The organism is Actinoplanes palleronii (assembly GCF_016862315.1).
Taxonomy (GTDB): domain Bacteria; phylum Actinomycetota; class Actinomycetes; order Mycobacteriales; family Micromonosporaceae; genus Actinoplanes; species Actinoplanes palleronii.
In genome coordinates, this window is the sequence record NZ_BOMS01000043.1 from 57,413 (window position 1) to 113,699 (window position 56,287).

48 protein-coding genes and 1 pseudogene (1 of these 49 only partly in view) are annotated in these 56,287 nt (G+C 70.8%); 24 read left to right on the forward strand and 25 right to left on the reverse strand.

Features of this window, described 5'->3' with window-relative positions:
- The 3 genes from Apa02nite_RS15470 to Apa02nite_RS15480 form a co-directional block, all read right to left on the reverse strand.
- Positions 1-314 carry the beginning of a ribonuclease Z gene (locus tag Apa02nite_RS15470; protein WP_067688751.1) on the reverse strand. 580 nt of this gene lie to the left of the window's left edge, so 314 of the gene's 894 nt are visible here — the first part of the coding sequence; its start codon is at positions 312-314; its stop codon lies beyond the left edge, outside the window.
- 280 nt (positions 315-594) lie between these two features.
- Positions 595-1,539 carry a polyphosphate kinase 2 gene (gene ppk2 / locus Apa02nite_RS15475; RefSeq protein ID WP_203825548.1) on the reverse strand — a complete coding sequence of 315 codons (945 nt, stop codon included), beginning with the start codon at positions 1,537-1,539 and terminating at the stop codon, positions 595-597.
- Positions 1,540-1,542: 3 nt separating this feature from the next.
- Positions 1,543-2,979, reverse strand: coding sequence for a CYTH and CHAD domain-containing protein (locus tag Apa02nite_RS15480; RefSeq protein ID WP_203825549.1), 1,437 nt, complete (start codon positions 2,977-2,979; stop codon positions 1,543-1,545).
- 110 nt (positions 2,980-3,089) lie between these two features.
- Here Apa02nite_RS15480 and Apa02nite_RS15485 point away from each other — a divergent pair, with 110 nt between their 5' ends.
- Complete coding sequence (locus Apa02nite_RS15485) at positions 3,090-3,254, forward strand: hypothetical protein (RefSeq protein WP_198170745.1); 165 nt, start codon at positions 3,090-3,092, stop codon at positions 3,252-3,254.
- 24 nt (positions 3,255-3,278) lie between these two features.
- Here the strand turns inward: Apa02nite_RS15485 and Apa02nite_RS15490 are convergent, their stop codons facing one another.
- The 6 genes and pseudogenes from Apa02nite_RS15490 to Apa02nite_RS15510 all read right to left on the reverse strand — a co-directional run bounded on the left by Apa02nite_RS15490 (position 3,279) and on the right by Apa02nite_RS15510 (position 5,689).
- A complete protein-coding gene (locus tag Apa02nite_RS15490) occupies positions 3,279-3,767 on the reverse strand; it encodes a hypothetical protein (RefSeq protein WP_239164330.1) in 489 nt (162 codons plus the stop codon).
- A pseudogene (locus tag Apa02nite_RS52340) lies at positions 3,764-3,844 on the reverse strand (peptide-methionine (S)-S-oxide reductase MsrA); the annotation flags it as partial. The pseudogene Apa02nite_RS52340 and the gene Apa02nite_RS15490, both read right to left, overlap by 4 nt.
- A gap of 38 nt (positions 3,845-3,882) precedes the next feature.
- Complete coding sequence (locus tag Apa02nite_RS15495) at positions 3,883-4,173, reverse strand: type II toxin-antitoxin system RelE family toxin (RefSeq protein WP_203825550.1); 291 nt, start codon at positions 4,171-4,173, stop codon at positions 3,883-3,885.
- Positions 4,170-4,454, reverse strand: a complete 285-nt coding sequence (locus Apa02nite_RS15500) for a type II toxin-antitoxin system Phd/YefM family antitoxin (RefSeq protein WP_067688765.1) — start codon at positions 4,452-4,454, stop codon at positions 4,170-4,172. The genes Apa02nite_RS15495 and Apa02nite_RS15500 overlap by 4 nt, the downstream gene beginning before the upstream one ends.
- A gap of 99 nt (positions 4,455-4,553) precedes the next feature.
- Positions 4,554-5,213, reverse strand: coding sequence for a peptide-methionine (S)-S-oxide reductase MsrA (gene msrA, locus Apa02nite_RS15505; protein ID WP_203825551.1), 660 nt, complete (start codon positions 5,211-5,213; stop codon positions 4,554-4,556).
- Positions 5,214-5,275: 62 nt separating this feature from the next.
- Positions 5,276-5,689: an HIT family protein gene (locus Apa02nite_RS15510; protein ID WP_203825552.1), complete on the reverse strand. Its 414-nt coding sequence runs from the start codon at positions 5,687-5,689 to the stop codon at positions 5,276-5,278.
- 24 nt (positions 5,690-5,713) lie between these two features.
- Between Apa02nite_RS15510 and Apa02nite_RS15515 the strand changes: the two genes are divergently transcribed.
- From Apa02nite_RS15515 to Apa02nite_RS15530, 4 genes are all read left to right on the forward strand, one after another.
- Positions 5,714-6,865, forward strand: a complete 1,152-nt coding sequence (locus Apa02nite_RS15515) for a cystathionine gamma-synthase (protein WP_203825553.1) — start codon at positions 5,714-5,716, stop codon at positions 6,863-6,865.
- A 29-nt stretch (positions 6,866-6,894) separates the two neighbouring features.
- The gene (locus tag Apa02nite_RS15520; RefSeq protein WP_067688774.1) at positions 6,895-8,253 is read left to right on the forward strand and encodes an amidase; all 1,359 of its coding nucleotides are present in this window, start codon (positions 6,895-6,897) and stop codon (positions 8,251-8,253) included.
- Between the two features lie 119 nt (positions 8,254-8,372).
- Entirely contained in the window at positions 8,373-9,608 is a 1,236-nt protein-coding gene (gene ilvA, locus Apa02nite_RS15525; protein ID WP_203825554.1) for a threonine ammonia-lyase, read from the forward strand.
- A gap of 43 nt (positions 9,609-9,651) precedes the next feature.
- On the forward strand, positions 9,652-10,902 hold the full coding sequence (locus tag Apa02nite_RS15530) for a M48 family metallopeptidase (protein WP_203825555.1): 1,251 nt from the start codon (positions 9,652-9,654) through the stop codon (positions 10,900-10,902).
- Positions 10,903-10,909: 7 nt separating this feature from the next.
- Here Apa02nite_RS15530 and greA read toward each other — a convergent pair whose 3' ends face one another.
- Together greA and Apa02nite_RS15540 are read right to left on the reverse strand one after the other, a co-directional pair.
- Positions 10,910-11,404 (reverse strand): transcription elongation factor GreA, encoded by a 495-nt coding sequence (greA, locus tag Apa02nite_RS15535; protein WP_067688784.1) that lies wholly within the window; start codon positions 11,402-11,404, stop codon positions 10,910-10,912.
- A 117-nt stretch (positions 11,405-11,521) separates the two neighbouring features.
- Complete coding sequence (locus tag Apa02nite_RS15540) at positions 11,522-11,944, reverse strand: DUF4307 domain-containing protein (RefSeq protein ID WP_239164331.1); 423 nt, start codon at positions 11,942-11,944, stop codon at positions 11,522-11,524.
- Between the two features lie 114 nt (positions 11,945-12,058).
- On the opposite strand from Apa02nite_RS15540, the gene mca reads away from it, so the two are divergent.
- The 4 genes from mca (at position 12,059) to Apa02nite_RS15560 (ending at position 18,318) form a co-directional block, all read left to right on the forward strand.
- Positions 12,059-12,940 carry a mycothiol conjugate amidase Mca gene (mca, locus tag Apa02nite_RS15545; RefSeq protein ID WP_203825556.1) on the forward strand — a complete coding sequence of 294 codons (882 nt, stop codon included), beginning with the start codon at positions 12,059-12,061 and terminating at the stop codon, positions 12,938-12,940.
- A gap of 8 nt (positions 12,941-12,948) precedes the next feature.
- A complete protein-coding gene (locus Apa02nite_RS15550) occupies positions 12,949-13,308 on the forward strand; it encodes a hypothetical protein (protein ID WP_373872950.1) in 360 nt (119 codons plus the stop codon).
- Between the two features lie 346 nt (positions 13,309-13,654).
- Complete coding sequence (locus Apa02nite_RS15555) at positions 13,655-16,177, forward strand: putative bifunctional diguanylate cyclase/phosphodiesterase (RefSeq protein ID WP_203825557.1); 2,523 nt, start codon at positions 13,655-13,657, stop codon at positions 16,175-16,177.
- Positions 16,178-16,326: 149 nt separating this feature from the next.
- Positions 16,327-18,318, forward strand: a complete 1,992-nt coding sequence (locus Apa02nite_RS15560) for a thioredoxin domain-containing protein (protein WP_203825558.1) — start codon at positions 16,327-16,329, stop codon at positions 18,316-18,318.
- A gap of 7 nt (positions 18,319-18,325) precedes the next feature.
- On the opposite strand, the gene Apa02nite_RS15565 is transcribed toward Apa02nite_RS15560, so the two are convergent.
- Positions 18,326-18,886 (reverse strand): Uma2 family endonuclease, encoded by a 561-nt coding sequence (locus tag Apa02nite_RS15565; protein WP_203825559.1) that lies wholly within the window; start codon positions 18,884-18,886, stop codon positions 18,326-18,328.
- Positions 18,887-18,980: 94 nt separating this feature from the next.
- On the opposite strand from Apa02nite_RS15565, the gene Apa02nite_RS15570 reads away from it, so the two are divergent.
- Both Apa02nite_RS15570 and purE read left to right on the forward strand, forming a co-directional pair.
- Positions 18,981-20,123, forward strand: a complete 1,143-nt coding sequence (locus Apa02nite_RS15570) for a 5-(carboxyamino)imidazole ribonucleotide synthase (protein ID WP_067688802.1) — start codon at positions 18,981-18,983, stop codon at positions 20,121-20,123.
- Positions 20,123-20,620, forward strand: a complete 498-nt coding sequence (gene purE / locus Apa02nite_RS15575) for a 5-(carboxyamino)imidazole ribonucleotide mutase (protein ID WP_203825560.1) — start codon at positions 20,123-20,125, stop codon at positions 20,618-20,620. Before Apa02nite_RS15570 ends, purE begins: the two co-directional genes overlap by 1 nt.
- 191 nt (positions 20,621-20,811) lie before the next feature.
- On the opposite strand, the gene Apa02nite_RS15580 is transcribed toward purE, so the two are convergent.
- Positions 20,812-25,839: an SCO7613 C-terminal domain-containing membrane protein gene (locus tag Apa02nite_RS15580; RefSeq protein ID WP_203825561.1), complete on the reverse strand. Its 5,028-nt coding sequence runs from the start codon at positions 25,837-25,839 to the stop codon at positions 20,812-20,814.
- Between the two features lie 232 nt (positions 25,840-26,071).
- Here Apa02nite_RS15580 and Apa02nite_RS15585 point away from each other — a divergent pair, with 232 nt between their 5' ends.
- On the forward strand, positions 26,072-27,226 hold the full coding sequence (locus tag Apa02nite_RS15585) for an acyl-CoA dehydrogenase family protein (protein ID WP_203825562.1): 1,155 nt from the start codon (positions 26,072-26,074) through the stop codon (positions 27,224-27,226).
- 58 nt (positions 27,227-27,284) lie between these two features.
- Here the strand turns inward: Apa02nite_RS15585 and Apa02nite_RS15590 are convergent, their stop codons facing one another.
- Positions 27,285-28,034: a TetR/AcrR family transcriptional regulator C-terminal domain-containing protein gene (locus Apa02nite_RS15590; protein WP_203825563.1), complete on the reverse strand. Its 750-nt coding sequence runs from the start codon at positions 28,032-28,034 to the stop codon at positions 27,285-27,287.
- A gap of 105 nt (positions 28,035-28,139) precedes the next feature.
- Between Apa02nite_RS15590 and Apa02nite_RS15595 the strand changes: the two genes are divergently transcribed.
- Both Apa02nite_RS15595 and Apa02nite_RS15600 read left to right on the forward strand, forming a co-directional pair.
- A complete protein-coding gene (locus Apa02nite_RS15595; RefSeq protein ID WP_203825564.1) occupies positions 28,140-29,678 on the forward strand; it encodes an MFS transporter in 1,539 nt (512 codons plus the stop codon).
- Positions 29,679-29,959: 281 nt separating this feature from the next.
- Positions 29,960-33,334: a CARDB domain-containing protein gene (locus Apa02nite_RS15600; protein WP_203825565.1), complete on the forward strand. Its 3,375-nt coding sequence runs from the start codon at positions 29,960-29,962 to the stop codon at positions 33,332-33,334.
- A 91-nt stretch (positions 33,335-33,425) separates the two neighbouring features.
- Here Apa02nite_RS15600 and Apa02nite_RS15605 read toward each other — a convergent pair whose 3' ends face one another.
- The 3 genes from Apa02nite_RS15605 to Apa02nite_RS15615 form a co-directional block, all read right to left on the reverse strand.
- Complete coding sequence (locus Apa02nite_RS15605; RefSeq protein ID WP_203825566.1) at positions 33,426-33,764, reverse strand: hypothetical protein; 339 nt, start codon at positions 33,762-33,764, stop codon at positions 33,426-33,428.
- A complete protein-coding gene (locus Apa02nite_RS15610) occupies positions 33,761-33,961 on the reverse strand; it encodes a hypothetical protein (RefSeq protein WP_067688823.1) in 201 nt (66 codons plus the stop codon). The genes Apa02nite_RS15605 and Apa02nite_RS15610 overlap by 4 nt, the downstream gene beginning before the upstream one ends.
- Positions 33,962-34,205: 244 nt before the next feature.
- Positions 34,206-34,667, reverse strand: a complete 462-nt coding sequence (locus Apa02nite_RS15615) for a hypothetical protein (protein WP_203825567.1) — start codon at positions 34,665-34,667, stop codon at positions 34,206-34,208.
- A gap of 423 nt (positions 34,668-35,090) precedes the next feature.
- Here Apa02nite_RS15615 and Apa02nite_RS15620 point away from each other — a divergent pair, with 423 nt between their 5' ends.
- Positions 35,091-35,684 (forward strand): DivIVA domain-containing protein, encoded by a 594-nt coding sequence (locus Apa02nite_RS15620; RefSeq protein ID WP_203825568.1) that lies wholly within the window; start codon positions 35,091-35,093, stop codon positions 35,682-35,684.
- Positions 35,685-35,800: 116 nt separating this feature from the next.
- Here Apa02nite_RS15620 and Apa02nite_RS15625 read toward each other — a convergent pair whose 3' ends face one another.
- Positions 35,801-36,088: a hypothetical protein gene (locus Apa02nite_RS15625; RefSeq protein WP_203825569.1), complete on the reverse strand. Its 288-nt coding sequence runs from the start codon at positions 36,086-36,088 to the stop codon at positions 35,801-35,803.
- 750 nt (positions 36,089-36,838) lie between these two features.
- On the opposite strand from Apa02nite_RS15625, the gene Apa02nite_RS15630 reads away from it, so the two are divergent.
- A complete protein-coding gene (locus Apa02nite_RS15630) occupies positions 36,839-37,291 on the forward strand; it encodes a hypothetical protein (RefSeq protein WP_203825570.1) in 453 nt (150 codons plus the stop codon).
- Positions 37,292-37,686: 395 nt separating this feature from the next.
- On the opposite strand, the gene Apa02nite_RS15635 is transcribed toward Apa02nite_RS15630, so the two are convergent.
- The 3 genes from Apa02nite_RS15635 to Apa02nite_RS15645 all read right to left on the reverse strand — a co-directional run bounded on the left by Apa02nite_RS15635 (position 37,687) and on the right by Apa02nite_RS15645 (position 39,875).
- Positions 37,687-37,926: a hypothetical protein gene (locus Apa02nite_RS15635; protein WP_203825571.1), complete on the reverse strand. Its 240-nt coding sequence runs from the start codon at positions 37,924-37,926 to the stop codon at positions 37,687-37,689.
- A gap of 66 nt (positions 37,927-37,992) precedes the next feature.
- Positions 37,993-38,760, reverse strand: coding sequence for a 3-hydroxybutyrate dehydrogenase (locus tag Apa02nite_RS15640; RefSeq protein ID WP_203825572.1), 768 nt, complete (start codon positions 38,758-38,760; stop codon positions 37,993-37,995).
- A 122-nt stretch (positions 38,761-38,882) separates the two neighbouring features.
- Positions 38,883-39,875 (reverse strand): hypothetical protein, encoded by a 993-nt coding sequence (locus tag Apa02nite_RS15645; protein WP_203825573.1) that lies wholly within the window; start codon positions 39,873-39,875, stop codon positions 38,883-38,885.
- 163 nt (positions 39,876-40,038) lie between these two features.
- Here Apa02nite_RS15645 and Apa02nite_RS15650 point away from each other — a divergent pair, with 163 nt between their 5' ends.
- The gene (locus Apa02nite_RS15650; RefSeq protein WP_203825574.1) at positions 40,039-40,869 is read left to right on the forward strand and encodes a TrmH family RNA methyltransferase; all 831 of its coding nucleotides are present in this window, start codon (positions 40,039-40,041) and stop codon (positions 40,867-40,869) included.
- Here the strand turns inward: Apa02nite_RS15650 and Apa02nite_RS15655 are convergent.
- Positions 40,866-41,960: an alpha/beta hydrolase gene (locus Apa02nite_RS15655; protein WP_239164332.1), complete on the reverse strand. Its 1,095-nt coding sequence runs from the start codon at positions 41,958-41,960 to the stop codon at positions 40,866-40,868. The genes Apa02nite_RS15650 and Apa02nite_RS15655 overlap by 4 nt on opposite strands.
- Positions 41,961-42,143: 183 nt before the next feature.
- On the opposite strand from Apa02nite_RS15655, the gene Apa02nite_RS15660 reads away from it, so the two are divergent.
- The 3 genes from Apa02nite_RS15660 (at position 42,144) to Apa02nite_RS15670 (ending at position 47,312) form a co-directional block, all read left to right on the forward strand.
- Positions 42,144-43,166, forward strand: coding sequence for a LacI family DNA-binding transcriptional regulator (locus tag Apa02nite_RS15660; protein ID WP_067688853.1), 1,023 nt, complete (start codon positions 42,144-42,146; stop codon positions 43,164-43,166).
- A gap of 118 nt (positions 43,167-43,284) precedes the next feature.
- Positions 43,285-45,138 carry a ricin-type beta-trefoil lectin domain protein gene (locus Apa02nite_RS15665; RefSeq protein ID WP_203825576.1) on the forward strand — a complete coding sequence of 618 codons (1,854 nt, stop codon included), beginning with the start codon at positions 43,285-43,287 and terminating at the stop codon, positions 45,136-45,138.
- Positions 45,138-47,312 (forward strand): carbohydrate-binding protein, encoded by a 2,175-nt coding sequence (locus Apa02nite_RS15670; RefSeq protein WP_203825577.1) that lies wholly within the window; start codon positions 45,138-45,140, stop codon positions 47,310-47,312. Before Apa02nite_RS15665 ends, Apa02nite_RS15670 begins: the two co-directional genes overlap by 1 nt.
- Before the next feature lie 297 nt (positions 47,313-47,609).
- Here the strand turns inward: Apa02nite_RS15670 and Apa02nite_RS15675 are convergent, their stop codons facing one another.
- A complete protein-coding gene (locus tag Apa02nite_RS15675; RefSeq protein WP_203825578.1) occupies positions 47,610-48,248 on the reverse strand; it encodes a nuclear transport factor 2 family protein in 639 nt (212 codons plus the stop codon).
- A gap of 150 nt (positions 48,249-48,398) precedes the next feature.
- Entirely contained in the window at positions 48,399-49,574 is a 1,176-nt protein-coding gene (locus Apa02nite_RS15680) for a trans-sulfuration enzyme family protein (RefSeq protein ID WP_203825579.1), read from the reverse strand.
- Between the two features lie 64 nt (positions 49,575-49,638).
- Between Apa02nite_RS15680 and Apa02nite_RS15685 the strand changes: the two genes are divergently transcribed.
- Positions 49,639-51,117 carry an aminotransferase-like domain-containing protein gene (locus Apa02nite_RS15685; RefSeq protein WP_203825580.1) on the forward strand — a complete coding sequence of 493 codons (1,479 nt, stop codon included), beginning with the start codon at positions 49,639-49,641 and terminating at the stop codon, positions 51,115-51,117.
- Between the two features lie 269 nt (positions 51,118-51,386).
- Here the strand turns inward: Apa02nite_RS15685 and Apa02nite_RS15690 are convergent, their stop codons facing one another.
- Positions 51,387-52,658 (reverse strand): hypothetical protein, encoded by a 1,272-nt coding sequence (locus Apa02nite_RS15690; RefSeq protein ID WP_203825581.1) that lies wholly within the window; start codon positions 52,656-52,658, stop codon positions 51,387-51,389.
- 58 nt (positions 52,659-52,716) lie between these two features.
- On the opposite strand from Apa02nite_RS15690, the gene Apa02nite_RS15695 reads away from it, so the two are divergent.
- The 3 genes from Apa02nite_RS15695 to Apa02nite_RS15705 form a co-directional block, all read left to right on the forward strand.
- Positions 52,717-53,226 carry an acyl-CoA thioesterase gene (locus Apa02nite_RS15695; RefSeq protein ID WP_203825582.1) on the forward strand — a complete coding sequence of 170 codons (510 nt, stop codon included), beginning with the start codon at positions 52,717-52,719 and terminating at the stop codon, positions 53,224-53,226.
- A gap of 49 nt (positions 53,227-53,275) precedes the next feature.
- Complete coding sequence (locus tag Apa02nite_RS15700; RefSeq protein WP_203825590.1) at positions 53,276-55,198, forward strand: acetoacetate--CoA ligase; 1,923 nt, start codon at positions 53,276-53,278, stop codon at positions 55,196-55,198.
- Positions 55,199-55,261: 63 nt separating this feature from the next.
- On the forward strand, positions 55,262-56,287 hold a 1,026-nt coding region (locus Apa02nite_RS15705), incomplete at its 3' end, for a glycoside hydrolase family 64 protein (protein WP_203825583.1).

Genomic DNA, 56,287 nt, shown 5'->3' on the forward strand with positions numbered 1-56,287 from the left:
GTGGCGTGCCGGAGCCGGTCGTAGAACTCCTGGCCACCGGCCGGGTAGTGCACGGCGACCGGATGCGGCACCCGGTCCAGCGAGATCCGTTGCAGGATGCCGGGCAGGCCGAGGCTGTGATCGCCGTGGAAGTGCGTGATGCAGATCCGCCGGAGCGGGGTGACGGCGACGCCGGCCATCAGCATCTGCCGCTGGGTGCCCTCGCCCGGGTCGAAGAGGATCACCTCGTCGTCGAAGCGGAGCAGGTAGCCGTTGTGGTTGCGGTGCCGGGTGGGCACCTGGCTCGCGCTGCCGAGCACGACCAACTCACGCATCAGATCTCTCCCGGACATGAAGCGACCCCCGGGGACTTCCATGATCTCCTGAGAGGTCATGGTCCGGTCGGACAAGGCCGGATCCCCGGGGGTCGGGTGGCTGTCTGGTGCTCGCCGGCCGTTGCCACACGGTCTCGACGTCAATACAGAGCTGTCAAGGACAGCGGCTAGCGGACAGCCACCTCACGAGTCCCGTTGCTATACAACTTCGGACCACCTCCTCTCACGTGTACGGCCACGTTAACCATCCGGCGCGGCGGCCGCCAACGCTTTTAAATCACTAGAGGCGAGGGAATACGTGCGGTCCGGATTCGGTGCTCTCGACCACGAGTGAGGCCGGTCCGACGAGCTGCGGGTCGGGCCGCCCGACCACTTCCTCGTCCTTGCCGGTGTAGTCGAAACGGTGCAGCACGTGCCGCATCGCCTCGAGCCGGGCGCGCTTCTTGTCGTTGCTCTTCACCACGGTCCACGGCGCGTCGGCGGTGTCGGTGTAGAAGAACATCGCCTCCTTGGCCTCGGTGTAGTCGTCCCACTTGTCCAGCGACTCGAGGTCCATCGGGGAGAGCTTCCACTGCCGGACCGGGTCGACCTGCCGGATCGCGAACCGGGTGTGCTGCTCCTTCTGGGTCACCGAGAACCAGAACTTGACCATGTTGATGCCGGAGAGGACCAGCATCCGCTCCAGTTCCGGGGTCTGCCTCAGGAACTCCAGGTACTCCTTGCGGGTGCAGAAGCCCATCACCCGCTCGACGCCGGCCCGGTTGTACCAGGACCGGTCGAAGAGCACGATCTCACCGGCGGACGGCAGGTGCTTGACGTACCGCTGGTAATACCACTGGGTGCTCTCGCGCTGGTTCGGCTTCTCCAGCGCCACCACCGAGGCGCCCCGCGGGTTCAGGTGCTCCATGAAGCGCTTGATGGTGCCGCCCTTGCCGGCCGCGTCCCGGCCCTCGAAGAGGATCACCAGGCGCTCACCGGTCTCCTTGCACCAGTTCTGCAGCTTCAGCAGCTCGATCTGGAGCAGCCGCTTGTGGTGGTCGTACTCGACCCGGGACAGCCGCTCGTCGTACGGGTAGTCCTCGCGCCAGGTGTCCACCGGGGTGCCGTCGGCCATCAGCAGTTTCGGGTCGTCGTCCTCGTCGTCAACGACCCGGTAGCCGTTGAGCTCGGTGATCGGCCCCTGGTACGGGTGGGTGACCGCTTCATCGTAGGGATCAGTGCTCATGTCTCACGCCTTTGCAAGCCATCGACGGACTCTCTTACGCCGTGACGCCCGCACCAGTGCGGGGACAGCGACGAGAGTCTCCTTACCCACAGCCTCCTGTCGACCGTAGAGCACGCCGAAATGGAAACTGTCCGGCCCGATTTCATGCAATGTTTCCCTGGCGATGAACGAGTCCTGATGCGCGCCCAGCCCGTCCTGCAGAGCGGTCAGTGCCTTGACGAGTTGCTTGGCGGGTCTGCCGGACTCCGGAGCGACCAGTTCGACCGCGTACCGGGCCTGCTTGTACTTCTTGCGGGCCGCGTGCAGCTCCTCGTCGACGCCGCTGGCGACCGCGGCGTCCAGCCGGTCGTCGGCCTTGCCGAGCACCTTGCCGGCCCGGCGCTCCGGGGTGCGGTCGGCCGGCAGCGGCTGGTCGGCCAGCGCGTCGATCCGGTCCAACAGGTCGAGGTAGCGGTCCGACGCGAGGGCGGTGACCAGCTCCTCGCGACCCTTGGCCACCCGGTGCTCCAGGGCGGTGCGGATCCGCCGGGCGGCCGGCTCGAACTCGGGACCGGACTCGTTGATGCCGGACAGCAGCTTCTGTTCCAGCACCTGCGGGTCACGGACCGCGCCGAGCATGCCGGCCAGCCAGCGCAGCTCGTCACTGAGCTCGGTGACGTCCTTCTCCGGGAACCACCGCCGGAAGCTCTTCAGGGTGCTGCGCAGCCGCCGGGTGGCGACCCGCATCTTGTGAACGGCCTCCTCCTCACCACGCTGGGCGGCAGGGTCGTAGCCGGTGATCGCGTCGCGCTGCTCCCGGACGTACCGGGAAACGGGGTTGACCTTGATCTTGTCGGCCTCGAGCCGATCGGTCTCGAGCCGGCCGGACAGCGCACGGGCCACTTTGGACGGACCTGCCGCGAGGCTGGCACCCGCCTTGAGCAGCACCTTCTCGACAGCGTCGAGGGTCTTCTCGTCACCGTCAACGAGTTCCACCTCGATCTCCTGCCACGCGCTGTGATCGTCGCCGGAGTCGGCGCGGACCTGGTCCTGGGCGATCAGGGCCAGGGTGCGGCCCTTCTTGTCCAGCAGCGGGGTCTCCACCCGGTGCGTGCGGAGCCGGGCCACCGGCGCGAGCGGGCGGCGCCGCACGATGGTCCGGACCAGGTCGCGCAGCTCGCCGGGCACGTCGTCGCCGGCACCGGACATCCGGTGCTCCTTGCGCCCGTCACCGTCACCGGGCGTCTTGAGATGCCAGCCGGCGTCGTGGCCGCCGGACCGGCGTCGAAGGGTCCGCCGGTTTTTCATCAACCGGAGGTCCTCGGTGTCGAAGTAGGTGGCGTCGAGATCGTGCGTCTCGGCGCCGTCGACCCGGGCGATGCCGGCCGCACCGGTCAGGTCGGGTAGCTCGAAGGTCTCGGGGACGTCGTACTTGCGTTCGGTCTCGGTGGCGGTCTCCACCCGATCAATGGTGCCCCCCGCAGGGGCTTTGACACAGCCGAGTCTCAGGTTCTGCTGTCATCGTGGTGATCCGACCGCAGTTGTGGACCTCGGTTTTGAGGAGTGGTTGCATGGAGAAGTCGGAACGTCGCCAGGTGTCCCTCGCCGGCCTTCGCCTGATCGGCGCCGGCGCGGTGCTCGGTCTGGCGCTGGTCGCGCCGATCAGCCCGGCGCAGGCCGCGCCACCCCGGGCCGATGCCGCTCCGGTCGCCGAGCACGACGCACCGGATCGCTGACCCTTTTCCCGTACGCAGGGACGCTCAAATGCGCGCCGTCCCCCGGCTGCGCAGATAGAGCGCGCGTGAATAATTCGCCGCTGCCGCCTCGAAATACATGCTCGCCAGCGAGACGTAGAAGTTGTTGTTGGTGATCGCGTTCTTCGCGGGTGTTGACGCCGACCAGCGGATCTCCGCGTCGGTCGGCGCGATGCCCCGGCGCTCGCAGCGCAGCCGGTTCATCTCCTTGCCGGTCTTCCAGGTCTCGAGCGCGTTCTCGGCCTCGCGCATCATGGCCCGAGCCTGCTCCAGCATGGCTTCGGCCTGCGCGCACGCGTCGCGTTCGTCAGCATTACGAAATCGATTGTCGTCGTCATGGAAAAAGCTCGGTGACATGATCCACCCCCCGCTCGTTGCACCTTTCGAGTGTGCGGGGGATTTCGGGACATGTCGATTTTTGTACCCCGACGGCGTGAATGTCGGCGGACAAAACACTGCCGCGCCGGAATTCCGGCGCGGCAGAACCGTGGTCATCCCCCGGTGGTGGCTACTCCGACCGGGCAGCTCAGCCCGTTCGGGCCGTGGTTGCCGTACCCGTTCGGGTTCTTCGACTCCGGCGAACGGTGAGGTACTGATTCCCGTGTGTGAGTCAGCGCAGCCGGTACGCGTCCGCACGGTGTTCGATTGCCGTCACGGTGACGACGCGGCTGTCTTCGTCGATCTCGTAGAGGACACGATACGTGCCCCGCCGGGCCGACCAGGTGCCCTCGAACGGCGGCAGAAGTAGTCGTTTGCCGACGCGATGTGGATTGTCGAGGAGCACGGTGGTGATGAACTCGTAGGCGGCCGCGGCGATCTTCTCCGGCAGCCGTCCGTCCAAGGCGCGTGCCGCCGGGCCGGTGACCTGAAGCCGGTAGCGGTCGGGATCCGGTCGGGTCACCGTGCCTGCTTCGACCGCTTCGCCATCAGAGCGGCGAGTTCGTCGGCGTCGAGGACGTCACCGGCTTCGACGGCTGCCCTGGACTCGGCAAGTTGCCGCATGGCCTCTGGGCTGGACAGGACCTCCAGAGTCTCTTCCAACGCCGCGAGATCGTCGGCGGCGATGAGCACCGCGGCAGCATGGCCATGCCTGGTGATCTCTATCCGCTCATGTGTCGAGGCCACCTCGTCGATGAGTTCCGAAAGGCGGTTGCGCGCGTCGGTGAAAGGCACGGAAGTCATGCTCGAAGTGTAGGCAGTAACTGGCGTGAAGTCTGTACAGAATTTCGGACGCCTGTCGACCCGGAGGCACCGGGCCGACAGCGCGGTGGCATGCGTTGGCTAGGCGGTCTTGGCTACGCCTACGGGGCAGGAGAGCCCGTTCGGGCCGTGGTTGCAGTACCCGTTCGGGTTCTTGGTCGGCGCCAGGTACTGCTGGTGGTAGTCCTCGGCGTAGTAGTACTCGCCGAGCGGCCGGATCTCGGTGGTGATCTCACCGAGCCGGGCCTTGCTGACCACCGGCTGGAACGCCGCCAGCGACGCCCGGGCGGCGGCCGCCTGCTCGTCGGTGGTGGTGTAGATCGCCGAGCGGTACTGGGTGCCCACGTCGTTGCCCTGGCGCATGCCCTGCGTCGGGTTGTGGTTCTCCCAGAACGCCTTCAGCAGCTGCTCGTAGCTGGTCCGGCTGGGGTCGAAGACCACCTGGACCACCTCGTTGTGGCCGGTCGTGCCGGAGCACACCTCCTCGTACGTCGGGTTCGCGGTGAAACCGCCCGCGTACCCGGCCGAGGTGGAGTGGACGCCCGGCAGCCGCCAGAAGATCCGCTCGACGCCCCAGAAACAGCCCATCCCGAACACGGCGACCTGGTAGCCGGTCGGCCACGGTCCCGTGAGCGGGGTGCCGAGGACCTCGTGCTTGTCGGCGACCGGCATCGAGATCAGCCGGCCCGGCAGGGCGGTCTCGGCAGTGGGCAGATCAAGCTTCTTGTGCCGCAGGAACACGGTCACTCCCTTCGTCCGTCAAGCGGTAACGCCGGGAGGGCGGCAATCCTTACCGAGGGGCCTTACCGAAGGGCCTTGCCGATGCGCGCCGCGATCTCGGCCGCCTCGTCGTCGCTCGCGTACTTGTGCCGGGGCCAGAAGAAGCCGCGCAGGCCGTCGCCCTTGGTGCGTGGCACGACGTGGGTGTGCAGGTGCGGCACCGACTGGGAGACGAGGTTGTTCATCGCGACGAACGTGCCGGTCGCGGTCATGGCGGTGGGGACGGCTTCGCTCACCCGTTGAACAAGTCCGAAATATCCGCTTATCAGCGCCGCGGGCAGCTCGGTCAGCTGGACGATGTGCGGGCGCGGGACGACCAGGACGTGCCCCTTGAACACCGGCCGGGTGTCGAGGAACGCCAGTCCGGCCTCCTCGTCGGCGACGACGAACGCCGGGACGGTTCCCGCCACGATTCCACAGAACACGCAGTCCGCCACAGGGTGAGACTAGCCTTGCGCAACATGACAGCCGATAATTACGGGTTCGACACCCTCGCCATTCACGCGGGTCAGGACCCGGACCCCCGCACCGGCGCGGTGGTTCCACCCATCTACCAGACCAGTACGTACGCGCAGGACGCGGTCGGCTCACCACGGCTCGGCTACGAGTACAGCCGTTCCGGCAACCCGACCCGCGACGCGTTGCAGGAGTGCCTCGCGGCCATCGAGGGCGGTCGCCGCGGGCTGGCCTTCGCCAGCGGTCTCGCCGCCGAGGACACCCTGCTGCGCACGGTCTGCCGGCCCGGCGACCACGTGGTCATCCCGAACGACGCCTACGGCGGCACGTACCGCCTGTTCTCGAAGGTCGCCGAGCGCTGGGGCCTGTCCTGGACCGCCGCGCCGCTGGACGACCTGGACGCGGTGCGGGCCGCGATCCGCCCCGGCCTCACGAAGATCATCTGGGCCGAGACGCCGACCAACCCGCTGCTCAACATCGCCGACATCACCGCGCTGGCCGACCTGGCGCACGAGTCCGGCGCGCTGCTCGCGGTGGACAACACGTTCGCCTCGCCGTACCTGCAGCAGCCGCTCACCCTGGGCGCCGACGTGGTGATCCACTCCACCACGAAGTACCTGGGCGGGCACTCCGACGTGGTCGGTGGCGGGCTCGTCGTCGCGGACGCCGGGCTCGGCGACGAGCTGGCGTTCCACCAGAACGCGATGGGTGCGGTGAACGGGCCGTTCGACGCGTGGCTGACCCTGCGCGGGATCAAGACCCTCGGCGTACGGATGGACCGGCACTGCGACAACGCCGAGCGGATCGTCGGGTACCTGAGCGAGCACAAGAAGGTCGCCAGCGTGCTCTACCCGGGTCTGGACACCCACCCGGGTCACGAGACCGCGGCCAAGCAGATGAGCCGCTTCGGCGGGATGGTCTCGTTCCGCGCGGCCGGCGGCCGGGACCAGGCCATCGAGATCTGCAACCGGGCTAAGCTCTTTGTGCTCGCCGAGTCGCTGGGCGGAGTCGAGTCGCTGATCGAGCACCCGGGCCAGATGACACATCTGTCGGCTGCGGGCTCAGCGCTTGAAGTTCCCGCCGATCTCGTGCGACTGTCTGTCGGCATCGAAACCGTTGACGATCTGCTCGCCGACCTGGAGCAGGCGCTCGGTTAGGGAGCTTAGGACGCGGGAGATTCTGCGCTATGGACAGCACGACCTGGGTGGGCGCCACCGCCAAGCAGATCGCCCGGGCGGTGCGGCGCGGTGACGCGAACGCCACCCAGGTCGTTGCCGACCACTTGGAGCAGATCGCCATCTCGGATCCATCGCTCGGCGCGTTCCGGGTGGTGCGCGGCGGCGAGGCCCTGACCGAGGCGGAGAAGGTCGACGACCAGGAGGACCTGGCGAACCTTCCGCTGGCCGGCGTGCCGGTCGCGGTCAAGGAGAACACCCCGGTGGCCGGCCTGCAGACCTGGCACGGCTCGGCCGCGGCCCGCACCCCCGAGGTGGCCGAGGTGGACCACGAGGTGGTCCGGCGGCTGCGCGGGGCGGGCGCGGTGGTCGTCGGCGTCACGAAGATGCCGGAGATGGGCCTCTGGGCGGTCACCGACGATCCGGACGGCGTCACCCGCAACCCCTGGGACCTCGACCGTACGCCCGGTGGGTCGTCCGGTGGCTCGGCCGCCGCGGTGGCCGCCGGGCTGGTCCCGATCGCGCAGGGCAACGACGGGCTCGGCTCGATCCGGATCCCGGCGGCCTGCTGCGGGCTGGTCGGGCTCAAACCCGGCCGGGGCGTGGTGCCCGTCGACTTCGGCGACAACGACTGGTTCGGCCTGGTCGAGAACGGCGTGCTGACCACCACGGTGGCCGACGCCGCGCTCGGCTTCAGCGTGCTCGCCGGGCAGTCCCCGGCGAAACTCGTCGAGCCGTCGAAGCTGCGGGTCGGTGTGTCGCTGCGGTCGCCGATCGCCGGTGTGAAGCCGGACGAGCCGAACGTCTCCGCGGTCGCCAAGGCGTCGAAGCTGCTCGTCGACGCCGGGCACGACACGGTCAGCGCCGATCCCCGCTATCCCAACGGGGTCGCGCTCGGCGTGCTGGCGACCTGGTTCGCCGGTGCGTACAAGAACTCCGAGGGCCTGAACGTGCGCGAGCTGCAGCCGCGCACCCAGCGGCACATCCGGCTCGGCAAGGCGGTGACCCGGGCCGGCCTGATCCGGCAGACCCAGCGCGACGCCTGGCGGGCCCGCTCGATCCGGTTCTTCGCCGACCACAACGTGGACCTGCTGCTCACCCCGGCGCTGGCCACCGCGCCGCCGCTGGCCCTGCAGTATTCAGCGATCCCGTGGTACCGGAACATGCGGGCGAACGCCGAGTACGCGCCGTACCAGGCGCCGTGGAACTTCGCCGGGCTGCCGGCCATCGTGGTGCCGGTCGGTTTCCGGCCGGACGGGATGCCGCTCGCCGTGCAGCTGGTCGGCCCGCCCGACTCGGAGCTGCTGCTGCTCGCGGTGGCCGGCCAGTTCGAGGTCCAGAACCCCTGGCAGCGCCACGCCCTGGTCTGACCCGCTCCGGTCCCGGAGTCTGCGTCGCTCCCGGTCTCCGGCTGGCCCTCAGGGGTGTCTCGTGAGCGTTGAGTCACCCCTGAGGACCAGCCGGAGCGCGGGTGGCACGATGGGTGCTCATGAGCGACCTGCTGTCCCTGGCCGACGTCGAAGCGGCTCGGAAACTGCTCGGCGACATCGTCAAGATGACGCCGCTGGTGACCTCCCGGCCGCTCAGTGAGATCACTGGCGTGCCGGTCTGGCTGAAGTGCGAGAACCAGCAGCGGGCCGGGTCGTACAAGGTGCGCGGGGCGTACACCCGGATCGCCCGGCTGACCGCCGAGGAGCGGGCCCGCGGGGTGGTGGCGGCCAGTGCCGGCAACCACGCCCAGGGCGTGGCGCTCGCGGCCGGCCTGCTCGGCATCCAGGCCACCGTCTTCATGCCGGAGGGCGCGCCGCTGCCCAAGGTCACCGCGACCAAGGGGTACGGCGCGGCCGTCGAGTACGCCGGCACCAGCGTCGACGACGCCCTCGAGGCGGCACACGACTTCGCCGCCCGGACCGGTGCGGTGCTGATCCACCCGTTCGACCACCCGGACGTGATCGCCGGGCAGGGCACCCTGGCGCTGGAGATCCTGGAGCAGTGCCCGGAGGCGAGCACGATCGTCACCGCGGTCGGCGGCGGCGGGCTGATCTCCGGGATGGCGGTCGCGGCCAAGGCGCTGCGCCCCGACCTGCGGGTGATCGGGGTGCAGGCCAGCGGCGCGGCCGCGTTCCCGCCCTCGCTGGCGGCCGGCTCACCGCAGAAGCTGGCGGCGGTCGCCACCATCGCCGACGGCATCGCGGTGATGCGGCCCGGCGACCTGACCTTCGCGCACGTCGCCAAGCTCGTCGACGAGGTCGTCACGGTCACCGACGAGGACCTGTCGGCGGCCCTGCTGGTGCTGCTGGAGCGGCACAAGATGGTGGTCGAGCCGGCCGGCGCCGCGGCGGTGGCCGCCCTGCTCACCGGGGCGTACACGCCGCCACGCGACGGCGGCCCGGTGGTGGCGATCCTGTCCGGCGGCAACATCGACCCGATGCTGCTGCTGAAAGTGATCGAACACGGTCTCGCCTCGGCCGGGCGCTACCTGCGGCTGGCGGTGCGCTGCACCGACCGCCCGGGCCAGCTGGCCCGGATGCTGCGCGAGATCGCCGAGCAGCGGGCCAACATCGTCGACGTGGTGCACTCCCGGCAGAGCCCGCGGCTGGGCTTCGGCGAGGTGGAGGTGGCGCTCTCGGTGGAGACCCGCGGCCCGGCCCACTCGTCCGCCCTGATCAGCGCGCTCCGCGACGCCGGCTACCGGGTCTCCCTGCTGGCCGACGCGACACCGTAACGGGGTTGCCGCAGGCGTACCCAGACATGGATGATCTTGCATCGTGTCAACGGGGGAGAACTGTCCGCGGTGTGCCGCGACGACGATCAGCAAGCTGTCCGCCGATCCGTGGTGCCCGGCCTGCGAGTGGAACCTGGACCGGTACGACCCGGACCAGCGGGCGCCCGAGCTGGGCTGGCGGTGGCTGGACCGGCGGCTGTTCCGGGCCGCCTTCTGGCTGACCGAGCGGCAGTACGCCGAGCTCAGGGCCGCGCCGTCGATCGGCCGGGCGGCGACAGCGGCCCGGATCGTCACGGTCACCGTCTCGGTGCTGCTGCTCGCCATGGTGGCCGCGCTGCTGGTGGTCGGGATCCGGCTGCTCACCTATGACGTCGTCAACCCGATCAACCTGATCGGGGCGCTGCTGATCGGGATGGCCGTGGTGCTCCGGCCGCGGCTGGGCCGGCTGTCCCGGTACCGCGAGGAGGCGCAGGAACTCGGGCGGAGCACCGCGCCGGCCCTGTTCGCGGTGATCGACCGGGTGGCCGGTGCGATCGGCGCGCCGGTGCCGGACCTGGTGCTGCTCTCGGCCGAGCACAACGCCTTCACCGCCACGGCCGGTCTGCGCCGCCGCCGGGTGCTGTGCCTGGGCGCGCCGCTGTGGAGCGTGCTGGACCCGCAGGAGCGGGTCGCCCTGCTCGGGCACGAGCTGGGGCACTTCGTGAACGGCGACGTCCGGCGGGGCCTGCTCACCCAGGCCGCGGAGAACACGCTGGGGCAGGTGTCCTACCTGCTGCGGCCGGGCCGGGGGACCGGGTTGGTGACCATGGTGGTGGAGTTGCTCTCCCGGGTCGCGGCCCAGTTCTTCCTGCTGCTGCACCTGCTGCTGGTCTGGATCAGCCGGCGTGACTCCCAGCGGGCCGAGTACCTGGCCGACGAACTGGCGGCGAAGGCGGCCGGCAGCGCGGCGGCGATCCGGCTGCTGGACTCGTCCCTGCTCCTCGACGCGATCGACACCGTGGTGCGGCGGGAGGCCCGGGCGGGTCAGGGCGCGGCGGCCTGGCGGGCGGCGGCGGATCAGGCGCGATCCCGGCTGGCGGCCGACGTGACGGCGTACCGGCAGCTCAACCGGCGTACCGCGGTGTCGCTCTTCAGCACCCACCCGCCGGCCGGGCTGCGGGCCGGACTGCTCGCGGCCCGGGCGGCACAGCCGGCCGCGGTGGTCGTCACCGAGCCGGAACAGGCCCGGATGGACGACGAGCTCGCCACGCACTACGAACGAGTGCGCCGCGAGCTCGCCGTTGCGGCTCGATGAGGGCGGTTCAGCCCTCGAAGGCGCCGAACTTGACCACGGTGACCTTGATGTCGGAGCCGCTGGGCGCGGTGTAGGTCACGGTCTCGCCGGGACGGGCGCCGAGGATCGCCTTGCCGAGCGCCGACTCCGGGCTGTAGACGGTCAGGTCGGTGGTCGACGAGATCTCCCGCGAGCCGAGCAGGAAGCTCTCGGTGTCGTTCTGGTCGTCGTCGAAGTAGATCGTCACGACCGAGCCGGGCACCACCGAGTCGGCGGCCTGCACCTCGCCGACCTCGGAGTTGCGCAGGAACTCCTTCAAGTACAGGATCCGGCCCTCCTGGCGGCTCTGCTCCTCACGGGCCGCGTGGTAGCCGCCGTTCTCCCGGAGGTCGCCTTCTTCACGCCGCGCGTTGATCTCCGCAGCCACCGCCGGCCGACCGGCGATCAACTCGTCGAGCTCGGCCTGCAGTCGGTCGTGAGCGTCCTGGGAGAGCCAGGTCTTCGGCGCCTCGGAACTGGGCACGATCGATCTCCTTGCTGGTACGGGCGGTGCACAACATGAGTCGCGTCAGAACGCAGCGAATTACCAACCTTACCAGCGGTATGCATTCCACCGGGTCGGTCGATGTCCCGTCCGGGGTCAGCCGACGGGGCGGCAGCTCATCACGTCACCGACCACGCCACGGGCGGTCGTCGGCACCGATTCGGTCACCTCGACCTCGCCGCCGCCGGGTGGCGCGGGCACGGTCACGGTCCGGGTGCCGAGCTCGTAGCCCTGGAAGTCGCGGGCGCGCAGCGCGCAGGAGGCGGACTCGCCCTCCGGCACCCGGACCCGGAACTTGATCACCATCTCGGCGTCGGTCGGCTCGTTCCAGCCGACGATCTCCGGGCTGTAATTCGTTTGACCGAATTTTTGGTAATATGACCACGTTACGCCGAGTGCCACGATGCCGAACAACGTCGCCGCCACGATCAGGGTCAGCGGTTTGCGCCGCCGGCCGTCCCGGCGTCGGCCGTATCGGCCGGGCGGGAATACCGGGGTTGTGGCGCGCGTCTCGCTCACCTGTCGACCTCTCGTGCGGTTGTAGACGTTGGGATCGGCCAGAATGGCAGAGTCCATCTTCGCAGCCGATCCCGGCCCGCTCACGGCAGGCCTGGTCGAGAGGGTTCTGAAACTGTGGCTGAGCAACTGCGTCTCATGACTGTGCACGCGCACCCGGACGACGAGTCCAGCAAGGGCGCCGCCACCATGGCGAAATACATCGCCGAGGGCGCGTCGGTTCTCGTCGCCACCTGTACCGGGGGTGAGCGGGGAAGCGTGCTGAACCCGCAGATGGACCGGCCCGAGGTGCTGGCGGACATCACCAACATCCGCCGCAAGGAGATGGACCGGGCCCGCGAGATCCTCGGGGTCGACCAGGCCTGGCTCGGGTTCGTCGACTCCGGGCTGCCCGAGGGCGACCCGCTGCCGCCGCTGCCGGAGGGCTGTTTCGGCCTGCAGGACCCGCAGGAGGCGGCCAAGCCGCTGATCAAGCTGATCCGCGAGTTCCGCCCGCACGTCATGACGACGTACGACGAGAACGGCGGCTACCCGCACCCCGACCACATCATGTGCCACCGGGTGTCGGTGGCGGCCTTCGACGCGGCCGGCGACCCGGGGCTCTACCCCGAATTGGGCGAGCCGTGGCAGCCGCTGAAGCTGTACTACAACTCCGGCTGGACCCGGGCGCGGATGCTCGCGCTGCACGAGGGCATGCTCGCGGCCGGGCTGGAGTCGCCGTACGCGGAGTGGCTGGAGAAGTGGTCGGACCGGAACGACCGGGGCGACAAGATCACCACCCGGGTCGAGTGCGGTGAGTACTTCCACGTCCGCGACGACGCGCTGCGCGCCCACGCCACTCAGGTCGACCCGGACGGGTTCTGGTTCCACATCCCGCTGGAGATGCAGCAGAAGGTGTGGCCGACCGAGGACTTCGAGCTGGCGCGCTCACTCGTCGACAGCCCGATCCCGGAGTCCGACCTGTTCGCGGGCATCCGGGAGAAGGTCGAAGCCGCCTGAGCAGTACGCTGAGGGGCGTGGACATTATCGCGGTCAACAACTTCGGGGACACCCGTGACGGCGGTCTGGCCGGGCCGATGGGCCTGTTCCTGATCGTGCTGATGTGTATCGGGACGGTCCTGTTGATCCGCAACATGAACAAGCGCATTCGTCGGCTTCCCGACAGTTTCGACGCCGGAGCCGAGCGCGAACGTGTGGCGGAAATCGCCCGGCTCAACGCTGATCTTGAGCGTTCCGGTGACGAGCCGGCCGACAGTGTCGAAGCGGGTCGATCGACCAAGGTCGACGAAAGTGCGGAAGCCGAGGTCGGGGCGGTGTCGGACGAGAAACGTGAGTCCGCATCGGACAACGGCACGACCGGACGGTGATCGTCTCGTCGCCCACCGCGCTGGCTTTCCGGCTCGCGGCGGGCGGCGAGTGCCGCGGGCCGTCAGCCGTCAAGCCCTGTTGTGTTCATCGGGATTGATTTAGCCTTCCGCCCGGGGGCCACACGGCTCCTGGACCCTGCGCGGAAGGGGGCGCCGACATGACCACTGTCCGGCGCCGACTCTCCGAAACGCATCTGCACGTGCATCGTCCCGTGCTGTCCATGATCGAGCCGCGGTCCCGGCATTTCTCCGGGCCGCGCCACCGGGCCACGATCGCGCCGCGGTGCCGACGCTTCTCCGGGCCGCGCCACCGGGCCACGATCGCGCTGCATCCCCGGGCGCGATCATGAGCGTCCCAACCTCGCCACAGCGTCGCGCGTGGACCACTCTGGCCGGGCGCTCCCGTCCGGTCCGCATCCTGACCGTGACCGTCGTGCTGGCCGCGCTGGCGGCCGTGCTCCTCGGCGCCCTGCAGCGACCGAGCCTGATCGCCGGCAGCCCGCTGTCACCTGTCGACGGCGCCTGCGTCGCGGCCGTGCTGGCCGCCATCGCCCAGCTGGCCGGCCTGCGCTTCCGGCTCGGTCCGGACGCGGTGTCGGTGAGCTGGGCCGAGGCGGCCGTGGTGGTCGGGCTGGTGGTCTGCCCGGCCGGGTGGCTGCCGGCCGCCACCCTGGCCGGCATCGGCGCGGCCTGGCTGCTGCTGGCCTGGCTGACCGGGCTGCGCAACCCCGCCGAGATCGTCCACCTGGTCGCCTCGATGACCCTCGGTGTCTCGGCGGCCACCCTCGTCACCTCGCTGCTGGCCGGCGACGCCGGGGTGCGCAGCGGCCGGCTGGCCCTGGCCCTGGTCGCCGGGGCGCTCACCTATCTGCTGATCACTTTCGGCCTGGTGGTGCTCACCCTGACCCTGCAGCGGGACGCCTCGCCGGTGCAGGTGGCCGCGAAGGTGCTCTACGCCAAGGCGCCGATGTCGACCGGCAACGTGATCGTCGGGCTCTGCGCGGTGTACGCCATGGTCAGCGAGCCGCTCTGGCTGCTCGCTTTCGGGCCGGTGCTGTGGCTGCTGCACCGGACATACCGTTTCCACCTGCGGGTCGCCGAGGAGCGCCGGATGTGGCAGGCGTTCGCCACCGCCACCGCCCGGATGCCCGGCGCCAGCGAGGCCGAGGTGGCCCGGGCCGGGCTGCGCGGCGCGCTGGACGTGTTCGGCGCCCGCCGGGCCGAGCTGGAGCTGCGCGGCGAGCAGGGCCACCGCCGGTACACCCAGGACGGCCCGGGGCAGAACCCGGACATGGCCGGCTCCGGCCCGGCGGTCACCCGCAGCATGGCGGTGGCCGGCCGCCCGGTCGGCGAGCTCACCGTCTGGCTCGGCGAGCCGACCCTGCCGGTGCCGCACGACGAGACGGCGATCGCGGCGTACGGCGAAGCGCTGGCCGGGGCCCTGCACGACGCGGCCGCCCACCAGCGGATCGTCGAACTCGACGCCCGGGCCGCGCACGACCGGGGGCACGACCCGCTGACCGGCCTGATCAACCGGGCCGCGCTGGTGACCGAGGGGGACGTGGTGCTGCGCGCCGGCGAGCGGGACCGCCCGGTCGCCCTGCTGCTGCTCGACGTCGTCAACTTCCGGGACGTGAACAGCACGCTCGGGCACCGCGGCGGCGACGAGGTGCTGCGCCTGATCGCCGAACGCCTCACCGACCAGGCCCGCCCCGGCGAGCTGATCGCCCGCACCGGCGACGACGAGTTCGCGCTGATGCTGCCGGCCCTGACCACGCTGACCGGCCCGGCCGGCTGGGCGCACGGCGCGCCGCACACCCTCTCCCAGGCCCTGCGCCGGTCCCGGGAGCTGGTCGAGCAGCTGCGGCTGCCGATGCGGGTGGCCGGGGTCCGGCTGGCCGTCGAGGTGACCGTCGGCGCGGTCGTCGCCCAGGCCGGCCACGTCGAGGTGAACGAGCTGCTGCGGCGGGCCTCGCTGGCCGCCGGGCGAGCCAAGGAGCTGGGGCTGACCGTCGGGACCTACGACAGCGGTCAGGACGCCAGCAGCACCGACCAGCTCGCGCTGCTCGCCGAGCTGCAGGACGCGTTCGCCGCCGACGACCAGATCATGCTGCACCTGCAGCCCGCGGTCGACCTGGTCACCGCGGAGCCGACCGGTTGCGAGGCGCTGGTCCGCTGGCGGCACCCACGGCGCGGGCAGCTCTCGCCGGCCGAGTTCCTGCCCGCCGTGGAACGCAGCGAGCTGCTCATCCCGTTCACCCGGCGGGTGCTCGACCTGGCGCTGGCCTCGGCCGCGGACTGGACCGCGGCCGGCATCGACGTACCGGTCTCGGTGAACGTCTCGGCCCGCAGCCTGACCGACCCGACCTTCCCGGCGCAGGTCACCGAGGCGCTGCGCCGGCACCGCACGCCGGCCTCGCGCCTGGTCCTGGAGATCACCGAGTCGGTGGCGGTCAGCGAGCGGGACATCGTGGACGAGGTGCTGGCCCGGTTGCGGGCGACCGGGGTGCAGATGTCGCTCGACGACTTCGGCACCGGGTTCTCCTCGCTGTCCTCGGTCACCCGGATCCAGGTCGACGAAATCAAGATCGACCGCTCGTTCGTCGACGAGATGATCGACTCGGCGGCGGCCGGCGCGGTGGTCCGCGGCGCGGTCGAGCTCGGCGCGCGACTCGGTGTGCGGGTGGTCGCCGAGGGCATCGAGACCATCGAGCAGCGGGCCGCTCTGATCGAGCTGGGCTGCCCGTCCGCGCAGGGCTACCACTTCTGCCGGCCGATGCCGGCCGACAAGATCGTTCAGGCACTGACCCAGCTGGCCCGGGCCGCCCCGGCCAACGTCACCCCGCTGCAGGCGGACGACGCTTCCTAGGCCGCGCCTCGCCTCGGCCGGGTTCCGCATCGACCTCGGCCTGACGGACGCGCCGCTGTCCTTGATCCGACGTTCCGGGGTGGAGGCTGTGCCAGACTCGGGAGCCACGGGACGTTCCGTGACATCGAGTTCAAGGAGTGGCACTCCAGATGGCCAATCGCCTCGCCGGCGCGACGTCGCCCTATCTGCTGCAGCACCGGGACAACCCGGTCGACTGGTGGCCCTGGTGCGACGAGGCCTTCGAGGAGGCGCGCCGTCGGGACGTGCCGGTGCTGATCTCGGTCGGCTACTCGGCCTGCCACTGGTGTCACGTGATGGCACACGAGTCCTTCGAGGATGCGGCGGTCGCCGAGCAGCTGAACCGGGACTTCGTGGCGATCAAGGTGGACCGCGAGGAGCGGCCCGACGTGGACGCCGTCTACATGACCGCCACCCAGGCGATGACCGGGCAGGGCGGCTGGCCGATGACGGTCTTCGCGACCCCCGGCGGCGACCCGTTCTTCTGCGGCACCTACTTCCCGCAGCAGCAGTTCAGCCGGCTGCTCACGTCGGTCGCCGAGGCCTGGCGCGACGAGCGCGAGGGTGTGCTCGCCCAGGGCGCCGCGGTGGTCCAGGCGGTCGGCGGCGCCCAGCTGGTCGGTGGCCCGACCGCGGCGATCACCGGGGAGATGCTGGCGGCCGCGACCGCCGGGCTGTCCGAGGACCACGATGAGACGTACGGCGGGTTCGGCGGCGCCCCGAAGTTCCCGCCGCACATGAACCTGCTCTTCCTGCTCCGCCACCACGAGCGCACCGGCTCGCCGGAAGCCCTGGAACTGGTCCGGCACACGTGCGAGCAGATGGCCCGCGGCGGCGTCTACGACCAGCTGGCCGGCGGCTTCGCCCGGTACGCCGTCGACGCGCACTGGACCGTGCCGCACTTCGAGAAGATGCTCTACGACAACGCGCTGCTGCTGCGGGTCTACACCCAGCTGTGGCGGCTCACCGGCGACGAGCTGGCCCGCCGGGTGGCCGACGAGACCGCCACGTTCCTGCTGCGTGACCTGGGCACACCGGCCGGCGGGCTGGCCTCGGCGCTGGACGCGGACACCGACGGGGTCGAGGGCCTGACCTACGCGTGGACCCCGGCCCAGCTCACCGCGGCGCTCGGGGTCGCGGACAGCGCGTGGGCCGCCGACCTGTTCCGGGTCACCACGGCCGGGACGTTCGAGCACGGGTCGAGCGTGCTGGTGCTCGGCCGGGACATCGACGCGGCCGACCCGGTGCTGATCAGCCGCTGGCAGGACGTCCGGGCCCGGCTCCTGGCCGCCCGCGATCTCCGCCCGCAGCCGGGCCGGGACGACAAGGTGGTCGCGTCGTGGAACGGCCTGGCGATCACCGCGCTGGCCGAGCACGGGGTGCTCACCGGGTCGTCCGCCTCCCGGTCGGCCGCGGTGGAGCTGGCCGAGGTGCTCGCCGACCGGCACGTGGTGGAGGGGCGGCTGCGCCGGGTGTCCCGGGACGGCACGGCCGGTGATCCGGCCGGGGTCCTGGAGGACTACGGGTGCGTGGCCGAGGCGTTCCTCGCCGTGCACCAGATCACCGCGGATCCGCGCTGGTTGCGGTCCGCGGGCGAGTTGCTGGACGTCGTCCTGGCCCATTTCGGTACGGCGTCGGGCGGGTTCTACGACACCGCGGACGACGCCGAGAAGCTGCTCACCCGGCCGGCCGATCCGACCGACAACGCGACCCCGTCCGGCCTCGCGTCGGTGTGCTCGGCACTGGTCGGGTACGCGGCGCTGAGCGGGGAGACGTCGTACCGGCTGGCGGCCGACGCGGCGCTGGCGACGGTGGGTCCGCTGATCGAGGGGCACCCGCGGTTCGCCGGCTACGCCGCGATGGTGGCCGAGGCGGCGGTGACCGGGCCGTACGAGATCGCGGTCGCCACCCACGACCCGGACGATCCGCTGGTGGCGGCGGCGTACCGGGAGTCGCCGGCCGGGACGGTCGTGGTGGTGGGCGCCCCGGACGCGCCGGGGGTGCCGCTGCTGGCCGACCGGCCACTGATCGGCGGGCGGGCCACGGCCTACGTCTGCCGCGGCTTCGTCTGCGACCGCCCGGTCACCACACCGGAGGACCTGGTCGCCCGCCTCCGGCAGTGACGCCGGATCAGCCGGCCTTGGGCAGGTGGTCGTCCGGGGAACTTTGCAGCAGCCACGCCAACGGCATCTTGGTCGCGGCCTCGTAGATGCCGGCGTCGGTGAGCCGGTAGAGCGTCACGGTGTTGGCCGCGTCGCGGTCGACCACCCAGTAGCGGGGGATGCCAGCGCGTGCGTATTCCTTGACTTTGGTGTCCTGATCCATGGACCTGGAGCCGGGCGACACGATCTCGACGGCGAGTAGCAGGTCGGTGAGCGCCGGCCAGATGCCCTGCGGGCGCTGCGCCCAAAGGGTCAGATCGGGAATCCGGCCGCCATCGCCGTCCGGCCCGGGGATGCGGATGCCGACGGCCTGCAGGACCTGCCGCGTTGGCCATCCCGCGCCGGTCAACCAGAACTGAAGATCCGAGGCGATTCCGGCGTGATCTGTGTCGGGCGGCGGTGTGATGGTGATCGCCCCCTCGGCGCTCAACTCGAACCGGTGGCCGTGTTCATCCGCCTCGATCATGGCGGTCAGGTCCGTGAGCGTGACGGTGCGCGGCAGGGACCTGGCGAATGCCTCTGCGCTCATGCGTCCATGTTAATTGCCACCTGTGCCGCTCACCCCGTACCGGAAAGGGGTTGATTTTTGGGTTGAGCTGGGGCGTCGCTAGGCTGGGCGGGCGATGGATACCCGAACCGGTCTGCCCGTAGTCGGCATGGTGGGTGGCGGCCAGCTGGCCCGGATGACCCACCAAGCCGCTATCTCCCTCGGCCAGTCACTGCGTGTGCTCAGTGAGAAGCCCGACGACAGTGCCGCGCTGGTCGCGGCGGATGTGCCTATCGGCACGCACACCGATCTGGCTGCTCTGCGTGAGTTCGCCAAGGGGTGCGACGCCGTCACCTTCGACCACGAGCACGTGCCGACCGAGCACATCGAGGCGCTCGAGGCCGAGGGCGTGAAGATCTTCCCGGGGTCGAAGGCGCTGGTCTTCGCCCAGGACAAGGGCCTCATGCGGGAGCGCCTCGCGGCGCTCGGCGCGCCGGTGCCACGCTGGGCGCGGGTGAGTTCGGCCGCCGAGATCGAGGCGTTCGCCGACGGTTCCTGGCCGGTGGTGGCCAAGGCGACCCGGGGAGGGTACGACGGTCGCGGCGTCTGGATGGTCGGCTCCCGTGAGGCGGCCGAGGACCTGGTCTCCACCGGGATCCCGCTGATCGTCGAGGAGAAGGTGCCGCTGCGGCGGGAGCTCGCGGCGCTCGTGGCGCGGTCGCCGTTCGGGCAGGTCGCGGCGTACCCGGTGGTGGAGACCGTGCAACGCGACGGGATCTGCGTCGAGGTGATCGCCCCGGCACCCGGCCTCTCCGACGACCTCGCCCTGGCCGCGCAGCAGCTCGCCATCGACCTGGCCACCGAGCTGGGTGTGGTCGGCCTGCTGGCCGTCGAGCTGTTCGAGACCGACGCCGGCATCGTGGTGAACGAGCTGGCGATGCGCCCGCACAACTCCGGGCACTGGACCATCGAGGGCGCCCGGACCTCGCAGTTCGAGCAGCACCTGCGGGCCGTCCTGGACTATCCGATGGGCTCCACCGCGCTGACCGCCCCAGTCGTCGTGATGGCGAACGTGCTGGGCGGGCAGCCCGGCGGGATCTCCATCGACGAGCGGCTGCACCACCTGTTCGCCGCCGTCCCGGACGCGCGCGTGCACCTCTACGGCAAGCAGGTCCGCCCGGGCCGCAAGATCGGGCACGTGACCGTGCTCGGTGACTCGTTGACCGAGGTGCGCGCGCGAGCCGCGCGGGCCGCGCAGTGGCTCCAGGAAGGCAACTGATGGCACCCGTCGTCGGCATCATCATGGGCAGCGACTCGGACTGGCCGACCATGGAGGCCGCCGCGCTCGCGCTCGCCGAGTTCGAGGTGCCGTTTGAGGTCGGCGTGGTCTCCGCGCACCGCACGGTCCGCAAGATGGTGGACTACGCGGAGTCGGCGGCCGGCCGCGGCATCCAGACGATCATCGCGGGGGCGGGTGGCGCCGCGCACCTGCCGGGCATGGTCGCCGCGCTCACCCCGCTGCCGGTGATCGGCGTCCCGGTGCCGCTCAAGCACCTGGACGGGATGGACTCGCTGCTGTCGATCGTGCAGATGCCGGCCGGTGTGCCGGTGGCGACCGTGTCGATCGGCGGGGCGCGCAACGCCGGGCTGCTCGCGGTCCGGATCCTCGGCGCGTCCGACCCGGTGCTGCGTCAGCGGATGACCGACTTCCAGGTGGGCCTGGAGAAGATGGTCGAGGAGAAGGACGCGGCTCTCCGCACGAAACTGCTCGGCTGAGACCGCGACGCGGCTCCCGGCTCTGGCTGGCCCTCAGGGGTGTCTCCGCGCTGCGGAGGCACCCCTGAGAACCAGCCGACCACCCGGACGCGCGCTGCGGCCCGGACCGCAGCGCGGGCGTCGCGCGAGACCGTCACGGGACATGGCTCGTAGCCTGCGGACGGCCGCTCGTTTTTCGTACCAAATAGGGTTTATCGCATCTGGGAGACGACGTTGCGCAGGTCCTGGGCGCGGCGGCGGCTTTCGCTGGTGGCGCCCAGGAAGAGCAGGACCACGCCGACCGGGACCAGCATCAGCCACGGGCCGCCCAGGCTGAAGGCGAACTTCAGCGCGGCGACCACGGTGGCGACCGTGCCGATCACCACTGGCGCCTGTTGACGGGTCCGCGAGCCGATCAGCAGGGTGACCACGCCGCCGAGCAGCAGCACCACCTCGCGGAGGTCACCGCCCTCGCCGGCCAGCACGATCCCGATGGTCGGCACGAACGCGGCGAGCAGCGCCGGACCATACGCCGCCCAGCTGCTCAGCTCCGGCCGATGATGCGCCTCGACGATGCCGACGGCCAGCGCCAGCGCCGCGAACGGCAGCGTGTAGGCCTCCGGCAGCGCCACCTCGGCCAGCGCGATGAACAGCCACCAGCCGATGATCTCGAAGCCCACCGCCAGCCAGAACATCGCGCGCCGCTGGCTGGGCGTCCGGTCCGGGCGGGACGCGGTCAGGCCCAGCACCGCACCCCAGGCGGCCAGCAGCGCCGCCAGATGCGCCGGTGAGTCGAAGGCCAGTGCGCCGGCGATGGCCGCGGACGCGTAACCGCTCCACTCCACGGTGACCGCCTCGGCCCGGAACTGGGCCAGGCCGAGCCGGGGGAGCAGCGACTCCAGGGCCAGCAGGGTGGCGCCGACGGCGAGCACCCCGAACGCCGCCCAGTGCCGGTCGAGACCCAGCGCGATCGCGCCGGCCAGCACGAACATCTGGCCCATCAGCGCGGCGAACAACCAGCCCAGCAGGCGAGCCGAGACGGTGCGCCCGAGCACCGCGGCGACCAGCCCCACTCCCACTGCGGCGCCCAGCGTGAGCACCGTCAGGTTTTCCTGGGCCAGGCTGCCGGAGAGCCCGGCACCCCCGGCCAGCAGGCCGATCACGAACACCACGGACCGGGTGCCGCGCAGCAGCGGACTCCGGCTCCCCACCGGCGGCAGGGTGAGCGCCAGGCCGAGCATCGAGATGGTGAAGACCGCCAGCGCCGCACCGGTCGCCGCCGGGAACGGCGCGTGCACCGCGATCGGGGTGATCAGCAGTGTGAGCGCCACCCCGGGCAGGATTACCGGCACGGTCTCGGCCGCGCGGCCGCCGAACCCGAGCGCGGCCAGCGCGGCCGCCCCGGTCAGCAGCACCGCGGCCAGCGCGCTCGTCGCGTCGACGTTGCCGGCGGCCGGGTTGACCAGAGCCGGCACCGGGCCCTCCCAGACCGCGGCGAGCTGGCGCAGCGGGTCGAGCAGCGCCGCGCGCAGGGCCGGGGCCAGCGAGAACAGCGCCAGCATGGTGGGCAGCAGGGCGAGCATCACGGCACCGGTCGCCGGGTCGTTCAGCCAGCGCTGGAACAGCCCGCCGCCACGCGCCCGGCGGGCCCGGTGGTAGCGGATGTCGCCGTCCGGGAACTCGTTGACCACCGACGGGCGCGGCGGTGCGGGAACGGCGCCGCGCAGCATCTCGGCGAGCACACCGAGCAGGGCGGCGGCCGCCGCGTACAACGCCGTCGGGTAGTCGGTCGGCACCGAGACGAGCGCGGTCACGGTGGCGCCGAGCACCAGCCCGATGGTGGCCCATGGAAGGTACTGCGGGACGTGCCGGCCGAACAGGGCCAGCAGGGCCAGGCCGACGCTGGAACCGGCCAGCGCGGCGGTCAGCACGACCTGGGCGCTGTGTCCCTGGTCGGCGGAGAACGCGGCGAACGTGCCGGGCAGCGCGAGCAGCACCGCCGCGGTGGCCGCGCCGCCGACCTGCGCCCGATGCTCGGGCAGGATCCGGAAACCCTCCGGGGTGACGAGCACCTCGTCCGGGTCGGCGGACGGCAGCGGGATCCGGGCGGTCGCCGCGACCAGCGCGCCGAGCAGCACCACGGTGAGCAGGGCCAGGCCTGTCGACCAGGGGCGGGCCAGGCCGACCGCGGTGGTGTGCAGCAGGACCACGGCGGCGACGACGGCGCGGGCCCGGGCCGCTTGCGGTTCGCTGGTGGCCAGGGCGGCCATGGCGTACGCGGTGGCCACCGCGGCGCCGATCAGCAGCGGGGACCACCAGGGCAGCCCGAGCGCCCAGGGAGCGCCCATCGCGGCCAGCGCGGCGCACAGCCCGGAGGCGTAGTGCGACCACGGCCGGGGCAGCGCGATGGCGGCCGTGATCGCGACCATGACCAGGGCGAACGGCGCCTGCCAGGCCCCCGGCGGCGCGGCGGTGGCGAAGTGCTCGACGTCGGTGTTCCAGAGCGGTCCGGGCGCGGACAGGATCCGCAGGCTGCCGCCGACCGCCTGCCAGCCGGCCAGCCCGGCGACCACCAGAGCGGCGATGCCCAGGCCGCGGGCCGGGCCGCGCTTCCACTCGTCGAGCAGCACGGTCACGCCCATGCCGACGAGCAGCACCACCACGCCGGCCACCGCGAGCGGGGCGTTCGGGAAGGCGAGCGCGGCGACCCGGGCCAGCGCGCCGCAGATCGCGACGGTGGCGGCCGCGGCGGCCAGGTCCGGGCCGTCCATCATCCGATCGGTGCGGCCGCGGGTGTCGATGCTCTTGGCGAAGAACAGCAGCAGCGCCGCGCCGAGCAGCAGCGCGCCCACGCAGAGATCCGCGATGGTCCGGCCCGGGGCGAACAGGGCGGCCGCGGCCAGCGCCAGCGCGCCCAGGCCGGTGCCGGCGGTCAGCGGGAAGCTGATCTCGCGGCGGGCCACCTGGAACACCGCCGCGTAGCTGAGCGTGCCGGCCACCGCGAGGAAGCCGGCGGCCAGCGCCGGGACGATCACCCCGGTGGTCGGCGGCGGGCCCTGACCGGTGTCCGAGACGGCGAGCGCGGCGGTGACCGCGGCGCCCGGGATGGCCAGCGCCGCCGCGCCGGACGCCCAGTCGCCGATCACCCAGGCGAACAGCCGGATCTGGAGCTGCCGGGCCGCGAAGGTGACCATCACGCCGGCGCCGGCCAGCGCGGTCAGCACCGCGGCGGTCAGCCAGCAGGCGGCCAGCGAGGCGCCCGCCCCGAACAGGCCGACCACCCCGGCCGCGGCGACGTGCGCGATCGCGATCCGGCGGGTGCTCGACCAGAGTCCGGCCGCGCCCAGCCCGATCGACGCCAGCACCAGCGGCCAGGGCGCCTCGGACCAGGCCAGACCGAGTGAGGCGGGCAGTGCCAGGGCGGTCATCGCGATGCCGGCCACCGCGCTCTCGTGCCGGATCTGGGCCGGCAGGGCGAGCGCCGCGGCGATCGTCACCAGCAGCGCGGCGAACGCCAGCAGCCAGCCGGCCGGGCCGACCGCGTCGGCCATCACCCGGGCGTAGTCGGCGCTGTCCACCTGCCAGACCGGGCGGGCCGCGGCCACCGGGGCGATCGCGGCCCGGATCGCGTCGATCCCGACCAGCAGGCCGATCAGGCCGAGGGCGGCCGCGGAGGCGTACTGCGGGCCGCGGCGGACCGTCTCGGGCAGCAGGCCGATCACCGCGCCGGCGATCGCCACCGTGGCGGCCGCGATCACCAGTGTCCAGTCCGGGTCGACCACGGCGGCCACCCGGGCCGCCGCGCCGATCACCGCGAGGACGAGGATGCCGTTGGCGATGTGCCGTTCCAGCGTGTGGTCGAGCAGTTTGGCGGCGGCGACGCCGGTCAGCGCGGCGGCGATCAGGATCAGACCGGAGCGCAGCGCGTCCGACACCGCGTGGGCCTGCAGCAACGCCGCCGACGAGTAGAGCAGCGCGCCCGCGCAGGCGAAGCAGAGCAGGGCGAAGGTCAGCTCGCGCAGCCAGTCCGCGGACGGTGGCTCGACCGGCGCGGCGAGCGGGACGGAACCGGCGGCCGGCGCGCCGGCCGGGCGCGGGCCGGGGAAGATCCGGGTCGGGATCCAGCGTCGGCGCGGGCGATTCAGACCGGAAATGATCAGATCCGGCTCTTCCGGATGGGACTCCGGCCGGGGCGGGGCATCCGCGGCGTACGACGACGGGTCGGCCGGATCCGGGTCACCCTCGTGGCGGGTGAAACCGTCGCCGTCCGCCTCGGCCGCGGCGGCCCGGTCGGCGGCGTCCGGCCGGCCCAGCGGCCAGCGCGGCACCAACCGGCCCCGCCGGATCACCCGGGTGAGCAGCAGCAGGTCGAGGGCGGCCACCGCGGTCAGGGCCAGGCCCCAGCCGGCCGGGCTCTGGATCCACGGGTAGGCCAGCAGCGGGGCGACCGGCTGGGTGGCGATGACCGTGGCGTAGCGGGGGATGGCCAGCCGGGTGGCGCCCGCGTACACGAAGCTCGCCACCGCGGTGATCGCGAAGGTGATGCCCAGGTAGAGCGGGGTGGCCACCTCGGCGCCACCGGCCAGCGCGCTGCCGTGCAGCGTGTAGAGCGTCATCGGCAGCAGGATCAGGCCGATCGCGGCGATCGTCTCGGCGGTCGAGGTCAGGGTGCGCCGGGCCACGCCGGGCGCCACGCTCAGCGCGATCGCGGTGAACAGGGCCAGGATGACCGCCCGGGCGACCGGGTTGCTGAACGCCACCCCGGCGAACACCACGGCGGCCAGCGCGATCAGCAGCGCGCCCAGGCCGAGCAGGATGTTCTGCACCGACTGGGTGGAGGCCTCCGGGCCGTGCTCCAGCGGCGCCATCGGCGGCCTCGGCGGGCGGCGCACCCCGGCGGGCTCCGGGCCGTCGCCGGCCGGACGGCGTGACGCGGTCCGCGGCGGTCCCGGTGGTGGCTCCTCCGGGCCGTCCGGGCGGGCGCCCGGTGGCGGCGGTGGCGGGAAGTCCTCGGCGCCACCGGACCGGCCACGGGTGGCCGTGGCGGGGCGCCGGGACTTGCCGACCTTCTGCTTCTGCGCGTGCGCCAGGATGTCCCGCCGGAACAGCGCGGCCTGCAACTGACTGGCGATCTTCGTCCGGGTGCCGGCCGCCGCCATGTCCTGCACCTTGAGCGCCGCTATCGAGGCGTCGATGCGAGCCAGTTCATCTGCGTAGTCGGGCTCGTCAGCCTTCGCCACGGGGCCTCCTGCCAGCGTGTCGCTCAGTAGTTAGAGCATGCCGGTATGACACCTCATTAGAACAGCCTCAAGCGGGTGGAGATCTGTTGAAACGGCCCCGAACCCGGCAGTGAGCTCGTCCGAGCACTGTCGGTGGCGATATTCGGCACAGTGCGGTTCCGTTGCCCGGCGTACGCTACGCGCCAGTAACATTGCGGACGGGACTGTTGAAGGAAGAGAAGGGCAATGGAGCATGTCTGATTTCGACGCCTACCGGCTGCCGGAGGACCACGAGACCATCCGCGCCGCCGTCCGTGAGGTCTGCGACGCCCGGGTGGCTCCGAACGCCGCCGAGGCCGATGAGACCGGAGAGTTCCCCAAGGCGTCGTACGACGCACTGCGCTCCTCCGACTTCCACGCCCCGCACATCCCGGTCGAGTACGGCGGCGCCGGCGCGGACGCGCTCGCCACCGCGATCGTGATCGAGGAGGTGGCCCGGGCCTGTGCGTCCTCCTCGCTGATCCCCGCGGTCAACAAGCTGGGCACGATGCCGCTGATCATCGCGGGCTCCGAGGAGCTCAAGCGCAAGTACCTCTCGAAGGTCGCCGCCGGCGAGGGGATGTTCTCCTACTGCCTCTCCGAGCCCGACGCCGGCTCGGACGCCGCGTCGATGACCACCAAGGCCGTCCGGGACGGTGACTTCTGGGTGCTCAACGGCGTCAAGCGGTGGATCACCAACGCCGGGGTGTCGGAGTACTACACGGTCTTCGCGGTCACCGACCCGTCGGCCCGCTCGCGCGGCATCTCCGCGTTCGTGGTGGAGAAGTCCGACCAGGGCGTCAGCTTCGGCGCGCCGGAGAAGAAGCTCGGGATCAAGGGCTCGCCGACCCGCGAGGTCTACTTCGACAACGTGCGGATCCCGGCCGACCGGATCATCGGCGCCGAGGGCACCGGGTTCGCCACCGCGATGAAGACCCTCGACCACACCCGGGTCACCATCGCCGCGCAGGCTGTGGGCATCGCGCAGGGCGCGCTGGACTTCGCGCTGGGGTACGCCAAGGAGCGCAAGCAGTTCGGCAAGCCGATCGCCGAGTTCCAGGGCCTGCAGTTCATGCTCGCCGACATGGGCATGAAGCTCGAGGCGGCCCGGCAGCTGACCTACGTGGCGGCCGGCAAGAGCGAGCGCGGGGACGCCGACCTGACCTACTTCGGGGCGGCGGCCAAGTGCTTCGCCTCGGACGCGGCCATGGAGATCACCACGGACGCGGTGCAGATCCTGGGTGGGTACGGCTACACCAGGGACTACCCGGTGGAGCGGATGATGCGCGACGCCAAAATCACCCAGATCTACGAGGGCACCAACCAGGTCCAGCGGATCGTGATGGCGCGCCAGCTCCTGGCGGACTGACAGCAGTTTTCACCGTTCAGCGAAGTGGTGGCCGGGCGCATGCGCCCGGCCACGTCTGTCACGGGGCCGGGTGGCTCCGGACGAAGGCCTCGATGCCGTCGAGGATGCGGGACAGGCCGAAGGTGAAGCCGCCGGCGGGGTCGCCCGGGGTGTCCATCGCGCCGGCGTCGATGGCGCGGCGCAGCAGCGGAAACCGGTCGGCCTGCACCAGGTGTCGCATCAAGCCGCCGAACTCGGCGATCACCGCGTCGACGGTCCGGCCGTGGGCGCGGGCCGCCTCGGTCATCTGGCCCCGCAGCAGGGCTTCGTAGCGGATGTAGCCGTTGACCAGCAGCAGCAGTGACAGCTTCTCCGACTCGGGCAGCGGGAGGCCGTCCAGCGCGGCCAGGCCGGTCTCCATCCAGGCCAGCTGGCGCGGGGTGGCCGGCGGCGCGGCGATCGGCACCTGCAGGAACCACGGCTCGTCGCCGAACATGGTGAACATCGCGTGCGCCCAGCGCTCGACCGCGGCCCGCCAGGTCTCGCCGGCCGTCCGCGGCGCCGGTGGCTCGCCGGCCGCCGCCTCCATCATCAGCACCGCCAGCTCGTCCTTGCTGGCGACGTAGCGGTAGAGCGACATCGCCGACGTCTTCAGCTCGCCGGCGACCCGGTTCATCGAGACCGCCGGGTAGCCCTCGGCGCGGGCCACCGCGATGGCCGCCGCCACGATCCGGTCGACGCTCAGCGTCGGCTTGGGGCCCTTGGTGGGCTTCTCGCGCATCCCCCACGCCGCTTGCAGGGCGGGTGGCACGGGGCTGATCTCGGTCATCGACGCGGTTTCTCCTTCGGTGTTGACCGCCATCCTATTACCGCGTATACCTTAAGCAGTAACGCGTATGGCATACGCAGTAAGTCGATCACAGGGGAGAGCGCGATGCGAGAAGAGCGGAAAGCCGGGCGGCGCGAATGGATCGGGCTGGTCGTGCTCGTCCTGCCGTTGCTGCTGGTCTCGATGGACGTCTCGGTGCTCTACTTCACCGTCCCGTTCATCAGCCGCGACCTGGCACCGACCAGCACCGAGCAGTTGTGGATCTTCGATATCTACGGGTTCGTGCTGGCCGGCTTCCTGATCACGATGGGCGCACTCGGTGACCGGGTGGGCCGGCGCCGGCTGCTCATGATCGGCGCGGTCGGGTTCAGCGCGGCCTCGGCCCTGGCCGCGTATTCCGGAAGTGCGCCGACGCTCATCGCGGCCCGGGCGGTCCTCGGCGTTGCCGGGGCCACGCTGATGCCCTCGACGCTCGCGTTGATCCGCAACATGTTCCACGACGAGAAGCAGCGCGGCACCGCGATCGCCGTCTGGACCGTGGCCATGACCTCGGGCATCGCGCTCGGCCCGATCGTCAGCGGCGTGCTGGTGGAGCACTTCTGGTGGGGCTCGGTGTTCCTGATCAACATTCCGGCGATGGTCCTGTTGCTCGTGCTGGCGCCGATCCTGCTGCCCGAGCACCGCAACCCGGTGCGCGGCCGGTTCGACGTGGCCGGCGCCGTGCTGTCGATCGCCGCCGTGCTGCCGGTCATCTGGGGCATCAAGGAGATCGCCGCACACGGCGTGGACGCCACCCGGATCGCGGCCATCGTCGCCGGGCTGGTGATCGTGACGGTGTTCGTCCGCCGCCAGCAACGCCACCCGGACCCGATGCTCGACCTCGCCGTGCTGCGCCGCCCGGCGTTCGCCGGCTCGGTGGTGGTGAGCCTGCTCGCCACGTTCGCCATGGTCGGCTTCGCGATCTTCTCCACCCAGTACCTGCAGCTGGTGCTCGGGATGAGCCCGCTGGAAGGCGCGCTGTGGAGCCTGGCGCCCACCGCCGGGGTGGGTGCGGCCGCGCCGCTGGCGTCCACGCTGGTCCGGCGGGGTGTGGACCGGGCGACGATCGTCGCGGCCGGGTTCGTGGTCGCCGTCGGCGGGTTCGTGCTGCTCAGCACGGTTCCGGTGGAGTCCGGGCTGTGGGTGCTGCTGGCCGGCGCCGGGTGCTACGCGGCCGGTCTGGTGGTGGTGATGTCGACCGCCACCGAGCTGGCCATCGGCACCGTCCCGCCGGAGCGGGCCGGGTCCTCGTCGGCGCTGATGGAGACCGCTTCGGAGTTCGGCGGCGCGCTCGGCATCGCGATCCTGGGCAGCGTCGGCGCCGCGGTGTACCGGTCCCACCTCGCCGCCGGTCAGCTGCCGGCCGTGGCCCGGGAGACGCTCAGCGGGGCCGTCGCCACGGCCGCCCGGCTGCCCGACCCGGCGGCCGGGCAGGTGCTCGGCCCGGCCCGGGCGGCGTTCGTCGCGAGCCTGCACACCGCCGCCTGGGCGAGCGCCGGGATCATGCTGCTCGCCGCGGTGGTGGCGCTGACGCTGCTGCGCGGACTGCCGGTCGGCGCGCCGCGGGACCGTCCGGTGCGGACGCCGGACGAGGTCGCCGCCTAGTTCCAGCGGTGGTGCGGTGAAGGCCGGCGGGTGCACCCGCCGGCCTTCTTGGCGTCCGGACTCCGGGGAGCTGCAACAACTGGGCGGACAGCGTTGACGAACCAGTGACATATCTGAAACATTGGATGTCTTGGCCCGCAAGAACTCAGCAGAACCACGAAATTTTGCATGAGTGCGCTGGAAAATGTCACCCCGGGCTGATCACCCCCATATCCATCCCCTCGGCGCAGTGGCGTCCGCTTCGGCGTACGGTGCTGCGCCGGTCCGACAGGACGGATGTCATGAAGCCGATAACCCTCAGTCGAAGACTGGTCAGCGTGGCCCTGGTGGCCGGCCTGGCCGTGCTGGGTCTGTCACCGGTGGCCGCGCAGGCGGCCGGTGGTCCCAACCTCGCGATCGGCAAGGCGGTCGCCGCCAGCGGCGCGCTCGGGGCGCAGCCCGCGTCCGCGGTCAACGACGGCAACGCGAACTCCTACTGGGAGAGCCCGAACAACGCGTTCCCGCAGTGGGTCCAGGTCGACCTCGGCAGCAGTGTCGCGATCGACCAGGTGGTGCTGAAGCTGCCGCCGGCCGTCGCCTGGGCCACCCGTACCGAGACGCTCAGCGTCCAGGGCAGCACCGACGGCTCGGCGTTCAGCACGCTCTCGGCGTCGGCCGGCCGGGTGTTCAACCCGGCCACCGGCAACGTCGTCACGGTCGATCTCACCGCCACGACCGTCCGGTACGTGCGGGTGCACATCACCGCCAACACCGGCTGGCCGGCCGGACAGCTCTCCGAGCTCGAGGTCTACGGCGTGGCCGGCCCGGTCGACCCGGACCCGGATCCCGACCCGGACCCGCCGACCGGCACCAACCTGGCCGGTGGCAAGGCGATCGAGGCGTCCTCGGCGACCTTCAACTTCGTGGCGACGAACGCCAACGACGGCAGCCTGGCCAGCTACTGGGAGTCGGCGGGCTTCCCGGCCACGCTGACCGTGAAGCTCGGCGCCGACGCGAACGTCACCGGCGTCGTCGTCAAACTCAACCCCGATCAAGCCTGGGGTACGCGTACGCAGGCCATCCAGGTGCTCGGCCGGGCCGGCACGGCCACCGCCTTCACCGAGATGAAGTCCCGCGCCGACTACGGCTTCAACCCCTCGTCGAACCAGAACACGGTGACCATCCCGGTCAGCGGCCGGGCCTCGGACGTACGTCTGCAGATCTTCACCAACAGCGGCGCACCCGGCGGACAGGTCGCCGAGCTGCAGGTGATCGGCGCCTGGGCGCCGGCGCCGGACCTGGTCGTCACGTCGACGACCTGGAGCCCGGCCGCACCCGACGAGACCTCCGCGATCGCCCTGACCGCGACCGTGCGTAACGCCGGCACGGTGGCCTCGGCGGCGACCAAGGCCGACTTCAAGCTCGGCGGCACCGTCGTGGCCAGCGCGGACGTTCCCGCCCTCGCGGCCGGAGCGTCGGCCACCGTCACCGGCACCGCCGGCGCTCGGGCACAGGGCAGCTACACCGTGTCGACCACGGTCGACCCGGCGAACACCGTGGCCGAGTCGAACAACGACAACAACACGTTCACCGCGAGCGCGCCGCTGGTGGTCGGCCAGGCACCCGGCCCGGACCTGCAGGTCACCGCGATCACCATGACCCCGGCGAACCCGGCGGTCGGCGCGGCGGTCAGCTTCACCGTCGCGGTGCAGAACCGCGGCATCAGCGCCGCGGGGGCCAGCACCACCCGGCTGGCCGTCGGCACCGCCACGCTCACCGGGGCCACCCCGGCGATCGCGGCCGGCGCCACCACGACCGTGACCATCGGCGGCACCTGGACCGCGGCCAGCGGCGGCGCCACCGCCGTGGCCACCGCGGACTCGGCCGGTGTGATCGCCGAGACCAACGAGAACAACAACACGCTGTCCCGCTCCATCGTGGTCGGTCGCGGCGCGGCCGTGCCGTACACCGAGTACGAGGCGGAGGCCGGCCGCTACCAGGGCACCCTGTTGCAGGCCGACCCGCTGCGCACCTTCGGGCACACCAACTTCGCCACCGAGTCCTCCGGCCGGCAGTCGGTCCGGCTGACCGGCACCGGCCAGTTCGTCGAGGTCACCTCGACGAACCAGACCAACTCGATCGTGGTCCGCAACTCGGTGCCGGACGCCGCGGGCGGTGGTGGCCAGGACTGGACCATCAGCCTGTACGTCAACGACGTGTTCAACCGGAAGCTGACGCTCAGCTCCCGCAACAGCTGGCTCTACGGCACCAGCGACGACACCGAGTCGCTGTCCAACACCCCGTCGGCCGACGCGCGCCGGCTGTTCGACGAGTCGAACCTGCTGCTGGGCCAGTCGTACCCGGCCGGCACCCGGTTCAAGCTGCAGCGCGACTCGGGGGACGCGGCGAGCTTCTACGTCATCGACCTGATCGACCTGGAGCAGGTCGCGGCGCCGCTGAGCCAGCCGGCCGGCTGCGTCTCGATCACCACGTACGGCGCGGTGCCGAACGACGGCGTCGACGACACGGCGGCCATCCAGCGGGCGGTGACCGACGACGAGAACGGCGTGATCAGTTGCGTCTGGATCCCGGCCGGCCAGTGGCGGCAGGAGCAGAAGATCCTGTCACCGGACCCGACCCGGAACCAGTACAACCAGAAGGGCATCCGCAACGCCGTGATCCGCGGCGCCGGGATGTGGCACACCCAGCTCTACACGAACACCCAGCCGCAGAACGTGGTCGGCAACATCAACCACCCGCACGAGGGCAACGTCGGCTTCGACATCGACGACAACACCCAGATCTCCGACCTGGCGATCTTCGGCAACACCCAGAACCGGGCCAACCGGGGACACGGCCTGAACGGCCGGTTCGGCAAGAACACGAAGATCAACAACGTGTGGATCGAGCACGTCAACGTCGGCGCCTGGGTCGGCCGGGACTACTCGGACACGCCCGCCTACTGGAACCCGGGCGACGGGGTGGAGTTCACCGGGATGCGGATCCGCGACACGTTCGCCGACGGCATCAACTTCTCCAACGGCACCCGCAACTCGCGGGTCTTCAACTCCTCGTTCCGGACCACCGGTGACGACGCGCTGGCCATCTGGGCCAACCCGTACGTCAAGGACCAGAGCGTGGACATCAACCACGACGACCACTTCCTGAACAACACGGTCCAGCTGCCCTGGCGGGCGAACGGCATCGCCATCTACGGCGGTTACGGCAACTCCGCCGAGAACAACCTGGTGTCCGACACCGCGAACTACCCGGGCATCATGCTGGCCACCGACCACAGCCCGCTGCCGTTCTCCGGCACCACACTGCTCGCCAACAACGGGCTGTACCGGACCGGCGGGGCGTTCTGGAACGAGGACCAGGAGTTCGGCGCGATCACGCTGTTCCCCTCCACGAAGGACATCACCGGCGTCACCATCCGGGACACCGACATCATCGACTCGACGTTCGACGGCATCCAGTTCAAGAACGGCGGCGGGAACATGCCGAACGTCGCCATCACGAACGTACGCATCGACAAGTCGAACAACGGCGCCGGCATCCTGGCGATGAGCGGGGCCCGCGGCAACGCGGTCCTGTCCGGCGTCACGGTCACCAACTCGGCGGACGGCAACATCGTCACCCAGCCGGGCTCGCAGTTCACCTTCTCCGGGAGCTGAGCCTTCTCCAGGAGCTGAGCCTTCTCCGGGAGCTGAGCCTCGTCGCGGGGGTGCGGGCGCCAGCCGGTGCCCGCACCCCCGCCCCCGTACGTCAGCGGCCGGCCCGGTCCGCCTTCCCCTGGTGGACCGGGTAGACGTGCCGCTGGTTGACGGAGATCCGGTGCCCGCACGCGCCACTCGTGCCACGGCGGGAGTACGCGGAGTTGGTGATCGGCGCGCCCGGCCCGTTCAGCGTGGGGCTGCCGGTGTCCCGGCCGGGCATCATGCCGATGATCGATCGGGAGGCCTTGTCGTAGCCGCCCCGGTACGCCTCGTCCCGTTCCACGCCGTGCCGGTGCCACTGGTGGATCCGGCCGACCGCGTACCCGCTGGAGACGAAGACGCTCAGCGTGAAGACGAAGTACATCAGCTCATTACCGGGTGCTGTCATGATCCACCTGCTACGCGTGAGGACAATGGACTGTTCGGTACGGCGGTGACCGTGGTCGACGCGCGGAGGAAACCCGCGCGGAAGGCGACCCGGCGCCGGTCGTCCTCGCGCCGCCACTGATGCACCCGGCCGCCGAGGTAGGAGATGACGGTGGCCAGCGTCAGGGCGCCGAGGACCGGTAGGAAAGTGGCCGTCATGGCGCGGAGCCTTTTACCATGGTTTCCCGTCCTTAGGATCGCGCTTTCCGGTGGCACATTCCGGGGGGATTCGCGGCGCGCTTCCGGTGGGGGAACGGCGCTGTTTCCGGCGAGGGCCGCTATCGCTTCTTGCATGACGACAAACCTTCGTTCGGCGACGCCGGAAGTCAGTCGTGAGTTCAGCGTTGCCGAGGAAAAGGACGGTCCGTGTCTGACCGATCGGCGGAGCGTGAACGTAGACGCCTCACAGGCGGTTTTCTGCCCCGCCGCCGGACCATCCGGCCTCGAGCCCGGTGACGATCTGATGCTGTGCCATGTCCAGGTGGGCGCCGACCTCGGCGACGGTGGGCGAGCGGCGCAGGCGCCGGGACAGCTCGCTCTCGGCGGCCATGATCGCGAGCTGCAGGGCCGGCAGTGGCTGGGCGGACGCCGGCCGGCGGCGGATCAGCTCCCGCCGATGACGGCGCAGGGCCCGGACGACCAGCGGAACGACCAGGGGTGAGAGATCCGGTCGCTGTGAGCCGAGCCGGTGCTCGGCCTCGAGAATCGCGGTGATCGCCGCCTGGGTCATCGCCTCGTCGTTGCCGCCGGCCCCCGCGAAACGGGCCGCGAGGTGCTGGGCGAGCGGGCGCCAGTGTTCACCGGGAGTGTGCGGGCCGGAGGTGAGATCGCCGGGTCGGCTGTCGGTGAGGTCGGCGTTTCGCACAGCTCGGCTCCCTGTGAGGATTTCGGATCCAGACCTTCCTGGATGCCCTACCTCAACAACGAATGGAAATGTACGTACGTATTCGGCGATATGCCTCGTGGTCCGCGCCGACCTCCGCAGATCTCCGCCCGTCCGCCTTAATCCCAACGGCGTAAAGGCTTTCGGCTTCCGGTGGCGGGAGGAGTACCTTTCCGGCACCCTCGGTGAAAGCCGACGAGAGTGCTCGCCCGCACGTGTCGCGTTCCTGCCCGTCCGGCCCCGCCACGTCGAGATTCGGCCGGTTCTGTGGACCGTGCGGCGGAGACTGAAAGCGTGAGAAAGCATCATTTTCACGCGAACGGGATCACGCCCATTTGTTTCTCCCGGCCGGCTCGTTAGGAATCGAAGCGAGAACCTCCGCCAGCTGCCTGAAGGGAACCGATCGTGACCACGGATGCCGAGGTGCTGCTCCCTCGCAGCGATGTCGACGGTGTGAGTGTCTCCCCGGCGATGCTGTCGGCTCAACGGGACGGAGCGGAAGCGGAGACGCTGATCCTGCCCGGCGGCGCGCTCGAGGTGCTCGCGCTGGCGCAGCGCACCGCGGACGACCATGTGGCCGAGGCGAGCCGGCGTGCGCGGAAGGTGCAGGCCGAGGCCGAGGTCCGGGCCGAGCAGATCCATCGGGACGCGTGTGCGTACGCCGATGAGATCCGGGCCGAGGCGGACCGGCTGCTGACCGACGCGAGGGCCGAGGCCCAGCGGATCGTGGCCGGTGGCAGTGACTTCGCCGAGGAGCTGCGACTCCGGGCGGAACAGCAGTACGAGGACGCCGTCGGCGGCCTGTCGATCAAGCGCGAGGCGTTGCAGAAGCAGATCGAGGCGCTGTCCACCTTCGACAGCGACTACCGGCAACGGATCACGTCGTTCCTGCAGAGCCAGCTGCGCGCGCTCTGGGCCGAACAACCCCGGACCGGGGACATGTCCGACATCGAGATGCAGGTGCCCGGCGGGCCGGTCGGATCTCTCCTGCCGAACTGAGCGGTCTCCGGCGCGGAAACCGCTCGGGCACAACTGAACACGGATCGGCAGATCAGCGTCTGAACCGCGAGCGATCGCGGCTCAGGCGCTGTTTTCGCTGTTCAGCGGAGGGGCCGTCACTCGTTGCGTGCGCGCTGCCGGCGTCGGCGACGGAAGTCGATCTCCCGCCAGTTGTCCGGGATCTGTGCGACGAAGAGGCGCTGGACCAGGGAGAGGCCCCCGGTGGACGCGAGTGCCTTCTGGGTACGGATCCATCGGCGGGTGTCCGTGCGCGCCCGTTGCTGCCGGGCTCGGGCGATCGGGTCCGAGGGATCGCTGTACGGCTGATCGCTGTCCAGCAGGGCGAGCGCTGACTTGTAGGCCGCCCGCCAGCGAGCGGGCAGGCTGATGTCGGTCTTTTCCACGAGATGTTCCTTGCTCTAGTTACCCGTCCGGCGTTCCGGCCCTACCCCTGGCTCAGGCCGATCACTTCCGGTCAGTCGATCGAGATCGCGATGTGCCCCGCGTCGGTCCGGCGAGCGAGTGGTCCCCGGTGTCCGGGCGCCGGCTGGCGCCGGTGCCGGGGCGATCCGTCCCCGGTGATCACCGGAGGACGAGCGAGACTCGGGCCCACCGCTGTCGGACCGTTGGCATGCCAATAACTTGCCAGAAATCTGGCCCGGCGTCGGAAACTCCTTTTTGCGACGTTCTGCCCATCGATATCAGGGTGGCGACCGCAGGGCAAGGTGCCGGAATACCCCTCCGAAAACTATTTCGAGGTAGAACCGACGGGATTCGGGCGACATGCGGCCAAGCGCCCGTCGTCCCTTCGGTCGGCCACCCACGTCTGAACGTCGGATCGCGTCCGTCAACCGGGCGACGGGACGGACCGGCTGGGCTACGTCAGCTGAGTGACCGGATTGTGACGCAGTGCAAGAACATGATCGCTGCTCACGTGGGCGGGTGCTGCCGGCGGACCTACCGAAAGGGTCACCTGAACGGCCATCCGGGGACCGTCTTTCCGGCGTCCGGCAATGTACGCCCGTTCGACTTCCGACGTAGCGGAAATGTTGTTTTCCATGGCGAAAGGCACCATGGAATGCACTGCGAAAGGAATTGTAATGAACAAGCTCACCCGCACGTTGACAATGGGGGGCTTCGGTATTCTTGCCGCGTTGGCCGTCGGAGCCGCTCCGGCTCAGGCGACGACCGGTAATGCCGTTCCGGAAAAGAAGTCGGCGTCGCACAAGGTTCAGCTGCGCGAGGGTGTGCAGGTCGTCGGTTACTACCGCACACCGCAGGCCTGCGAGCTGGCCGGCCGGTTCGGCGAGCGGGACGGCTACTGGGACATCCACGACTGCAGCCCGGTGCGCCTCGGCCTCCGTCGCGGCGCGTGGGCGCTGCAGGTCGCCAGCGACGACGACTGGGACCGGGTCGGTTTCGCGGTTCCGCTGCGTGCCGTCGTCGGCTTCCCGGTCCGGTTCCGGCCGATTTGGCCGGGTCAGTACGGCCCGGGTCGTCCGGGTGGGTTCGGGCACGGCCACGGGCCGCGGGGCCACGACGGCCCCCGGGGCCACGGCCACGACGGGCCGCGGGGCCACGGCCACGACGGGCCGGGTCGGCGCTGAACGACCGGCTCACCGAGCCACGGTGAGCCACCTGAAACGGCAGTCATAGTGCCGGGATTCATTCTGTAGGAAATGCTGTCGGTAATGCCGGCGTCGCCGGGACGCACTCGTCCCGGCGCCGCCGGCTCCCGATCCGTACCTCGAATGACATCGGCGCCCGGCCGCCTTTGCGGCGGTCGTGGATAAAGCTTAGAAATCGCCCTCCCGGGCAGATTTCGTGGATTGAATCCGGAATGCAGGTGCACGCGCGGTGGGCGCGGGCACCGCAAGACAGGAGGGTGCCGGGACGGAAAAGCCTTTCAGTATGGTCCATGGGTGGATTGACGGAGTGGGCACGGCTCCGGTGGTCTTTTTCAGACCACCGTCGGGGCTCGTGCCCGCTCTGTCGTCTGTGCTCAATCGCGGGGCGGCTCGGCGGCCGGCACGTCCGGCCCGGTGGTCCCGGGCGCCGGCGCGCGGCTGCGGGAGGCGAGCGGGAAGAGCGCCTGATACGCGTGCTTGTATCCCTCGCGGAATGATCGATCCCGGTCCAGGCTGTGCTTGTACCACTGGTGAACGCGCCCGCCGACGTACGCGAGCACCGTCGAGATCACGATGCAGGCGACGATCTGTAAGGCGCTGCTCCCGGTCGGCATCCATCCACCTTAAAGTTGCGACACGTCATGACAAAGGTGTCGCCACCATCGAGAACCCTACCCGGGTCAGCTCGCGGTCCACCCGCCGTCGATGGTGATCGAGGAGCCGGTGATGAACGCGGCGGGCGGGCTGCACAGGTAGGCGACCAGTTCGGCCACCTGGTCCGGCTCGATCAGCTGTTTGATCGCCGCGCGCCGGAGCAGGATCTGCTCGACCACGTCGGCCTCGGCGATCCCGTTGACCTCGGCCTGGTCGGCGATCTGCCGGTCGACGAGGGGGGTACGGACGAAGGCCGGGTTGACGCAGTTGGAGGTCACCCCGTGCTCGGCGCCCTCCAGAGCGGTGACCTTGGACAGGCCCTCGAGCCCGTGCTTGGCGGTCACGTAGGCGGCCTTGTACGGCGAGGCGATCAGCCCGTGCACCGAGGAGATGTTGACGACCCGGCCCCAGCCGTGGGCGTACATGTGCGGCAGCACCCGCCGGATCAGCCGGAACGGCGCCTCCACCATGACCCGCTGGAGCAGCGCGAACTTCTCCGGCGGGAACTCCGGCAGCGGCGCGACCACCTGCAGGCCGGCGTTGTTCACCAGCACGTCCACCTCGGCCGGGAGCGCGTCCGTGGCGGCCAGGTCGGACAGGTCGGCGGTGATCGCGCGCCCGCCGATCGCCGTGGCGACGTCCTTGGCGGCGCGCTCGTCGATGTCCACGGCCAGCACGTCGGCGCCGGCCGCCGCCAGCCGTTCGGCGCAGGCGCGCCCGATGCCGCTGCCGGCGCCGGTCACCAGCGCGGTGCGTCCGGTCAGGTCGAGGTGGACCACCCGTGCCGAAGTCATGCCGTCAACCGTACGGATCGCCGGCGGCGGCGAGGGTGTGTGCGCGCCACACAAGAAACCGTCGCCCGATGTGCGCAAGGCCGGCGCCCCGAGGGGTGCCGGCCTTGCGGAGAGGGACGTGCCTACTTCTTGGTGACGACGACCTTCTTGCCGGACGCCTTGATCGTGTAGATCACCTTCACGCCGGTCCACGGGTTCTTCGCGTAGATCCGCACCCCGCCGGTGATGTTGGTGACCGTGACGACCTTGACCTTGGCGGTCTTGTTGAACGTCGCGCCGTCCCGCTTGACGACCTTGCGCAGCACCGAGACCTTGACGGTGTGCTTGTTCGCCGCGGTGCGCACGTCGGCCGCGCTCTTCTTGGCCAGCTTCTGCACGTCGGTGGCCAGGTTGACGTAGGCCACCGCCTTGGTCAGCGTGGCGAGGCCGACGGTCTGCGCGGTGGTCGGCAGGGTGACCGTCTGCGCGCCGTACCGCCAGGCGAACGTCGCGGTCATGTAGTGCGCGTAGCCGAGGGTGGCACCGGTGAGCACGCCGGCCGCGTTCACCTGCAGGGCGTAGTCGCCCTCGTCGCCGTCGCTGTACTTGTAGGTGGTCGACCCGTCGTCGTGCACGGTCTTGGTGCCGGCGTAGTCGTTGTCGTCGGTCAGCACGACGGCCGGGTCGGCGCTGTTGTCCCGGGCCCAGGAGACCGCGTTGAGCTTGGTGTTCGTGGTGAACACGAACGTCGCGGACGGCTTGCGGATCATCTTGACCGCGGCCTTCTGCTTCTTCGAGCTCAGCGGCTCGTACAGGCCCTTCTTGCTGACCGCGTACGTGGTGCTGTGCTCGTAGGGCAGGGCCAGCTTGACGTACGCGCGGCCGGCGAGCGGGTCGGTGACGAACGTCGCGGTCCCGCTCGCGTCGTCGGCCTTCATCGTGTAGTTGCCGGCCCAGCCCTTCGCCTCGGCGGCGCGAGTGGTGACCGCTGCCGCGTCGAGCGCCTTGGCCATCTCGGTCTTGCTCAGCGTCGTGGTGGTGTCAGCGGCGAAGGCGGCGCCGGGGACGGCGAGCACGCCGGCTGCGGCGACCGAGGCGGTGGCCAGCAGCAGAGCCGGCCGGAGAGTGCGGAGCACCAGAGGTGTCCTTTCGAGGCGTGGACGATACGTCACCGTCGCGTCGGTAACGCTGGCACGATAACCCATGTGATCAATGGTTCGGCAGGGTCGATCCGGCCTTTTCTGATCATCGAGTGGGTCGAGTCCGGCGCGCCGGTCCCCGGCTGCTTGGATAGTGCGAATGGGCAGGACATTGCGGATCAGCGCTCGGAACGCCACCTTCCAGCAGTGGCAGGCGCTGCTCGCCAACCGCACCAAGCGGCACCGGGCCGGTGAGTTCCTGGTCCAGGGCGTGCGCCCGATCAGCCAGGCGCTCGAGCACGGCTGGCCGGTGCACGCGCTGCTGCTCGACGACACCCGGCGGCTCTCCGACTGGAGCCGCGACGTGCTCGACCGGACACCGGACGCGGCCCGGTTCTCGCTCAGCGAGGAGCTGATGCACGAGCTGGGCGGCAAGGACGAGGAGGTGCCCGAGCTGCTCGCCGTGGTCGGGATGGCGGCCGACGACGTGACCCGGGCGGTGCGTCACCAGCCGGACCTGCTGACCCTGGTCTTCGACCGGCCGACCAACCCGGCCAACGTCGGCGCGTTGATCCGGTCGGCGGACGCGTTCGGCGCCACCGGCCTGGTGATCACCGGGCACGCGGCCGACCCGTACGACCCGAAGGCCGTGCGGGCCAGCACCGGGTCGCTGTTCGCGCTGCCCGTGGTGCAGGTCGCCAGCCATCGCGAGGTGGTCGACGAGGTGATCGCGCTGCGCCGCGCGGGACTGCCGGTGGAGATCCTCGGCAGCGACGAGGGCGGCGACGTCGACCTGGCCGGGCATGACCTCACCGGGCCGAAGGTGATCGCGATCGGGAACGAGACCCGGGGGCTGAGCGGCGCGTGGCGGGCCGCCTGCGACCAGATCCTGCGGATCCCGATGGCCGGCGCCGCCAGCTCGCTGAACGCGTCCGTGGCCGGCACCGTCGTTCTCTACGAGGCCGCCCGTCAGCGCGCCGCCACGGCCTAGGCGCCGAGCAACCGGCCGCGGGAGGAACGCGGCTCGGCGGCCGCCCCGCTGAGGCTGGTCGCGAGCTGATCCGGGTTCGCCGCGCCGCCGCTGACCCCGCCGACCGCAGCCGGTACCGGCGTGCCGATGCTGATCTGGGCCATCGCGGCCAGGGCCGACGTGTCGGCCTCGAAATAGCCGTCGTGGCCGGTCACGTCGCCGGCGGGCAGTGGCAGCGCGCCGAACGCCGGGTCGATCGGCAGCCGGCCGTGCCCGAGACCGAACACCCGGATCCCGGGCAGTTTGCGGGTCCAGTCGTCCGGGGCGCTGCCCGCCCAGACCCGGGCGCCGCCGCCCAGCGCCGCGCGGTCGCCGACACCCATACCCGGGCTGCCGATCGCCACGATGTCAGTGACCTGCTCGGGCAGGTGCGCGGCGGCGCGACCGGCGACGATCGACCCGTAGCTGTGCCCGATCACCACGATCTCCCGGTCCGGCCGGTCCGCCACCAGGCCGTCGGCGAACCGCTCCAGCGCGAGGGCGCCGGCCGCGGCCCGATCCTCGCGCAGTGCGGCCCGGCGGACGCCCTCCGGCGGGTCGTAGCCCAGCCAGGCGATCACCGCGACCCGGGCGGCCGGCTCGGCGGCCCGGATCCGCTGGTAGAGCTGTTTTGCCTGCCAGGCCGGGGCGCGGCGTTCGACGTGACCGAGCCCGGTGTCGAAGTTGGCCAGCGTGTCGTCCACGCCGGGGATCAGGATCGCCACCCGCCGCGCGGTGGCCAGGTCGCCGAGCACCTCGACGATCCGGCCGTCGCCGCGCCGGTCCAGGGCCATGATCTGCCGGCCGGCGAACTCCCCGCTGCGGTTCGCGGCATAACGCAGCCGCAGCGGGACGCCGTCCAGGTTGCCGATCACGCCCGGGTGGTCGCGGGCCATCCGGTCCGCCTCGGCCGGCGGGAGGGCCGCGAAGAACGCGGCGACCTGTGCCGGGCTGGCGGTCGTCGGGTCCGGCAGGCCCCGCGGGTCGGCCCGCCACGCCGCGGCCCCGGCGGGTGCGGTGGCGATCGCCTCGGTCGGCCCGAACAGCCACACCGCAGGCAGTGCGAGCAGCACGGCCGTAACAATCCACAAGCGACTCATGGTTCCCCTCCCGCGCCGATGTCCGGTCTGCGGGAAAGGTAGGAAGACGGCCTTCTGCCGGTCGTCACTCCGTGGCGGGAGTTCACGGGTGGTACCGCGGGACTACCGGGTCACCCTGCGGTAGGGTACGAAAAGATCCTGGTCTATGCTTTATGCGTGAAACAAGGCGATGAAACAAGAGTCACCGTACGCGATCTCGCCGCCCGCACCGGCCTCTCCATCGCCACCGTCTCCCGGGTGCTCAACGACCGCGCCAACGTCGCGCCGGACACCCGCGACAAGGTGCTGCGGGCGATGCACACGCTGGGCGGCCGGGCGCCGCGCCGGCGGGGCGCCCGGTCACAGGCAGCCGGCGTCTTCGTGCGCTGCCCGTACGTGCTGACCGACTACTTCGGACTGATCGTCTCCGCGGTGGCCGAGGCGCTCGAGCCGCACGGCCTGCACGTGATCCTGAACGCCGGCACCGCCGCGCAGCAGGCCCGGGTGCTGCCCACCCTGCCGGAGCGCCGGGACGTGGCCGGCGCGGTGCTGATCCTGCCGCCCGAGCCGGGTGCCGACCTGGTCCGGCTGCGCGACCGCGGCTTCCCGTTCGTGCTGGTCGACCCGCGGATCTCGCCGCCGCGCGACGTGGCAGCGGTCTCCGCCGCGCACTTCGCCGGCGCCCGCGCGCTGACCGCGCACCTGATCGAGCTGGGTCACCGCCGGATCGGCATCATCGGCGGCCCGCGGGACTGGCTGGCCAGCGACAACCGCTTCCACGGCTACCTCGCGCCGCTGGCCGAGGCGGGCGTGCTGCACGCGCCGGAGCTGACCCGGTTCGTGGCCGAGCCGACCACCGCGCTGGGTCACCGGGCCGCCGCCGAGCTGCTCGACCTGCCGGAGCGGCCGACCGCGCTGCTGGCGTTCAACGACAAGATGGCGGTCGGCGCGCTGCGGGCGGCCGCCGAACGGGGCCTGCGGGTGCCGCAGGACCTGTCGGTGGCCGGTTTCGACGACATAGATCTCGGCTCGGCCTGTGACCCGATGCTGACCACGGTGCGGCAGCCGCTCGGCGAGATGGGCCGGATGGCGGTGCACCTGCTGCTCCGGATGCTCGGCGGGCACCGGCTGGACGCGTTGCACCTGGAGCTCGGCACGGAACTCGTGGTGCGCGGCTCGACCGGCCCGGCGCCTGCTTGACGTGTTTCACGGTTCCGGAACCGAAACGACTCATCCGGAACCCCCTACTCATTGACTGACGTATTTGGCAAAGGTTTCCTTCCTGTTACGCCATCCCCTTCCCTCGAGGGAGTCAGTCATGCGCAAGACCCTGCTCGCCGCCGCGGTTCTGGCCGGCAGCGTGCTCTACGCGCCGGCCGCGCTCGCCGCCGGCGAGGCTGTCAACGTCTACCTCACCACCACATCGGACAGTGCCGGCCGCACTGTCACCCGCGGGCTGCAGCAGCAGGCGGCCGTCGCGTTCGGCCCGGCCGGCGGCAGCGCCGGCACCACCATCACCGTCAACGAGGCCACCGGCTACCAGACCTTCGAGGGCGGTGGCGCCTCGATCACCGACACCACCGCGTACCTGATGCGGGGCGGCCCGATCAGCGCGACCACCCGGGACGCCGTGATGAGCAAGCTGTTCAGCCCCACGAACGGCATCGGGCTCTCGTTCGTCCGCAACCCGATCGGCGCGTCCGACCTGTCCCGGCCCGGCAACGTCTCGCTCGACGACACCTGCTGCGACCTGAACGACTTCGGCGCCGGCGGCTACGACACGAACGTCCGGTTGCTCACCCAGCAGGCCAAGCAGCTCAACCCGGCCCTGCGGGTGATGGGCGTGCCGTGGAGCGCGCCGGGCTGGATGAAGGACAACGGCCGGATGGACCAGATGGGCTGGCTGAAGTTCGAGAACTACCCGACCTACGCGCAGTACCTGGTCAGGTACATCCAGAGCTACCAGGCGGCCGGCATCCCGGTCGACTACCTGTCGGTGCAGAACGAGCCGAACTGCTGCCAGGCCGGCAACCCGACCGCGATGAACTACCCCGGTATGAGCTGGAACCCGTCCGGCCTGGTGGAGTTCACCAAGAACTACATGTACCCGGCGCTGCGCTCGGCCGGGATCAACACCAAGGTGCTGGTCCACGACTGGAACTACGGCGACTACGCCAGCTTCGGCTCCGGCATCCTCAACGACGCCGGGATCCGCAGTGACCCGCTGTTCGGCGGGATCGCCTGGCACGGGTACGGCGGCAGCCCGACCATCGGTACCGACGTGCACAACCAGTACCCGGCCGTGAAGCAGTTCGAGACCGAGCACTCCGGCGGCACCTGGATCGGCAATCAGCAGAACGAGGACATGAACAACATCATCGACTACACCCGGAACTGGGGCAGCTCGGTGGTCAAGTGGAGCCTCGGCGTCAACCAGAGCATGGGCCCGCACAACGGCGGCTGCGGCACCTGCACCGGCTTCATCACCGTGCAGGAGGGCGGCGCCCGGGCCGGCCAGGTCGACTACACCGTCGAGTACTACACGATGGGGCACCTGACCAAGTTCGTGAAGCCGGGCGCGGTCCGGATCGACACCAACGCCACCAGCGCGGTGCCGAACGTGGCCTGGAAGAACCCGGACGGCTCGAAGGCGCTGATCGCGCACAACGGCGGCACGTCCAGCCAGTCGGTCCGGGTCAACTGGTCCGGCCAGTCGTTCACCTACACCCTGCCGGCCCGGACCACGGCGACGTTCACCTGGTCGGGCAGCACCGGCACCCCGCCGCAGACCGGCGGCACGATCACCGGGCTCGGCGGCAAGTGCGCGGACGTGGCCGGCGGCGTCACCACCAACGGGACCGCGGTCCAGCTCTACACGTGCAACGGCTCGACCGCGCAGCAGTGGACCCGGGCATCGGACGGGACGCTGCGCTCGCTCGGCAAGTGCCTGGACATCGTCGGGCCGAGCACCGCGGACGGCACGCTCGCCCACCTCTGGGACTGCCACACCGGCACCTCGCAGCAGTGGACCTATGACAGCGCGTCGCAGCACCTGGTCAACACGTACTCCGGGAAATGCCTCGACGTGAAGGACAACACCTCGGCGGACGGAACCCGCCTTCAGGTGTGGACGTGTGGCACCGGCGCCAACCAGAAGTGGGTGCTCAACTGATGCTGTTGCTCAAACCGCTCGTCGCGGCCGCGATGGCCGCCGGCTCCCTGGGCGTGCCCTCCGCGCACCCGGCGCCGATCGTCACCGGCACCTATTCGGCGGGCACCGCGCAGTGGCAGTCACTGCCGTCGACCCGGCTCACCACCTCGGCCAAGACCGCCGACGCCACCGTGGTGATCGACCCGAGCCGGACCGAGCAGACCTACTCCGGGATCGGCTTCTCGATCGACGAGACCGCGGTGTCGAACCTGTGGAAGCTCACCCCGGCCGAGCGGGACCGGGCGATCCGGCTGCTGGCCGACCCGCGGACCGGCGCCGGCCTTGACCGCTTCCGGCTCACCATCGGCAGCCCGGACCTGATCGAGCACCTGCCGTTCTGGTCCTATGACGACCTGCCGACCGGCGTCACCGAGGACTGGCAGCTCAAACACTTCTCCATCCAGCGCGACATCGACCTGCACATCGTCGACACGATCAAGCTGATCCAGAAGTACAACCCGAAGGCCACCTTCTTCGCGTCCGCGTGGAGCGCGCCGGCCTGGATGAAGACCAACAACAAGTTCCTCGGCGAGGTCGCCCTCAAGCCCGGCAGCACGACCGATTTCTACCAGGCCGGCAAGCTGCGCGACGACTGCATCGAGGTCTTCGCCAGGTATTACGTGAAGTACCTGCAGGCGTACGCCCGGCACGGCATCAAGGTCGACGCGATCACGCTGCTCAACGAACCGGGGATGGACGTGGTCTACCCGGCCATGGACATCAGCGTCGAGCAGCAGCAGAAGCTGTCGGTCGCGATCAAGCGGGAGTTCCGCAAGGCCGGGGTGCGCGCCGACCTCTACATCCACGACTTCAACTTCTGGGACTGGCGCGACCCGAACAGCACCGCGACCAAGAACTACTACCGGGTGCTCAACGACCCGAAGGCCGCGGCGGCTGCCGACGCGATCGCCTTCCACCCGTACTGGGGTGATCCGGTGGTGATGCGCGACGCCTATCAGCAGACCGGCAAGCCGGTGCACATGACCGAGACCAGCGATCTGTCGCCGGCCACCGTGCTGTCCTACTTCCGGCTGGACGCCAGCTCCTACATCCTCTGGGCGCAGGCCACCGACCAGGACGGCGGCACGCTGCACTGGACCGGCGAGCGCAACAACGACGTCGACTGGGACGAGGTCGCCCGCACCAGCAAATGGCCGGATCGCCTGGTCAAGGTCAACACCACCACCAAGACCTTTTCGGTACGAGGTGAGCTCTACCAGCTCGGCCAGTTCGCCAAGTACCTCACCCCGAAGCACGTCCGGGTGGAGTCCAGCGCCACCGACAACGGCGTGACGAGTGTGGTGTTCCGCGACCACGACGACTACGTCGCGATCCTCGGCAACGCCAACCCGGCGGCGACCTCCGTGCGGGTGCTCACCGGAGCCCGCTCGTTCACCACGACCGTGCCGGCCGGGGCGTACGCCACGTATCGCTGGAGCGGCGGCGAGCCGGACGCACGGCACAACCACGCCCCGCGTCTGGCCGGCGTTCCGGACGTGACCGCCGACCAGTACGGCACGACCCGGGTCCGGCTGCGCGCCACCGACGCCGACCGGGACCGGCTGGTCTTCTACGCCACCGACCTGCCGGCCGGCGCCCGCCTCGACGCGACGACCGGTGTGGTCACGCTGAACCCGCTCGCCGCCGGTGCCCAGCAGTTCACCGTCGCGGTCACCGACGGGAAGGCGCACGCGGAGACGACGGTGCACGTGACGGTCCGTCCGCACGGCGCGCCGGTCGGTGCCGTCGTGGAGGCCGAGGGGTACACCGCGCAGCACGGCTGGACCGAGGGCGGCGGAAACTTCGTCGAGAGCAACGCGGCGGCCAGCGGCGGCCACAACATCGGCTGGACCGCCGCCGGGAACTGGCTGTCCTACCGCGTCGAGGTGCCGGCCGGGACGTACCGCCTGCAGCTGCGGGTGGCGAACGGCAGCGGCGCCGAGGCGACCGGGGCGATCTCGATCCGGGACGCGTCCGGTGCGGTGTTGTCATCCGTTTCGGTTCCGGCCACCGGGGGATGGGGCACGTACCAAACGGTCGAGACGCCCATCTCGCTGGCTGATGGTGATCAGCTGATCACGGTCTACTGTGAAACCGGTGGGTTCAACCTGGACTACCTACGGCTGACTGTGTAGGGGCGGTCATCCGCCGGGCTGCCGGAGGCGTGCCACAAGTTCGCCTTCGGCAGCGTCGGACACCGGCACGGGTTTTCCGTGACCACCCACGGACGTCGCCCCGGAGGGCTTCGCGTTCTGGACGCGCCAGCGGCCAGCGAAGCCCGCAGGGGTCCCGGCGGGAGCGACGATCTGTACCCCGGCGGACGCACGACATCATGAATTTGATCTTGATGGTGATCAGTTGGTGCCGCCGGCCAGAACGGCACCAACCGCCGGATCAGCTCTTTGCGACCGGATCAGCTCTTTGCGACCGGATCAGCTCTTTGCGACCGGGCAGCCGCCGGTGAGGCTGCCGAGGAACGCGTTCGGGTCGTAGTAGTGCTCGACCTCGAGCAGTTTCAGGTCGTCGTTGACCTTGGCGACGCTCATGCCGAACATCTCGATGGTCTTCCCGTTCGGCTTGTGGCCGTGGTATTCGCCGTCGAACGAGCCCCAGTGCCGCCATTTGAAGGCGATCACCGGCGGCGGGCTGAGCACCTGCAGCACCTCCCAGTAGAAACCGTTCGGGAAAGCGCCGTGGAAGACGTCGTGCTGCCCGTCGAACGATTCGGCCTGGTAGAACGGGCTGTCACCGATCAGGACGTTGTAGCTGCCCTGGTCGGCGATGTCCTGAGAGGACGCCCAGCCGCCGCCGTTGACGTTGGTGCGGAAGTGCTCGGAGACCATCGAGACCCAGGTCGACGGCTCCTTCTTGTGCGAGACCTCCATCTCGAAGACCTGCACGATGGACTCGACGATGGCCTCGAGTGAGTTCGGCGCGTGGTCCGTGGTGCGCTGCCCGGGCATCACGGTGTGCGACAGGTGGTAGTCAGGCGTGCCGTGCCGGAACTCGGACGGATCGGCGGCCTCGATCACGGCGGAGCGGCCCTGCAGCCACAACGGCGTCTCAGACAATGTGGTCCTTCCAGCGAGGGGGCGAGGGGCCTCCCAGCGCGTTGCTTCTTGGTTACCCCCCGTAGTCCAAAAGCGTGACCACGATATCCACGTTGGACCGATCGCAAAAGACCGCATTGGTTAACAACAATTTGCAGAACGTCATACGCATTAACGAACGACTACATCCAGCGCCTGTTCCAGGTCTGCCACCAGGTCGTCCGGGTGCTCGATGCCGATGGCGATTCGGATGGTTCCGGGGCTTAGGTGTGATTCTTGGAGTTGCTCCGGAGTCAATTGCCGATGCGTGGTGCTCGCCGGATGCAGGATCAGGGAACCGGTGCTGCCCAATGACGCGGCGGCCCGGATGACCCGGAGCCGGCTCATCAGGCGGACCCCGGCGTCGTGACCGCCGGCCAGGTCGAAGCAGAACGCCCCCGGGAAACCACTGACAAAACCGGCGGCCACCGCGTGACTCGGGTGCGCCGGATCGCCCGGCCAGCGCACCGCCGCGACCGCGGGATGGCCGGCCAGCCAGCCGGCGACCCGGGCCACGTTCGCGGCGTGCCGTTCCATTCGCAGGGCGAGAGTGTGCAGGCCACGGATGGTCAGCCAGGCCGCGAACGGGTCGGCCGTCGCCCCGAACTCGACAGCGTGCTCCCAGAGCTTCTCGTAGCGGGCCCGGTCGGCGAAGACCGCGAGGCCGCCCGTCACATCGGAATGGCCGCCCAGGAACTTGGTCGCCGAGTGCACGACCACGTCGGCGCCGTGCTCGATCGGCCGGCAGAAGATCGGCGTGGCGAACGTGTTGTCGACGACGGTCAGCACGCCGGCCGCGCGGGCGATCGGCGCCAGCGCGGGCAGGTCGCTGACGTGGCCGGTCGGGTTGGCGACCGTCTCCAGGTAGAGGACCCGAGTCCGCGGGGTCAGCGCGGCGCGGAGTTCTTCCGGGTCGTGCCCGCCGATCCGGGTCACCTGGACGCCGAACCGGTTCGCCAGGTCCTGGAGTTGCGCGTGGGTGCCGCCGTAGACGTCGCGCTGGGCGATCACGTGGTCGCCGGTACCGAGCAGGCCGTTCAGCAGCATGGTGATGGCGCCCATGCCGGACGAGGTGGCGATCGCGGCGGCGCCGCCCTCCAGATCGGCGACCGCGTTCTCCAGGGCGCGGACCGTGGGGTTGGCGAACCGCGAGTAGGCGTACGCGCGGTCCGGGTGGTGCAGGCCGTCGGCGATCAGCTCCGGGTCGTCGAACGCGAACGACGACGTCTGGTAGATCGGCACGGACAGCGGCACACTCCCGTCCGGCACCGGCGCGGAGATGTGGACCATGCGGGTTTCGGGATGCATGCCACCGATGCTCCGCGCCCGGACCGCCCGGGGACAGAGCCATTGCCGATATATTGGTCCGTTGATGAGTCCAATACCGCCCGCGGAGCTCGCCGCCCGCCTCGGCCGCTGGTCGGCCGGCCGCGGCCCGCTCTACCTCCTGCTCGCCGGTCGCCTCCGGGCCCTGATCGACGACGGTGACCTGCCGCCCGGCACCGGGCTGCCCACCGACCGGGCCCTCGCCGCGGGGCTCTCCGCCGGGCGGACCACCGTGGTCGCCGCGTATGACCTGCTGCGCCAGGAGGGCCGGCTGGTCCGGCGGCAGGGCAGCGGTACCTGGGTGGCCGGGTCGCCGCCCGGATCACTGCACGCGACCGAGCCGACCGTGAACCCGGTCTTCCTGCACCTGCTCGACCCGCCCGACCACGTCGCGCAGTTCGCCTGCGCCGGGCCGACCGCGGCACCACCGGCGATCATCGCGGCCTATCGGACCGCGCTCGACGGTCTCGGCGGGCCCGACCTCGGCTACCACCCGGCCGGTCACCCACGGTTGCGGGACGCGCTGGCTGCCCGGTACACCGCGCGTGGGGTGCCCACCACGGCCGGGCAGATCCTGGTCACCACGGGCGGTCAGCAGGCGTTGGCGCTGCTGGCCCGGGCGCTCGTCGCGCCCGGCGCCGAGGTGCTGGTCCAGGCGCCGACGTACCCCGGGGCGTTGGAGATCTTTCGCGAGTCGGCGGCGGCTTTGCGGCCGGTCCCGACCGATTTTGAGGGGTACGAGGGGGAGCTCGCGCGGCGCCCCGCGATGGCCTATCTGATCGCGCTGTGTCACAACCCGACGGGTCGCAGCCTGCCCTCGCCGGAGCGCCGGGCGATCGTGGCAGCCGCCGTGGCCGAGGGCGTACCCCTGATCGTCGACGACGTGCTGGCGGAGCTGTCCTTCCCAGCCCCCGCACTCTTGTCAGCCGCCGTGCCCACCGCTTTCGTGCCGGCCGCCGTGCCCACCGCGGCGTTCGCACCGGGCGCTGATGAGCTGATCACGGTGGGGTCGCTGAGCAAGCTGGTCTGGGGCGGACTGCGGATCGGCTGGGTGCGGGCGCAGCCGGCGTTGATCGGTCGCCTCGGCCGGCTCAAGGCGGTCAACGACCTGGGCAGCGGCGTGCTCGACCAGCTCGCCGCGGCAGAACTGCTCACCGACCTGGACACGCTGATCGCCTCGCGCGCGGAGGTGCTCGCCACCCGGCACGATCATCTCTGTGCTGAGCTGCGGAAACACCTGCCGGACTGGCAGTTCGAGCCGGCCGTCGGCGGGCAGACCCTCTGGGTACGGCTGCCCTACGGCGACGCCGCCTCCTACGCACAGGCCGCGCTGCGGCAGGGTGTCGCGGTGCTGCCCGGCGGTTCGCTGGACCCGTCCGGCGGGAGCGGCGGCCACCTGCGGATCCCGTTCGTCGCGGAGCCGGCGGTGTTGACCGCCGGGGTGCAGGCGATGGCCGAGGCCTGGCGCGGCTTCACCGCCCGGTCACCGGCCGCCCCACCACCGCTTCCCGCCATCGCCGTCTGACCCCCACCAGGCCCGAAGCGCACCGCAACTCCCCACGCAGCCCGGCCAGCGAGCGTGTGTGTGAAGTTTGGGTGCGGAGCGCACCGCAACTTCACACGCTGCCCTGTCAGCGGGCGTGTGTGTGAAGTTTGGGTGCGGAGCGCACCCAAACTTCACACGTTGCCCGGTCAGCGGGCGTGTGTGTGAAGTTTGGGTGCGGAGCGGACCGTAAGTCCCCACGTTGCCCGGTCGGTGGGCGTGTGTGGGGAGTTTGGGTGCGGAGCGCGCCGCTAGTTCACACGCTGGGTGGGGATTTTGAGGATTTCGGTGTGTTCGCTGGGCGGGGTGACCAGGGCTACCGCGGAGAGCACCTCGGTTTCCTCGTCTCCCGGCTTCTGGCTTGCCGGGGTGGGGCCGGCCGCCGGCTGGAGCGGGATCGCCACGGTCCGGTCGGGGTCGTTCGAGGGGGTTTCGGCAGCGCTTTTTCCGGCGTTCGCGGTGATAGCTGGATTGGCGGTAATGCCGGATTTATTAGAATTGGGTGCTTCGGGAGTGCGGGAAACCGGCCCACCGAGGACGGTGGTCGGCTCCTCGTCAGAACTCCGAGCCGCGACGACCGGGGCCGCCGGGATCGAGGCGGCAGTGGCCGGGATCGAGGCGGCGGCCGGGGCTGCGACGGCCGGGGTGGCCGGGATCGGGGCGGCGGTGGCCGGGGCGGCGGTGGCCGGGATCGAGGCGGCGGCGGCCGGGGCTGCGGGGGTCGGGGCGGCGGTGGCCGCGGGCAGCATCATCGTGGCGTCAGCCGAAGCCGAAGCCGAAGCCGAAGACGAAGCCGAAGACGGAGCGCGGGCCGGGGTTGGGGGCGGGGCAGGTGCCAGGGGTGCCGTGGGCTCGGCGGGGGTCAGGACGGCCGTGGGTTCGGCGTGCGTCAGAGGCGCCGTCGGCTCGGCGGCCGGCGTACGGAGCAATTGGGTGCGGTCGGCGGAAGCCGAAGACGACGCGGCCTGCGCCGGGATCGCGACCGTGAGCTCGGCCGGCTGGCGCGGCGGCACCTGCTGCCCGGTCCGCAGCACTGTCGTCCGCTCGGCGGCGATGGAGTCGCCGGCGACCTTGGCCGATCCGCGGAACCGGCCGATCTCGCCGATGATCGGCAGCACCGGCGGCTCGTAGCGGGCCCAGCGGCGGGCGCTCAGCGCGGTGCAGAGCAGGGGCACCGCGAGCAGCGCGGCCAGGCCGTAGCCCGGGCGGCTCAGGTCGAAGTCGGCCTTGACCACGTCCGGTGACCAGATCCCGGCGTACGACTCCGGTGCGGTCCATGCCCAGTACGTCACACCCAGGTACGCCGCTCCGGCCAGGGTCGGCCCGGCCGGCGAGATCGGCGTGAACGCCATGATCGCGTGCAGGATGCCGGCGAAGACCAGGAGCAGCAGGCCGCTCAGCGACTCGGCGGTGAACAGGTCCCGCCCGCGGCTGACGAGGTCGTGGGTGAAACCGACACCGGCCAGCACCCAGATGGCGGGCGCGAGCACGAGCGCGTAGAGGATCGACCGGAGGTGGCGCATGATCCGGCAGGCTACTCCGGCCCGGCAACGACCGCTAAGCGCGTCGTAATGTGCCGGCATGGACGAACAGCTCACGGGACGACCCATCGCACACAGCCGCGTCACGCTCAGCAAGATCATGACAGCGATCGACGTGAATCTGTACGGAACGGTGCATGGCGGCGTGCTGATGAAGTTCGTCGACGACGTGGCCGGCGCGGCGGCCGCCCGGCACAGCGGTGGCACCGCGGTCACCGCCGCGATCGACGAGATCGTGTTCCTGGAGCCGGTCCGGGTCGGTGACCTGGTGCACGCGTATGCGCAGGTCAACTGGACCGGCAAGAGCTCGATGGAGGTCGGCGTGAAGCTGGCCGCGGAACGCTGGGACGTGTTCGGCGCGCCGCCGCTTCCGGTGGCCACCGCTTACCTGGTGTTCGTGGCGGTGGATGTGGCCGGCCACCCGCGCCAGGTCCCGCCTGTGGTGATGACCGACATGGACGACCAGCGCCGCTTCAAGGAAGCTTTGATCCGCCGTGACCATCGTCTCGCGAGGCGCGCCGCCATCCAGCGCGCCCGGGCCGAGGAGTGACGTCCGCGACCGGCTGAATGAACGTTAGGGTGAGCGCATGACGGTGACGATGGGCACAGTCCTCTGGGAGCCGCCGGCGAACGTCCGGGAGACGTCCCGGATCGGCGACTATCTCGAGTGGCTGCGGCGCGAACGCGGGCTGACCTTCCCGGACTACGCGGCGCTGTGGGAGTGGTCGGTCACCGACCTGTCCTCGTTCTGGGAGTCCATCTGGGAGTACTTCGGCGTGGTCGCGCACCACGCGCCGGTCACGGTGCTGGACAGCCCGGAGATGCCCGGCGCACGCTGGTTCCCCGGCGCCACGCTCAACTACGCCGAGAACGTGCTCCGGATGCCCGGCATCGGTGACGACGAGCCGGTCGTCCTGGCGTACTCCCAAAGCCGCGAACCGATCACCCTGACCGCGCGGCAGCTCCGTGAGCAGGTGCGGCGCGTGCGTGCCGGGCTGAAGGCCCGCGGTGTGCAGAAGGGCGACCGGGTCGCGGCCTACGCGCCGAACATCCCGGAGACCTACGTCCTGATGCTGGCCACCGCGAGCCTCGGCGCGACGTTCTCGTCCTGCGCGCCGGAGTTCGGTTCCCGCAGCGTGATCGACCGCTGGAGCCAGATCGAGCCGAAGGTGCTGGTCGCGGCCGACGGCTACCGGTACGGCGACAAGCCGATCGACAGGTCCCAGGAGATCGTGGCGATCAAGTCAGCGCTGCCGTCCGTCGATCACGTCATCACCATCGGATACCTCAACGGTGGCGGCGACTGGGACGAGCTGGACGGCGACGACGAGCTGGCCTTCGAGCCGGTGCCCTTCGACCACCCGCTCTACGTGCTCTACAGCTCCGGCACCACCGGGCTGCCCAAGCCGATCGTGCACGGCCACGGCGGGATCCTGCTGGAGCACCTGAAGATCCTCGCGCTGCACCACGACCTCGGCCCGTCCGACCGGTTCTTCTGGTTCACCACCACCGGCTGGATGATGTGGAACTACCTGGCCAGCGGCCCGGCCGTCGGCGCCGCGATCGTGATGTTCGACGGCAATCCGGGCTGGCCCGACCTGTCCACCCTCTGGGAGCTCGTCGACACCGCCGGTATCACGTATTTCGGCACGTCAGCGCCGTTCCTGATGGCCTGCCGCAAGGCCGGTCTGACGCCGGGCAAGCGGCTCAAGGGGGTCGGTTCGACCGGCGCGCCGCTGCCCGCCGAGGGCTACGCGTGGGTCTACGAGGCGGTCGGCCGCGACCTGCAGCTGGTGTCGCTCTCCGGCGGCACCGACGTGTGCACCGGCTTCGTCGGCGGCGCGCCGATGCTGCCGGTCCGCGCCGGGGTGATCTCCGGCCGCAGCCTGGGCGCCCGGGTGGAGGCCCTGGACAGCGCGGGCAAGCCGGTCATCGGCGAGCTGGGCGAGCTGGTGATCACCGCGCCGATGCCGAGCATGCCGGTCGGCTTCTGGGGCGACGTCGACGGCTCGCGCTACCGCGAGGCGTATTTCGACGTCTTCCCGGGCGTCTGGCGGCACGGCGACTGGATCACCATCGGCGAGGACGGCAGCTGTGTGATCACCGGCCGGTCGGACGCCACGTTGAACCGGGGCGGGGTGCGGCTGGGCACCTCGGAGTTCTACTCGGTGGTGGAGAGCCTGCCCGAGGTCGCCGACGCGCTGGTGGTGCACCTGGACCTGCCCGACGACCCGAACGGCGAGCTGTTGCTGTTCGTGGTCCCGGCCGAGGGGGTCGAGGTCGACGACGCGATGCGCGCGCGGATCGCCCGGGAGCTGCGCGCGTCACTGTCGCCGCGGCACATTCCCGACAAGATCTATTCGGTACGGGCGGTGCCCCGGACGCTGTCCGGCAAGAAGCTCGAAGTCCCGGTGAAGCGGATCCTGACCGGCACCCCGGTGGAGTCGGCTGCCGCCAAGGGGGCGCTGGCCAACCCGGAGTCGCTCACCGCGTTCGCCGAGTTGGCCGCGGAGCGGGGATAACACAAACCCGCGGGCAGTGCTCGTCACGTTGACCGTCGATGGGCGCCCGGCCACGCTGGCCGGGTGCCCACGCTGCCCTCTCGCTGGCTGCCGGCCGTCGCCGTTCTCCTGACGGTCGCCGGCTGTGCCCCGTCGCCGGCCCCGTCCGCTGCCGCCGCTCCGTCTTCTGTCGCCGGGCCGGCCGCGGTCGTCCCTCCGGTCGCGGTCGCCCCCTCGGTCGTGGTGTCCCCGGCCGCACCGTCGGTCGCGCCCAGCCGCACGCCCTCCGTCTCCCCGTCCCCCTCGGTGAAGCGGAAGCCCGCTTCCTTCTGGGGCGACACCTCGGGCATCCCGAAGGCGAAGAACGTGCTGACCGTCAAGGTGCTGAACCGCACGAACGGCGCCTACCCGGACAGCAAGGTGTTCTGGACCTTCGACGGGCGGACCCGGTCCATCGCACAGCAGCCCTACCTGGACATGCCGGCCAATTCGTCCGGCCGGATGTATTTCCACCTCGGCTCGCCGACCGGCAAGTACGCCGACTTCATCGAGTTCACCGTGGGGCCGGACCAGTTCAACGGCAACACCACCCGGGTCGACGCGTTCGTCCTCAAGATCGCGATGCGGCTGCACGCCGCGGACGGCTTCGACCAGGCGGTAGGGGAGAAGCCGGCGCTGTTCAGCGAGTCGCGGGCGGCCACCTTCGCCAGGTTCCGAGCCGCCGTGCCGGCCGAATTCGATCACCTGGCCCAGGGCACCGACAAGATCCTCTCGCCGGGCGGGGACCCGGAGTTCCGGCCCGGCGGCACCTACGCGGACTACTACGCCGACTACACGAACGCCGCCACCAGCGCGGAGATCCTCGGGTGCAGCGGGCCGCTCGGCGGCGACCCGGACCGGTGTGCCGCGCTGAACCGGCACGTCACCACGGCACAGGCGAACAAGCCGGGTGCGTACTACCGGAGCGCGCCGGCGAACTTCTACGCGAAGTTCTGGCACGACAACGCGATCGACGGCCGGGCCTACGGATTTCCGTACGACGACGTGAACTCCCAGTCGACGTACGTCTCCCACGCAGACCCGGCCTACCTGCTGGTGGCCGTCGGGTAC

Excerpts from the sequence above, each read along its gene's own strand:
- ppk2 (WP_203825548.1), bottom strand. The coding sequence starts at position 1,539 with ATGAGCACTGATCCCTACGATGAAGCGGTCACCCACCCGTACCAGGGG.
- Apa02nite_RS15485 (WP_198170745.1), top strand. The coding sequence starts at position 3,090 with ATGGAGAAGTCGGAACGTCGCCAGGTGTCCCTCGCCGGCCTTCGCCTG.
- Apa02nite_RS15490 (WP_239164330.1), bottom strand. The coding sequence starts at position 3,767 with ATGACCACGGTTCTGCCGCGCCGGAATTCCGGCGCGGCAGTGTTTTGT.
- Apa02nite_RS15500 (WP_067688765.1), bottom strand. The coding sequence starts at position 4,454 with ATGACTTCCGTGCCTTTCACCGACGCGCGCAACCGCCTTTCGGAACTC.
- Apa02nite_RS15515 (WP_203825553.1), top strand. The coding sequence starts at position 5,714 with ATGACAGCCGATAATTACGGGTTCGACACCCTCGCCATTCACGCGGGT.
- Apa02nite_RS15520 (WP_067688774.1), top strand. The coding sequence starts at position 6,895 with ATGGACAGCACGACCTGGGTGGGCGCCACCGCCAAGCAGATCGCCCGG.
- ilvA (WP_203825554.1), top strand. The coding sequence starts at position 8,373 with ATGAGCGACCTGCTGTCCCTGGCCGACGTCGAAGCGGCTCGGAAACTG.
- Apa02nite_RS15555 (WP_203825557.1), top strand. The coding sequence starts at position 13,655 with ATGAGCGTCCCAACCTCGCCACAGCGTCGCGCGTGGACCACTCTGGCC.
- Apa02nite_RS15560 (WP_203825558.1), top strand. The coding sequence starts at position 16,327 with ATGGCCAATCGCCTCGCCGGCGCGACGTCGCCCTATCTGCTGCAGCAC.
- Apa02nite_RS15565 (WP_203825559.1), bottom strand. The coding sequence starts at position 18,886 with ATGAGCGCAGAGGCATTCGCCAGGTCCCTGCCGCGCACCGTCACGCTC.
- Apa02nite_RS15570 (WP_067688802.1), top strand. The coding sequence starts at position 18,981 with ATGGATACCCGAACCGGTCTGCCCGTAGTCGGCATGGTGGGTGGCGGC.
- purE (WP_203825560.1), top strand. The coding sequence starts at position 20,123 with ATGGCACCCGTCGTCGGCATCATCATGGGCAGCGACTCGGACTGGCCG.
- Apa02nite_RS15585 (WP_203825562.1), top strand. The coding sequence starts at position 26,072 with ATGTCTGATTTCGACGCCTACCGGCTGCCGGAGGACCACGAGACCATC.
- Apa02nite_RS15590 (WP_203825563.1), bottom strand. The coding sequence starts at position 28,034 with ATGACCGAGATCAGCCCCGTGCCACCCGCCCTGCAAGCGGCGTGGGGG.
- Apa02nite_RS15595 (WP_203825564.1), top strand. The coding sequence starts at position 28,140 with ATGCGAGAAGAGCGGAAAGCCGGGCGGCGCGAATGGATCGGGCTGGTC.
- Apa02nite_RS15600 (WP_203825565.1), top strand. The coding sequence starts at position 29,960 with ATGAAGCCGATAACCCTCAGTCGAAGACTGGTCAGCGTGGCCCTGGTG.
- Apa02nite_RS15605 (WP_203825566.1), bottom strand. The coding sequence starts at position 33,764 with ATGACAGCACCCGGTAATGAGCTGATGTACTTCGTCTTCACGCTGAGC.
- Apa02nite_RS15610 (WP_067688823.1), bottom strand. The coding sequence starts at position 33,961 with ATGACGGCCACTTTCCTACCGGTCCTCGGCGCCCTGACGCTGGCCACC.
- Apa02nite_RS15635 (WP_203825571.1), bottom strand. The coding sequence starts at position 37,926 with ATGCCGACCGGGAGCAGCGCCTTACAGATCGTCGCCTGCATCGTGATC.
- Apa02nite_RS15640 (WP_203825572.1), bottom strand. The coding sequence starts at position 38,760 with ATGACTTCGGCACGGGTGGTCCACCTCGACCTGACCGGACGCACCGCG.
- Apa02nite_RS15650 (WP_203825574.1), top strand. The coding sequence starts at position 40,039 with ATGGGCAGGACATTGCGGATCAGCGCTCGGAACGCCACCTTCCAGCAG.
- Apa02nite_RS15665 (WP_203825576.1), top strand. The coding sequence starts at position 43,285 with ATGCGCAAGACCCTGCTCGCCGCCGCGGTTCTGGCCGGCAGCGTGCTC.
- Apa02nite_RS15670 (WP_203825577.1), top strand. The coding sequence starts at position 45,138 with ATGCTGTTGCTCAAACCGCTCGTCGCGGCCGCGATGGCCGCCGGCTCC.
- Apa02nite_RS15680 (WP_203825579.1), bottom strand. The coding sequence starts at position 49,574 with ATGCATCCCGAAACCCGCATGGTCCACATCTCCGCGCCGGTGCCGGAC.
- Apa02nite_RS15685 (WP_203825580.1), top strand. The coding sequence starts at position 49,639 with ATGAGTCCAATACCGCCCGCGGAGCTCGCCGCCCGCCTCGGCCGCTGG.
- Apa02nite_RS15690 (WP_203825581.1), bottom strand. The coding sequence starts at position 52,658 with ATGCGCCACCTCCGGTCGATCCTCTACGCGCTCGTGCTCGCGCCCGCC.
- Apa02nite_RS15695 (WP_203825582.1), top strand. The coding sequence starts at position 52,717 with ATGGACGAACAGCTCACGGGACGACCCATCGCACACAGCCGCGTCACG.
- Apa02nite_RS15700 (WP_203825590.1), top strand. The coding sequence starts at position 53,276 with ATGGGCACAGTCCTCTGGGAGCCGCCGGCGAACGTCCGGGAGACGTCC.